Source organism: Mediterranea massiliensis, from assembly GCF_900128475.1.
Lineage (GTDB): Bacteria > Bacteroidota > Bacteroidia > Bacteroidales > Bacteroidaceae > Bacteroides > Bacteroides massiliensis_E.
In genome coordinates this window covers 450,828-508,498 of the sequence record NZ_LT635839.1, presented here as the reverse complement: position 1 = coordinate 508,498, position 57,671 = coordinate 450,828, and the positions used below count along the sequence as shown (strand labels likewise).

The following is a 57,671-nucleotide window of genomic DNA, read 5'->3' as shown; positions in this document are numbered from 1 at the left end:
GAAAATCTCGCTCAGCTCCTTCTGGAGCAAACGGGCTATTTTGTTCTGACGGGTTGTTTCCATACTAATTAATGGTTAATGATAAATGGTTAATAGTTAATTCAACTCTCAACTTTTAGCTCCTCACTCTCGGAATCTTCCGGATGATTGTCAGGCCGTCACGCAAGGGCAGAATAACCTTCTCTACCCGAGAATCGCGAGCCACGAAATCGTTAAACTCCTTGATACGGATGGTCTGCAAATCCGAACTATGCGGATGTTCCTCCAGAACATGGCTGTCCCACAATGTATTGTCAGCAATGATGTATCCACCGTCCGACAGGCAGGTAAGAGCCATCTCGTAATAGTCCAGATACTTGCGCTTGTCACCATCCACAAAGACCAGGTCGAATGTTAGCCCCAGTCGCGGTACCAGTTCCAGCGCATCGCCAATATAGAACTTGATCTTGTCGGCGTATGGCGAGCCTTCGAGCCACGGACGGGTAAAGTCTTCCTGCTCATCGTTTATCTCAATGGTATGAAGCATGGCCCCGTCGGACAGGCCTTCGGCCATACAAAGAGCCGAGTATCCGCTATAAGTTCCTATCTCCAGCACCTGGCGGGGCTGAATCATCCGCACGAACATCTTCAACATCCGCCCTTGCAGGTGCCCCGAAGCCATACGCGGATACAGCAACTTGAGATGCGTATCCCGATAAAGAGCTCGCAGATAGTCACTCTCCGGGTCGATGTGCTGCAATATGTATTCGTTTAAATCCAATTGATAATTGATAATTGATAATTGAAAATGAGAAACGGATGGAATGATTATCCATTCTCAATTTTCAATTAATTTACAAGTATCGGTTGCTGTTGGGCAACACACAGTCATCTGCATGCTTCAGAGCATCCTCGACCACATTGATTTCGAGGAACGAGGTCTGCGTACCAGCCTTACCACTGCTCAGGTAACCTACCATGTCGGTCGGCTGGAGCTTTCCTTCCTGCAGAAGGCGGCGAAGAGCAGCAAAATAATATTCCTGACCGTTGGCCAACTCAGGCATATAGATAGCTTCCACTCCATAAGACAAAGCCAGATGACGCATCGTCTTCTCCTTGTAGCAGATGGCCAACACTGGATATTTACCACGGAAAGCAGCCAGGTTGCGTGCCGTACGGCCGCTGTAACTGTCCGTGATGATGGCACGTATCTTCAATTTGGTAGTAGCCTTTACCGCCTGCTTGGCCAGGAAGGCCGTCACGTCGTTGCTGTTTTCGTCCAGCGGGATGCGAATGTCGTTCTCGGTCAACTTGTCCTTCTCGGCTTGCGCGGCAATCTTTGTCATGGTCTTCACAGCTTCTACCGGATATTTCCCGTAAGCCGTTTCGCCACTGAGCATCAGGGCATCTGTACGATAATAGATGGCATTGGCAATATCGGTCACCTCGGCACGGGTCGGACGCGGATTATTGATCATGGTATGCAGCATCTGCGTAGCCACAATCACCGGCTTCTTGGCCAGAATACATTTGCGGATGAGCAGACGCTGGATGCCCGGAATACGTTCCTGAGGCACTTCAATGCCCAGGTCACCACGAGCCACCATCACACCGTCGGCCACTTCCAGAATCTCGTCGATATTGTCCACACCCTCCTGATTTTCAATCTTGGCAATGATACGGATGTCGCTGTGATGCTCGTCCAATATGGCTTTGATATCGAGAACATCCTGCTTGTTGCGCACAAAAGAATGGGCAATAAAATCGATGTCCTTTTCAATGGCATACAAAATATTATTCTTATCCTTTTCTGTCAGCGAAGGCAGGTTGATTCGTACACCCGGCACGTTCACACTCTTACGGTTGCCCAGCGTAGCTTCGTTCTGCACCTCACAGAAAAGATGTTCATCATCCTTGTCTACAACAACCATTTCCAAGTCGCCGTCGTCTATCAGGATATGCCCGCCGACGTGTACATCCTGCACAAAATGAGGATAGGATACGGAGATACATTCGTGTGTCGTCGGCTGGTCGGGACGGCCCACTACCTGAACCTTGTCACCCACCTTGAACGGGATGGGACCGTCGGCCAAAGGAGTTGTCCGTACTTCAGGCCCTTTGGTATCCATCAATATGGCAATCCGATTGGAAACTGCACGGACATTGGCTATCAGTTTCTCAAAACCTTCACGACCGGCATGAGCCGTATTCATACGGACCACGTTCATACCCGCCTCAAACAGCTGCCTGATAAAATCAACCTCACAACGCTGGTCGGAAATAGTTGCAACAATCTTCGTTTGTTTCAGTAACATACCTTATACCTATATTATTTTTTACCTCACTACTGTCCAATAAAAGTTGGCTAATCGGTCTTTGAAATTATTGAAATACAGTCTTTTAAGTAGTATTTCTGAATGAAACGGATTTGAATTTGTAGTTTAGCGGTCAAATTGAAGACCGCTTATGAACCAAGATAAATACGTATTCGCTCAACTTACCGCTTTTCTGAACAGAACACAGTTCAACAACTTCGTTCGCAAGTATGATGGTAATCGCTACGTGAAGCAATTCACTTGCTGGAATCAGTTACTTGCTATGATGTTCGGACAACTGAGCAATCGTGAGAGCCTTCGCGACCTAATTGTAGCTTTTGAAGCGCATCGTTCCAAGCAATATCATCTTGGCTTGGGACGCAATCCAATAGCCAAAGCCACCCTCGCTTATGCTAATCAGAATCGTGACTACAGAATCTTTGAAGACTTCGCATTCTATATGATGAAGGAAGCTTGCGAAAAGCGAGCAACCAATATCTTGGAAATTCCAGGAAATAAGTATGCTTTTGATTCAACAACTATTCCGTTGTGTCTAGCCACATTTCCATGGGCGAAGTTCCGAAGAAAGAAAGGAGGTGTCAAAGCTCATGTCTTATATGACATTGAAGCACAAGTTCCTGCCTTCTATACTGTAACCGCAGCATCGAAACATGACTCTACGGCGATGTACTCAATCCATTATGAACCAAATGCTTATTATATATTCGACAGGGCTTATGATTCTTTTAAGGAATTATATCGGATTCACCTGACAGGTTCCTTTTTCGTTGTCAGAGCTAAGACGAACTTGAAATGTACAACGGTTAAATGGAAGCGCAGGATGCCTAAGTATGTACTGACCGATGCTGAAGTGAAACTGACCGGATATCTCTCAGAGAAGAAATATCCCGAGTTATTCCTACTCATTCGTTACTACGATGAAGAGGATGACCGTGAGTTTACTTTCCTAACGAATGCAACACATGTCTCTGCATTGGATATTGCCAATCTCTATAAGAAAAGGTGGTTGGTCGAGCTCTTTTTCAAATGGCTAAAGCAACACCTTAAAATAAAGAGGTTCTGGGGTACAACAGAAAACGCTGTCCGCATTCAAATCAGTGTGGCGATCATTACTTACTGTCTCGTAGCTATAGTTCAACACGATATGCAATTGAAACGCTCAATTTACGAAGTTTTGCAGATTCTAAGTATCTCTCTAACGGACAAAACCCACTTACGTGACCTGTTCGATAAGACTAATTTCAATGATGTCAAAGAACTCGATTGTCCCCTTTTTGAAGGACTATTTGATTAAATTTTTAACTCGTCCATTTTTATTGGACACTAATGTTTTTACCTATTTATATATACTCACTTCTTATATTTCTCCAACAGTGCCTCAACCGCCAGGCGGTAGGAATCCAGACCGAATCCGCAGATAACCCCCAGACAGGCACACGAAATCATCGACACATGGCGGAAGGACTCACGAGCATGCACATTAGAAATATGCACCTCTATGACCGGAGCCGTTACAGCCCGAATAGCATCCTGCAAAGCGATGGACGTGTGGGTATAGGCACCGGCATTCAAGACAATGCCATCCGCTTCAAACCCGACTTGTTGGATTCGGTCTATCATTTCTCCTTCTATATTGGACTGAAAATAATCAATCTGAATATCAGCATATTTGGCACGCAATTGGACCAAATAGTCTTCAAAAGAAACACTCCCGTAGATGGAAGGTTCACGCTTACCCAACAAATTGATGTTAGGACCGTTGATAATCTGTATCCTCATAATCTTTCGTTTGTTAAAAAAACGATCAGCACCCGGAAATAGCAACAACGTGGAAAACTCCGTTTCTGCTTTGCTTTTCTTCCGGTTTGCGTTATCTTTGCCTCCAAAGAACATTATTTCAAGTTGCAAAGGTAGAAAAAAGAAATGAAAACTGAAGAAAAATCAGGGAATAAGGAAAAACAAGCCTTGATTATCAGGAAATACAAGCAATTTCTGAAGCTGGAAAAAGGTCTTTCGTCCAACACATTGGATGCCTACCAGACCGACTTATCCAAGCTGTTGCACTTTCTGGAAGGAGGGGAAAGAGACGTACTGAACGTCACCTCCGACGACCTGCAACGGTTCATCGCCGGCCTCCACGACATCGGCATCCATCCGCGCTCGCAAGCCCGTATCCTTTCGGGGCTCAAGTCGTTCTTCCACTTCCTGGTTTTGGCCGACTATCGCGAGGATGACCCCAGCGAACTGATAGAAGGCCCAAAAATCGGATTCAAACTACCAGAAGTCCTGACGGTAGAAGAAATTGACTCCATTATTGCCGCCGTCGACATGGACAAGCCGGAAGGTCAGCGCAACCGGGCCATTCTGGAAACGTTGTACAGCTGTGGTCTGCGGGTATCGGAACTCTGTAGCCTCAAATTATCGGACCTTTATCTCGACGAAGGATTCATCAAAGTGACAGGCAAGGGCAGCAAGCAACGCCTGGTCCCCATCTCGCCCCGTGCCATCAAGGAGATAAACTACTGGCTGCTGGACAGGAGACATTGGAGGATTAAGGCCGGACACGAAGACTGCCTCTTCCTGGCCCGCTGGGGTAACAACCTCTCACGCATCATGGTATTCCACCTCATTAAAGAACTGGCCGACAAAGCCGGCATCACCAAAAACATCAGTCCACACACCTTCCGCCACTCCTTTGCCACCCACCTGCTGGAAGGAGGTGCCAACTTGAGAGCCATCCAGTGCATGCTGGGCCACGAGAGCATTGCCACGACGGAAATCTATACCCATATAGACCGCCAAATGCTCCGCAGTGAAATCATAGAGCACCATCCACGCAACATCAAATACCGCCAAGAACAAGAAATTCATTAAATTATAATAAATATCCCATGTCGATTAACAAAATGTAGAAAGATTTAATAACTTTGCAGGGCTGTATTCTATGAGGATACTGCATTGTAAATATTTATAGAATAGATAATATTAATTTCAAACTATTAATTTATACCTAAAATGACTAAGAAACTGTATTTGCCATTATTAATGGCGTTAGTTGTTGCATTGTCATCTTGCAGCAAGAAAATGGGTGAATTGTCATCAGACTATTTCACGGTAACTCCGCAAGTGCTGGAAGCCGTAGGTGGTAAGGTTCCCGCTACAATCAACGGCAAATTCCCTGAAAAGTATTTCAACAAGAAAGCCGTGGTAGAAGTAACTCCGGTACTGAAATGGGGCGGCGGCGAAGCCAAAGGTCAGCCGACAGTATTCCAAGGTGAAAAGGTAGAAGGAAATGACCAGACCATCTCCTACAAGATGGGTGGCAGCTACACCATGAAGACTTCCTTCGACTATGTTCCCGAGATGGCCAAATCTGAGCTGTATCTGGAATTCAAGGCTACGATTGGCAAAAAAGAAGTTGAAATTCCCGCTGTAAAGATTGCTGACGGTATTATTTCTACTTCCGAACTCGTTAACCAGACACTGTCCAGCGCCAATCCCGCTGACGGTAACGACGCTTTCCAGCGTATCATCAAGGAAAAGCATGATGCCAACATCATGTTCTTGATCCAGCAGGCAAACGTTCGTTCCAGCGAACTGAAGACAGCCAAGGCATTCAACGAAGAAGTAAAGAACGTAAATGATGCTGCCAACAAGAAGATCGACAACATCGAAATTTCTGCATACGCTTCTCCTGATGGTGGTGTCAAGCTGAACACTACTTTGGCTGAGAATCGTCAGGATAACACTGCCAAGGTTATCAACAAGAACCTGAAGAAGGATAAGATTGATGTGAATGTAGACACGAAATACACTGCTCAGGACTGGGAAGGCTTCCAGGAACTGGTAAGCAAATCAGATATTCAAGACAAGGAACTGATTCTCCGTGTTCTGTCCATGTATTCTGATCCCGAACAAAGAGAGCAGGAAATCAAGAACATTTCTTCTGTATACAAGACTTTGGCTGACGAAATCCTTCCGCAACTGCGTCGTTCTCGTCTGACTTTGAACTATGAAATCATTGGCAAGTCTGACGAAGAAATCGCCAACCTGGCCGCTACAGATGCCAAGCAGCTCAACATCGAAGAACTGCTCTACGCTGCTACTCTGACTGACGACGCAGCCAAGAAGGAAGACATCTATACAAAGGCTACTCAGATTTATCCGAACGATTACCGCGCATACAACAACCTTGGTAAGCTGGCTTATCAGGCAGGCAATCTGGACAAGGCTGAAAGCTATCTGAAGAAGTCTCTGTCTATCAAGGAATCTGCTGAAGCCAACATGAACATGGGTCTCGTTGCACTGAGCAAAGGCGACAAGGCTGCCGCAGAGCAATATCTGGGCAAAGCTTCCGGCGCTCCTGAGCTGAACGAAGCTTTGGGTAACCTGTACGTAGCACAGGGCCAGTATGAAAGAGCTGTCAACGCATTTGGTGACACCAAGACCAACAGCGCCGCTTTGGCACAGATTTTGGCTAAGGACTACAACAAGGCTAAGACTACACTGGCCGGTATCGCTAAGCCCGACGCTTACACTGACTACCTGAACGCAGTTTTGGGTGCAAGAACCAACAACGACGCTATGGTAATGAGCAGCTTGAAGGCTGCCGTAGCCAAGGATGCCACACTGGGCAAGAAGGCTGCTACAGACCTGGAATTCTCCAAGTATTACACTAACTCAGAATTCATGAGCATTGCCAAATAAGCAATAGAATTATTATAAAAAATGCCCGGCATAGAAATATGTCGGGCATTTTTTTATATTCACGCCAAAAAGAAGTACATTCGCAGTTGGAGATAAGAAAAACATGGAAACAATGAAGAAAATTCATCTGGTAACATTCACAACAGCCCTCCTGCTGGCAGCCTGCGGGAACCCCAAGAGCGACACGGTGAGCCTGAGCGGCACCATCCAAGGCTTGGGAAACGATACCGTCTACCTCTACGGAACCGACCGAATGTACAACCGCATAGACACCCTCCTTGTCAAGGGAGACAAATTCGCAGAAGAAATCGATATCGATACGCTGATTTCGGCATGGCTCCAGTTCAGCAACGGCACGGAATACCCCATCTTTCTGAATAAAGCGGACAAGATTGTGGTCAGCGGTTCGGCAAAGGACCTCGATCGACTGACCATTCAGGGCAATCCGGCCAATGAAGAGCTGACACGCTTCCACCAGCAACTGGACCAACAGCCCAATGTCTCCGAAAGGGAAACGGAGAAAGCGGCAGAAGACTTCATCCAAAATCACCCGACCTCGCTGGCCAGCATCTATGTTCTGGACCATTACTTCGTACAACAGCCTGCGCCTGACTTTACCCGAATCAGGAAGCTGACCGAACAGATGGCCGGAATCCTGAAGGACAGACTCTATATGGAAAATTTGCTGGACTATCTTGAAGCACTCGAAAAAGTGACAGAAGGCAAGACAGCCCCCTTCTTCCAGATACCGGGAACAGACGGGAAGGACATCCGGCGGACCGACTTCAAGGACAAGTACCTCCTGCTGTATTTCTGGGCGTCCTGGAACGAATCTTGCGCTGAGTCCAACCAGGCCTTACGACAGCTGTACAAAGAGAAGAAAAACCGCAAGGACTTGGAAATACTGGGCATCTCGCTCGACATTGACAAGCAGCAATGGGAAGATGCCATCACCAGGGACACCCTCGACTGGAAGCAGGCCTGCGACTTCAAAGGCTGGAACAGCAATGTCGTCAGCCAGTTCGCCGTCCGTGAACTGCCTGCCAACGTATTGCTTGCCCCCAACGGGAGGATAGAAGGCCGCAACCTGACCCGTGAGCAGATAGAAAAGAAACTGATTGAAATAGCCTCAAAAAAAAAGTAAAGCCCATGCTTGTCAAAGTTTTCGCAGCGGCAGTCCAAGGAATAGACGCCACACTCATCACCATCGAAGTCAACAGTACCCGCGGCTGCATGTTCTACCTCGTGGGACTGCCCGACTCGGCCGTCAAGGAAAGCCACCAGCGCATCATCTCGGCTTTGCAGGTAAACGGCTACAAGATGCCCACAAGCAACATCGTCATCAACATGGCTCCCGCTGATATCCGCAAGGAAGGCTCGGCCTACGACCTCCCGCTGGCCATTGGCATGCTGGCCGCCAACGAAACCATCCGCTCCGACAAGCTGGACCGCTACCTGCTGATGGGCGAACTGAGTCTCGACGGCAGTCTGCAGCCCATCAAGGGTGCTCTGCCCATCGCCATCAAGGCACGCGAACTGGGCTTCGAAGGCATGATTCTGCCCCGACAGAACGCCCGCGAAGCAGCCGTCGTGAACCATCTGACCGTCTACGGTGTGGAGAATCTGCGGGAAGTGGTCGAATTCTTTAACGGCAATCAGGAACTGACACCCACCATCGTCAACACCCGCGAAGAGTTTTATGCGCAGCAAAACACGTTCGACCTCGACTTTGCCGACGTCAAAGGACAAGAAAATGTGAAGCGGGCCCTCGAAGTGGCCGCCGCCGGAGGTCACAACGTGTTGCTCATCGGTTCGCCCGGCAGCGGCAAGTCCATGCTGGCCAAGCGCCTGCCCTCCATCTTGCCACCCCTGTCGCTGGGCGAAAGCCTCGAAACCACCAAGATACATTCCGTGGCTGGAAAGCTCGGCAAGGACGGCGGCCTCATCTCGCGCCGCCCCTTCCGCGACCCGCACCACACCATCTCCAACGTCGCCATGACCGGAGGCGGCAGCTTTCCACAACCGGGCGAAATCAGCCTCGCCCACAACGGTGTCCTCTTCCTGGACGAGCTGCCCGAATTCAGCCGCAACGTGCTCGAAGTGCTCCGCCAGCCGCTGGAAGACCGCAAAATCAGTATCTCGCGCGTGAAGTGCAACGTGGAATACCCCGCCAGCTTCATGCTCGTAGCCAGCATGAATCCCTGCCCCTGCGGCTACTACAACCACCCCACGAAGCCCTGCGTGTGCAGTCCCGGACAGGTGCAGAAGTACCTGAACCGCATCTCCGGCCCCCTGCTCGACCGCATCGACCTGCAGATTGAAGTAACCCCCGTCCCGTTTGAAAAAATGTCCGACGTACGCCCCGGCGAGCCGAGCGCCGTCATCCGCGAACGCGTAGTTCGTGCCCGACAGGTGCAGCAGCAACGCTATGCCCAGGTACCCGGAGTCTACTGCAATGCCCAGATGACCAGCCGTCTGCTCTCCCTCTACGCCCGTCCCGACGAACGCGGCCTTGCCCTGCTGAAAGGCGCCATGACACGCCTCAACCTCTCGGCCCGCGCCTACGACCGTATCCTCAAGGTAGCCCGCACCATTGCCGACCTCGACGGCAGCGAGTCCATCCAGCCCGCCCACCTGGCCGAAGCCATCGGCTACCGCAACCTGGACCGCGAGGACTGGGCGGGATAAAGCATCGTTTCTTTTAAGGCAAAGCATTGATTCTTCCAGAGCAGAACATTGCCTCTCCTTTTACATAAGAATCCATTCTGTACAAAACAGAATAGGATATAATACGACGTTGCAAAGCTTATCAACTCCCGATGATAACGTTATCATGGGCCAATGATAAGCTTTACGTTTTTAGTTCCTTCGCTATCGATTGGACAGCTGTACTGACCCTTTCGTCAGATAATGATATAAAAATTAAAGAAGAAATTGATTTTTTTCAGAAAAAATATTTAACTTTGCAGCATCCAGTTAGCCCGGTGGGGCAGCGGGATGCTTTTTTTAGATAAAAAAGAAAGGCGTTTACCAGACGTTATATCTTCTGACTTCGAATCTCGCAAATTTGAAACCTTCAGGAAGATAAAGCAACGGAGACGTCCACTGTAGGTGTCATGTCCGAACATTACGCTTAGGTGTGGTGTTTTGTACCATAACATCTCGGGCGTGGGCTAGCTGCGTTGCTTATCCTTGAAGGTGGGCAATGCGAGAGCCTGAAGTCGGGATAAGCAGAAGTACAGACTCCCATGCCTTTTTTTTATATTATTCACTGCCCGATTGGGGAGGCTGCGGGCACACAAAATTGAAATGCTATGACACCTAAAAACGCTATGGCTTCCCACAAAGCCGAAAAAGTTTCGTTCAAAAGAACCATCTCATCCGGATTCCTATTTGCAGCCCTATTCCTTTGCATATCCTGCGGCAGCAGCAAGCAAGCCGCCGTATCCCCAACTCCCGCTCCTGCGGCACAAGACCCGACTCAGCCCAAGATGGCTAATGGCGAACAAGTGCTCCTGACCTTCTGCATGGACGAAGCATACGACAAGCCAGGCGAATATATGGCAGGCTTAGGCATCGCCGAAGACCGCCCCGACCGCTCGCGGGCCATTACGGATGCCAACCGCGTAGCCATCGCCGACATTGCATCCCGGTATATCGGCATGTTGAAGAATGCCATTGAAGACTACAGCAAGGATGTCAACGTACCCAGCGGAAAGAAAATGTATGAAAGCGAACTGGAAGGCGGTGCACAGGTCATCGGAACGAAAGTCATCGACAAGTATGCCAATGTCGTATGCCGCAAGCTCTCACAAAGTGCCACAGGCGGATATGTCGGCTACGTAGCCGTGCACGTTCTGCTGGAAGATGCCAAAAAAGGACTTGCCGAGGAACTGGAAGTACGCAAGGTTGATTACGACAAGAAGAAGTTCTTCGAAAAGATGGATGCCGAACTGGCAAAGGAAGCGGCCAGACAAAAAGCTGAAATGGATGCCATGCAATAAATGCCTGCCATGAAATCTATCGTCCTTTTCTTATTGTGGACCGCATGCACCTTGTCCACATACGGACAAGGTGCCATGCCTTCGTGGGTACAGAATCCCCCAGCCAAGACGGCAAGCTACTACTACCGGGTTTCACAAGGTACAGGCCTGACCGAAGAAGCCGCCACCAAAAAAGCCTTCGCCATGGCCATCTTGGAAAGTGCCTTTGCCATTGGCATTCCCGTTGACATCCAAAAGATGGAACAACTGGAAGGTGACAGCCTGCTGGTAGAAGCTTCCCGCTATGTAAAAATACCCATCAACAAAGTATGCCAATGCACGAGAGAGCTGACAACCCGACGAGGCTATCGGGTCTACATTCTGTGCCAGGTGGCCAACGATGTACACGAACAGCCCAAATTCAAATCATTCAATTGCATCACCAACAAAGAAGAAGAATGAAACAGATCACTTTTGCCATGCTTATCCTGCTGTTTGCAACGAGCATGGCCGTATCCGCACAATCCTCCACCGAATTGCGTCCCTCCTGGGCCTATGCCACTCCTGTTCCTCCCGCAGGAGCCAATTATTTCCTAAGCTGGGGCGTGGGTGAGGGACACGACGAGCAGTCGGCCACCAATGCGGCCTGGGCCGATGCCTTGCAGAAGTCACTGCACGAACTGGGAGTCGTAGGCATCACCCAACAGGACATCAATGCCGTAGCCACGCAGGGTATCAATGCCGTTGTGAAGTTCAACATCATGAAACGCCGCGTAGTCAGCGCCACAGAACCCATTGTCCTGGGTGGCAACCGGATGAAAATCTACATCCTGATACAGGTCCAGCGCGATGTAAACGGTGCCGATGATTTCTATTCACTGGATACCGGCAACTTCCGCGACAAGAATTTCGACAGACAACTGAAAGAATACAATGCCTCCATCACCGGACGCTATCCCTTCTCGGGGCGTGTCTTTGTACCCGGCTGGGCACAATTTCATAAAGGCAGCAAGGGAAAAGGCATTTTCTTCATCATAGCCGAAGCCGCCTGCATCGGAGGCATCGTTGCCACTGAAAGCATGAGAGCATCCTACGAATCGAAGTTCAGCTCAACCCACGATGCCGACAAAAAAAGGAGCTATGCCAACAAGGCCGACAACTGCGCCAACCTGCGCAACGGCTTCATCGCCGGAGCCGCGGCCGTCTATCTGTGGAACGTCATAGACGGCATCGCCGCCCGTGGCAAGCGGAAACCCTTCATGCTGGGCGATGCACAGCTCAAGGTATCGCCTTACGTAGCACCTCAGACAGGAGGATTCGCCTTGTCACTGAATTTCTAAACCATTATTTTTTTATTCCATGAAACGAACGATTTATTTATTCGCACTCCTTGCAGCACTGATTGTGGCCTGCACGGAAGAAGAAAGAGACTATATGGGAAACATCCAGGGTATCGTCACCGAGTCGGGAACCACGACTCCGCTCTCCGGCGTACAAGTCAGTGTAGTGAACTTGGGCACCAGCACCACGACTGGCAGCGACGGCCAGTTCCGCTTCAACAACGTGGAAGCGGACAGCTACCAGTTGCAGTTCAAGAAGACCGGATATGTGACCAACACACGCAGCGTCAACGTGCTGGCTGGTGAAACCGCCAATTGTGACATGCAACTGGAACCTGAAAAAAAGGAAGCCGAAATCAAGATAGAACCGTCAACACTCAACTTCGGCACCACACAGACGGAGCTTTCCGTCACCGTTACCAATCAGGGGAACGCTGCCACGGAATGGTCGCTGAACTTAGGAGACAACGCCTGGCTTACAGCCTCCCCACTGTCCGGAAACATTGCTGCCGGCAAGACACAAAGCATCGTCTTCACGGTCAACCGTGACCAGCTGTCCGCAACACAGAATGTCAAAGTCACCCTGTCAGCATTCGGCAACTCCTACACGATTTCAGTGTCCTGCGCACCCAAGAGTGCCAAATCGGAAATGACCGTTACCCCTACCTCGCTGGACTTCGGTGAAACAGAAGAGGAAAAGGACCTCACCATCAAGAATACAGGAAATGCAGTCCTCACTTGGAACATTTCGGGAATCACAGATGAGTGTATCTCCGTATCGGATACAGAGGGCACCGTAGAACCCGAAGGCTCTAAAATCGTCAAGGTAACGCTTGACCGCACCAAGCAAACCAAAGACCTAAATACCTCCTTCATCATTTCCGACGGTATCAAGGAGCAAACTATCGCCGTAAAAGCAGCCAAAACAGAAGCCAAGGCAGAAATGAAAATTGAACCGACCTTGCTCGATTTCGGTTATGAATCGGCCGAACTGCCGCTGACCGTCAGCAACACGGGAACAGCCGAACTGAAATATACCGTATCGGGAATCTCAGCAGACTATATCACTGTATCGCCAATGGAAGGCAGTGTAGCCGCCGGAGGCAACCAGATACTCCAAGTCAAACTGAACCGCGAAACCATGCCCGAGACCGTAAACACCACATTTATCATTTCCGACGGGACCAACCAGGAAAGTATCACAGTGAAAGCCACCAAGGCCGTTGCCAAGATGTCGGTATCCCCTCTTTCATTGGACTTCGGAGAAGAAGCTACAGAAAAGAACTTCACCATCAGTAATGTGGGAACAGCCGAACTTGCCTGGATTATCACCGTACCCGAAGGAACAGGATTGAAAGTGTCCGACACCAGCGGCGTGACCGCTCCATCAGGCACCAAACAAATTACAGTAATGCTGGATCGCTCCATCATGCCCGAAACGTTGAATACGGCTATCGAAGTTTCTGACGGTACGCGCAAGGAATCTGTTGCAGTGACAGCAGTCAAGGGAAGCGACATCGCTGGTACCGTTGTAACTCAAGGGCTCTATACTTATTATAAGTTTGACGAGAACTTTGAGGATGCTACAGAAAATGAGATTGACGGTTTCGGTACAGGTTCTCCTTCTTTTGTTGAAGGAGTGACTCCCGAAGGGAAAGCTTTAAAGTTCAGCAAGACAGACAATAACACGTTTGTTGTAGCTAGTCCCATTATTGATTCAAAGGAGATGACGATTAGTTTTTGGGGAAAGGATTTCAGTGATGGGCATATTTTCCATCTGACTTCTTCATATAATAGTGACCCTATGTGTACATTGAATATGATTGATGGACAACTGAAATTTGTAGTAACTCGCGAAAATAATGATAATTACGATTACAATGCTCAAGCGTTTGTACACCCTACTTTAACAGATGGTAAATGGCACCATATCGTATTACTTTCTGATTTTTGTATTACAAATAGTTCTTTTATCACTAATACACTCTACATAGATGGCCAAAAAATGTATTCCGTGACAGAAAAAACTTTTGCTTGGGCTAGTTCATACGGAAGTGGGACCAACTTTACAATGGGAGGAAGTTTTGAACTCGGTTACAACCACTCGTTTACTGGTACCAACATGAGCGTAGATAATTTCCGTGTATATGACACTCGCCGACTTTCAGCTAGTGAAATCAAGGAAATCTATAATGCCAAACAATAGGAAAAAATGAGAAGGCACTTTTTTCTGTTTACACTACTTCTGCTCCCCGGCATCAGCCGGGGACAGGAGAAAGTGGAAGACGACTTCGAACGGTATGACCGTAAACAGGAAGCCGCCTTCAGTGAATACGTGGGCCATGAAGAAAAAAACTTCAAAGCCTATTACGACTCCATCAACCGCGAGTTTGCCCAATATCTGGCCGAAGCCTGGCCCGACTATCCGTTGAAAAAAAAGGAACCACCCATCAAGAAACCTGTCCCGCCTACTGTTTACAAGCCGGATACTCCTCGGACTCTTCCCGCCAGACAACCGATCAAGCATACAGAAAAACCTCAGCCTCCCCGTGTTCCTCCTGTCGATAAAAGTAAGATTCCTGCCAATCGCCCCTTGCCCAAGATTCCGGTGGCCGTACCTGACAATAGTCTGAGATTGTCATTTTATGGCACACAGATCGCATTGGCGAAAGTTGCATATAGCTTGCCACATTTGGCCGGGACAGACGAACAATCGGTAGCGAACTATTGGAATGCGCTGACTCAGCTTCCTTATACAGACTGGACAGATGAAATACACCAGCTGCAGTCTTCACTCGGTTTGAACGATTGGGGGATGTATCTCCTTATCAACAAGACATTCGAGGCCAAATTTCCCGGAAGGCCAGACAATGAACAAACGGTATTTACTGTATTTACGCTGAACCAGTTGGGCTATAAGGCCAAGATTGGCCGTTCGCATCAGACACTTCTGCCTTTGATAGCCTTCAATTGCAATGTGTTCAATACGACCTTTTTCCAATATGGCAACGAAAATGGAACTGTCTATACTGTCTATAATCCCGGCCATGCCGATTTGTCGACCATTCAGAGCTGCCGGATGGAATATGGAGGTGCCACACGACTGATGGATATGTCTCTGACAACTACTCCAACCCTGGATACACAGGTTGTGTTGCAGCCTCTCAAAGTGGAAGAACAGTCTTATAACTTGTCTTATGACAAGAATTATATGCAGTTGCTTGGCACATATCCTTGTGTGGATTTCCGGCTTTATGCAGAATCGACTCCCAGTGAAGCGTTCCTGCAAAGTATGGAAAAGCAACTTCGCCCGATGGTTCATAACAAGTCGCAGGAGGAAGCCGTCAACGCGTTGCTGCGTTTTGTACAATACGCATTCAAATATAAAACCGATGATGAACAATTCGGTTACGAACGTTGGTTCTTTCCTGAAGAAACAGTTGCTTCAGCCTATTCCGACTGTGAAGACCGGGCCATCCTGTTCAGCCAGTTGGTACGCCGGTTGCTGAATATGGAAGTCGTATTGGTCTATTATCCGGGTAGGCATCTGGCTACGGCAGTCCGATTCGACAATCCTGATACGACAGGCGATTATCTGAATGTGGACGGAAAGAAATTTCTAATTTGTGACCCGACGTATATCGGAGCCACATTGGGGATGGGAATGCCTCAGTTGAGACAAGTACCGATTGAAGTGATTAGACTGAAAGAGTAATTTAATTGGACGTACAAAGAAGTCGATAACCAATCGAAGGAACAACGACAATGAACCAAAGTACTTATCAATATTAATTTTTATTACAACGTTGTAAAGTTTAACATGAACGTCGAACTTGTAGGGGATTCAGCCACCCCTCTTGCAGAAACATTCGTCGAATATAGACTTTATCAATAACCAACTTATATTATAAGGGCTGCCAATAAAATTTATGTGAAATAGAAGTATGACTTACAATAGATTGTAAATCATACTATTCTTGAGGATATGAAACTAAAGATTATTGGTCTACATATCTCAAGAATATCAATTATCCAAGGTTGGTCATAAAAGGGGTTACACATAGAAAAACTTACATGAACAACTTTAATTAAATAATATGGGTTCGCATTGTATCTGCAACATGAATCCTTCAAAAAAATATCATTAATTAAAATCTTTATTATTATGAATTGTTACATACATACAGATCAACCAGCCGTCGCTGCCTGTCCGGAATGTGGTATGGGGCTATGCCGTAGTTGTGTAGATAATGCTGTTTATTATCAAGATAATCGCCCTCTTTGTCATAATTGTAGTTTAAAAGAAGCGGAAACAGAACTTGCTAATGCCAAATCAAAAAAAATATGGTCATTGGTAAAATTCATTTTTGGAGCTTCATTTATATTAATAGGCCTTATAATTTATTTTTCCGATGGAGATGTAATGAATGCTTGGATATTTGCCGGTATTGCCGGTATTCCAGCTGCATTCAGATCAACCCGTGACAGCAAACAAGAACAAGTCAGAAAAGGCGTTCGTGATGCAATGACAACAGATATGATGGAAAGTGCGTCCAATACATTCATGGACTTAGTTGTAAGAATATTACTCATTCTATTGTTAGCCCCCATCACAGCAACATTCGCAGCAATAAAGAATTTGTATACCTTTATCAGAAGTTTTGATAAGATAAAGCAAGCCCAAGAGACTTATGATTTCATAGCAGCAGGAAATGATATTGCACACTAAAAACCTGCATAATCAGAATAGGAGAGTGTGTCAAAAAGGAAAAGTACTATCACTTTGTCATTCTGAAGAACGAAGTGAAGAATCTTAAAAGCAACAGCTTCCGTTTCCAGATTCTTCACTACGTTCAGGATGCCATTGCGTTTTGATTATACTTTTTATTTTGACACATCTTCCTATTCATTCAATCAATATGGATACCAATAAGAAGGCCAAGTTTTGAATCTACTGACACGCAGAAAATGATTAATAACATTATACCATATATCCATTTGATTATCATTTGGTTAAATGCAGAATTAGGATCATTTTTCCTCTGCTTATATCTCATTATTATAATACTAATAAAATTGTATGAGTTATGAAAAAATTTCAATGTACTTCCCTATTGATAAGTGTACTACTGCTATTAGGCTTATTAAGCTGTGAAAATAAGAAGGTCTATTCACCGGTCACAGCATTTACTTATTGCGATGATGCTTATATGAGCAACCATGTAGAAGATAAACTTTCGTTTGCACGTTGTTTCATGGACTTTGTGCAATATCCTAACGATTGGACTAAATTGGGTTTGAAAGGGAAAGTAAAAACTATCCATTCGGACGAGAAGGGACTGGTTACCGGATTGGAATTTGATGAATTCGGCCATGTGACCATGCAAGGCAGAGTTCTGGGAAGAAGATACGGCGATGCGCTCGAATTTGAATATCAAGACGGCAGACTGCAAAAAGCAATAAACCGCAGAGCACGCTCACTGCAAACCTTTCTGTACAATGAAGCCAATCAATTGACAATTAGCAAATCAGAACAATACGAAAAGCAGTATACGTATTATGAGAACGGTATGCTGAAAAATGTATCTGTAGCCAAGACCTATGACCGGGACGGAATATTGAATATGGATTGCGATGAAACAGGACGAGTACTGGCTTTGCGTATGTGGGCAACACACCCGATAGTCAGCACGTTAGTTGAGACAGATTTTACCTACGAATATAATTCCGATGGGCTATGCAACGTAAAATATGGAAAGGCATTTATTGAAGAACGGGGCATTCATATCGGTAAAGATTATTTCTATATCACTGATTCGCTATTCACCACCAGCCGATACACTTACAACGACAGGCATGACATCGTGAAGTGGGAAGAGGAATATTCCACCAGTAAGAAAGAAATCAGTGGCAATTTCACTGTGGAATTTTCTTATGAATACGATGAACAAGGAAATTGGACCAGCCGTATAGCCACTCCCTCGTCGGAAGATGTACTCAAACTGCTGTATCAAAAAAATTCGTTCGTAATGGAAAACGGAAAACCGGCCTCCAAACTGGAACGGAACATCGAGTATTATTCGGAAGAAGACATCAAAATGGCTAAAGAACTGGCTGAACAGAAAGCACAGAACAAAGAAGAAGCCATGAGTGCCCGTTCGTTATTCCAACTTGCCGGAGCTGTGAAAAACGTGACAATCACTCAAACATCGGCCGAAGGAAACACGATGGCGGATATGGACTGTTTCCGTACAGGAACTATCAAAGCTGCTTTTGATGAAAAAGGAATGTTAGAAGCCATTTCTTACTCTGCAGGGCCGGTAGACTATCGCTTCACATCCAAAGATGGAAAATACATGTGCGATGCCAAAGAAACCATCTGGCAATATCCTGCTTACCTCAGATATGATGTCCAAGGGAATACTTTCCATATCTTTGCTTGTCTGAATTCCAAAGACGGAAATAAAGGAAACAGAGAGACTGAGATATTCAGCATGACCTACGATGATGAAAAAGAACGCATCGTCAGTACTTCGGATATGTTTGCTGGTGAATTAATGGGTTATGCGGGAGGCAACCTACTGAACTCTACTTACCATTACAAAGGTTTTTCTCGTATGCCTTCATCCATATCAGTAAGCATGCCTTTCGGCGGTGACGAATATTTCTTTGAGTTTCAGCCAGTATATAGTAATGTAGACGAACAAGGAAATTGGCAGAATGCTCAATTTATGAATGATGGGAAAGTAATGTATGAGCAGAAGAGAGAAATCACATATTATTAATAGACAATAAAATGGTTAATGCCTGTAATAGTTAATGATATCAGTGTTGTATAATAACGTGAGTTCGATATAAAATTAGAAAATAGCCAGTTGTCCGTCATTGACAAAGTTTACATCAATGGCGGGCTTTTTTTCAAAAAAACAATATGCTGCTATAGCCGACAAAGAGTTGGCTATAAAGTTATTGAACGAACGATGTCTGGAATGTTCTATCTGTGCAATGTTCTTCAGCTCGTCATTGACCGTTTCAATCAAGGCCCTTTTTCTGAGCAGGATCTTGTCGGCAATGCTCATCAGCGAGTTCTTCATATTGTTTTTAACTTTAGTGACAAGCTGAATGCCATTAAGGAAAAGGTTCTCGAAGAGAGCCTGGCCAATATATCCCTTGTCAGCACATAGTTTTCCTTTGATGTTTTCCAGAAACTTACCCTGCTTCAAAGGCTCCCGGTCATCCACGTTTCCAGGAGTAAACATAAAATTGAGGATTTCCCCTTTGTCATTGATTATCAGATGTAGTTTGAATCCGAAGAACCATCCCATAGAACATTTTCCACGCTCGGCAAGTCCTTCAAATGTCTTATGAATAAGGATTCTTTGGTTACGGCAGACACGTAAAGGAGTGGAGTCGACAAAACTGATGCCGGTACAGGTTCCCAGCAGGACTTTCTTGATGAAGATGGTCATAGGAAGCAGCACTTCCTTCTCCAGTTCCACAAAACGGTTATAAGAAACCTGACGCGGAAAAAGGTGTTTCAGATGTTTACAGACATATTCCTTGTAGTAATGCTTGAAACAGCGAAAACCACCGGAGTGAAACAGGATTAGAATAACCATAATCTCAGCATCATTCATACGGTTAGGCTTGTTACGATGCCTGGTTTTCTTATCCTCAATCATATATTTTTCCTGTTGCAATGTAAATTCCTTGCAAAAATCATCGGCCATACAATAAATCTCTGTAACTTTAGACTCTGGAAACATAGTGGTAATCGTTTAAATCTTATAATTCAGCACTATAAATTTAATACTTTTATCGCTATGTTTCTAATTATCACTGAAATATATTTATTTTTATTTCGAACTCACGTTATAATAAGTATTAAAAGAGGCTAACAGCCAGTTCCCCAGCCAGCTTAAAATTAATCTGACTGGGGAATCCTTATTTTCAATTTCCACCAACAAGCTTATCAAACACCTCCATATTCAGAACACATCAGCTATTTGTCCCGCTTAAAGCAACACTATGCCCAGCTTAAAGCCATACTTTTCCCAGCTTAAACAACTGCTTTCTCCAGCTTAAACGATTGCTTCTCCCAGCTTAAAGAAAAGACAACCTTGCAGCTGACTTTTCCTGATTTAGATAGACAGTTTTTTTGCTTTATAAACTGAAGCAGTAGACACTCCACAGAATGGTATCCTAAGAAAGTAGACGCTTTGCGGAAAAGCTCCATAAAAGGGTAGACATAATGTAAAAGGTCATACGATGCTTTGTTGAAAAGCTCAACATCAGTCTGCATTTCCACACGCTCCCTTCAATCGCTCCAGGTGGCAGAAGAGCAGATGGCCGTCGCCGTCGTGCAGGTGCATGCCATTGCCCTCACAGTAGCGAAAGAAGGAACAGTCGGCACAAGGGCCGGTCTTTGTCCAACTGCGGTCGCGGAAGGGCTGGAAGCGGTGTTGCCACACATCCATAAAGTCGTCGCGGTAGATGTTGCCCTGGTGGTAGTCCGCACGGATGCTGGGACAGGCGGAAATGGAACCGTCTGCCAGGACAGAGGCCACGCTGATGCCGGCGTTACAGGTATAGAAACCATCGCGTACCTCACCCTCGTAATTGCCGAGAAAGCCCTCGCAGCCGTAACTGACACACAGTTTGTCTTCGTGACGGGTACGGGCGATGAAGTCCATCAGCCCCTTGAAGTCGCGATCATCCAACTGAAACTCGGGATAGTGGGCGGCACGCCCCACGGGAAAGATGGTGAACAGACGCCAGCGGCGGACACCGGCCTCATAGAGGACATCCTTCAGTTGCTCCAGACGAAGATAGTTACGGCGGTTGACACAAGTCACCACGTCCCACTTCACGTCCCGCTCCTGTGCCAACAGGCGAATGGCATTCATCGCACGGTCGTAGCTGTCGGGATGGCCGCGCAACCAATTATGGTCATCGGCAAAGCCGTCAAGACTGACGGTGATGGCGTGAAGCCCTGCGGCCAGGAGACTTTGCAGCCGTTCGGCGGTAAGAAAGAGACCATTGGTCACCATTCCCCAAGGATAACCGCGGCGGTAAAGGGCCAAGCCCACTTGCTCCAAGTCGTCGCGTACCAGCGGTTCACCACCCGTAATGACGATGTTCACCTCATGCGGATTGACGTGAGGCGTCAAGCTGTCCACCACACGCAGAAAGTCCTCGGCAGGCATATCGGGAATATCCGTAGTGCGCTTGCAATCACTACCACAATGTTTGCAATGGATGTTGCACCGTTGTGTGCATTCCCAAAAGAGCTGCTTCAGCGGATGCAGAGCCTTCTGGTTCTCCCGCATCCGGCGGAATACCTCCAGTGCCAAACGCTTGCGCAAGGAAAGCCGTTCTACAGACTTCTTCATGGCTGTTGCCGTTTCTCCAACTCAAAGTTCACTTCCTGACTATCACTACCCTGATACCAACCTTCACCGCCCTGCGGAGCCATCTCAACGGTGGCTGAGTCGGCCTTGAGCGCACCCGAAGGATCTTCGCACACCACACGGAAGCGATCAATCACCGTCATCTCGTTTTGGTAGAGGTAGTTACCATCCTTGTCGGTCTGCAAGGTGTCGAAGGCCTGCGGAGGGAATGTCTCGTCGGACTTCCATTGCAGGGGCTTCACGATGATGCGGGCACCCTCGACGGCGGCTTTCGTGTCCTGGTCCGTAACCTTGCCCTTGATTTCATACTTGGCATAAGGAGTGCCGTATTCTACTCCCGGTTCATCCGACGAGTCGCAGGAAGTGTAGCCCAGCAGGGCCAGTGTGCCGGACAGAAGGCCGTTGCAAATCTTCAGCCAGCGGACGTTCAACGATTTCTTTTTCATGTCATTAACTTTTAGGGTTACATTAAGTAAATGCACCTCTACCCGATTTACTGCATCTGTTTCCCTGATTTTTCGATGCGAATGCGTGCATCCACCGCGATGACATGCTTGTCCGTGGCAAGCAGAGGGTTGATATCCATCTCCTTAATTTCCGTGGCGAAGCGCAGGAGGGTGGAGAGACGCACAATGATTTCGGCAAACTTATCCTCGTTGACGCCCTTCTGACCGCGCGTGCCCTTGATAATCTTGTAGGCACGGAGGGAACGGATCATGGAGTAGGCTTCTTCGTAGGACAGCGGGGCAAGACCGGACGATACGTCCTTCAGCACCTCGACGAAGATTCCGCCCAGACCGCAGAGTACCACATGGCCGAATTTCTCCTCGTATTTGGCGCCAATGAACAGCTCCGTACCCTTCAGCATAGGTTGCACCATGACGGCGGTTACTTCGGGCAACTGCATCATGCGATCGAATTCCAGTGCCAGATGCTGCTCGCTCTTGATGTTGAGCACCACGCCGCCGATGTCCGACTTATGGACGGGGCCTACGACCTTCGCCACCACGGGGAAGCCTGCGCGGCGGGCAAAAGCCAGCACTTCTTCCTTCTTCGAAGAGACGAACTCGTCCACCAGTGGGATGCCCGCCGAGCGGAGCAGCGCCTGTACCTGATGGGGCGGGATGTAGCCGTCGTCGGCGATGGAGTCGATGATGCGGCGGATGCGCGGCACGTCGACGCCGAACAGCTCGATTTCGTTGGCTGCGGGGCGGGGTACGTTCATGATGCGCGTCAGCATGGTGCCCAGCGTCACCTCGTCGGCAAAGTTCACGTGGCCCTTCTTCAGGAAGTCCGCCACCTCGGCACCGGCTGTGTTGATGGAGGGCAGGATGGGGAAAATGGGCTTGCGGCAGGTCTGCATCGCCTCGTGCAGCACGTCGTACATCTCGAACATTGTCACCAGCCCCGGCGTACCGAAGATGGCCATCACGGCGTCGATGTCCTCAAACTTGTTCTCGCAGTAGTCCAAGCAGAGTTTCAGGTGCTCGGGCGTGCCCGTGGCAAGGATATCAATGGGGTTGCCCACGGAGGCGCCGGGATAAAGTTGTGCTTTCAGTTCGTCCGCCAAGGGCCCCGAGAGGTGCGGCACGTTCAGTCCGCCCTTACTCAGGGCGTCGGTCAGCATGACGNGAGCTGGCCGCCCGGCTGCCGCTCTCGCTGCTGCCGCTCTTGATGGCGGCGATGCGGCAGCCTTTCTTGATGAGCGACGAGGCGTGGAACAGCAGGCGGTCAGGGTCGCCGATGCTCTCGATATAGAGCAGCTTGATATGTGAGTCGCGGTCAGGATCGAAGTTCTCGTCCATATACTGAAGCACGTCCTCCACGCCTATCTGCTTGGCGTTGCCCACCGACCAGACGGAGCAGAAGGGCAGGCCCTTGGTGACGGCGCTTTCGAGGATGAACACCGCCGTAGCGCCCGAGCTAGAAATGAGGTCCACGCCCTGCGGATGGAGCTGCGGGATGGGCTGGCTGAAGACGCTGTGGTGCCACGCGTTCATGTAGCCGATGCAGTTGGGGCCGATGAGCGAGGCGCCGTAGCGGTTGACGGTCTCGAGGATGCGGTCCTCCAGCAGCGCCCCCTCGTGCGTTTCCTCGCCGAAGCCGGCGGAGAGGATGATGAAGGCGCGCACGTGCTTCTCGGCCGCCAGCGTCTCCACCGCGTCGGGGCACAGCGGGGCGGGGATGGCCAGGATGGCCAGGTCAGTATCGGGAATATCCTTCACGTCGGCATAGGCGCGGATGCCTTGCACTTCCTGTTCTTTGGGGTTGACGGCGCGCAGCTCGCCTGTGTAGCCGCCACTAATGAGGTTTTTCAGGATAGCCCCTCCGGGCTTGTGGACATTGTTGGACGCACCGACCACGACGATGCTCGCGGGGTGCAGCAGTTGACTTGTTATCATAACCACATGTTTTTATTGGTTCCACCCGCAAAGTTAGTAATTAAACCGAAATAGCCAACCATCAGCGCTCTTTCTGCTTAACTTCAGTCCCGTCACAGCTTAACTTCTCTGCCTTCACGCTTTCACCGCTATCTTTCACGGGAAGCTGCTCATAGAAAGCAGTTTGTATACCTGTGAAAGCGTGAAGGCAGAAACAGACAAACTGCTTTCCTTTGTTTATCCCGGCTTCTCCAACGATCAACTTTAGCCCGCTAACTATCTACTTTGGTCCGCTAACTATCCACTTTAGCGCTCTAAAGTCCATAGTTAGCGAGTCCAAACTGCCCGGTTAGAGAGATTTTTTCCCCACTGGGGAAAAAACGTCTGTTTTCTAGTGATGTCACGCTACGCTTCGTCAGGGTGTCGGCCTACGTTTCATAAAGGTGCCACGCTGCGCTTCGTAATGTAGTAACGAAACGGTTATAGAATAGTGACAAGCAAACCTTGTATTTATCCGTGAAATTGCATATATTTCGGGACTTAATAATTTGAGAACCATTAAAACGCGTATCCGACCGGAAGCGTATGAATAGTGAAATCTTTAATTCATTTCCTTTATGAGAAAGTCATTTGTAATCTATTTGGTATTGTGTACTTCCCTTTATGCGAAAGCGCAGTATGTATCTGTTGACACAACGAAGTTGGCTCAGGCCTATGCCGCATGGCAGCAGGAGAGCTCACCAGCCAACCAACGGGTCTTTTTCGATGCCTTCCCCAAAAATTGGATGGAGTTCATCGCGACCTATCAATACGGAGCACCTTTCTATGACAGGGCCAACAAGCATGTACACGCTTTGGGGGAAATGGCAAAGGCGATACCGACGGATGAATACTGCGAACGTCTGGTAAACCTTTGCATCGGCGGCGAATTGGATGCAGATGCCCCCAACTATCTTAGAGAGTTGGTGGGTGAGGCATTGTCTGCCGACGGCGAAAGCCGGAAGGGGATTTTCACCTGTTTATCCCGAGTGCGTATCGGGCATCGTTTTCAGTTCTGGTTCTTTTACTGGTCGAACATCGTCCGTTCACGGACATTGGAAGCGGAGTTCGCCGATCTGTATGCGTATGCGAAGGAGGCGTATCCCGCAGAAGCCGTTATCATGGCCGATGCGTATAAGTATGCGTATAACGGAGTAAACTTTATGACGGAGGGCTACCGCAAATAGCAGAAAACAGTGTTTTACCAATCAGAAAAGAGGCTGTCTCAAAATTAAAAACAGAGATAAGTTTACTTACAATTTATAAGCTACAACATAAAAACCTCCTGCTTTTAGTCCTATAATTGCAATAAATAAGGGCTAAAGCAGGAGGCTTTTTATTACTAAGTTTCAATCTGTAAGATTATTACTTTTGAATTTCTATTTTGAGACAGCCTCTTTTCTCTTCTATCGGACGAAGCGCCCGTCAGTCATTCCGGTCCTGACTCTGCGACACGTACTCGAATTGGGCATTGAAACGCATGTCCCAGTCGATGCCGCCAGCATCCGTCACTTCCACGACATAACCGCCCAGCTCCTTCTCAACACCGTTGATATACGCCTCGGGGTGCAGTTCTTCTACCTTCGTTATCACGTTTGCCGGCAGGATGCCCGTCGGCAGCGGACTGAAATAACACTCGATGTTCGTCCATTCGCCGTCTTCATCAAATTCCATGTCTGTACCGTCAGACAGTTTCACCTGATATTCCTTGCGTCCGTCCTCCTTCTCCTGAACGATGGAAAGGATGTCGGCACTAGGGAAATAGTTCTCGATAAACGAACGGGCCTCGCCGGGCAGCTCGCCAAAATCGATTTTCTTTTCATCGTCGCAACTTGACAACATCCATACTCCCAGCAAAATGGGGAGAAACGCTAATAACTTTCTTACATTCATAATCATTCTCTTTTTTAAATTCAAATATTCTCTTTTATACTTCTCTGACTTACAATATGCGAAAGAACTCTGAATGCACCATCCTTCGTCTTTCGAATTGTTTTACACAACAAAGATAGAGGGGTAAATCTGGAAAGAATTGGGAAAATGATGGAAAAAACGTATCTTTGCCGCATATTATTCAGTCACATAAAGAGAAACAACAATATGGAGAAAAAGTTCAAACGTACTACCGTGACATCGGCCTTGCCCTATGCCAACGGTCCCGTCCACATCGGACACCTGGCCGGCGTCTACGTCCCCGCCGACATCTACGTGCGCTACCTGCGCCTCAAGAAGGAAGACGTCATCTTCATCGGCGGAAGCGACGAGCACGGTGTACCCATCACCATCCGCGCCAGGAAGGAAGGCTGCACGCCGCAGGACATCGTAGACCGCTACCACACGCTGATCCGCGACTCGTTCAAGGAATTCGGCATCTCGTTCGATGTCTACGGACGCACCACCTCCGAGATACACCACCAGACGGCTTCCGACTTCTTCCGCCGCCTCTACGACAAGGGCGAATTCATCGAGAAGACCTCCATGCAATACTACGACGAGGAAGCCAAGACCTTCCTGGCCGACCGCTACATCACCGGCGAATGCCCCCGCTGCCACGCCGAAGGTGCCTATGGCGACCAGTGCGAGAAGTGCGGCTCCACGCTGAGCCCCACGGAGCTCATCAACCCCAAGAGCGCCATCAGCGGCAGCAAGCCCGTCATGAAGGAAACCAAACACTGGTACCTCCCGCTGGACAAGCACGAGGGCTGGCTGCGCAAGTGGATTCTGGAAGACCACAAGGAGTGGCGTCCCAACGTCTATGGCCAGTGCAAGTCGTGGCTCGACATGGGTCTGCAGCCGCGCGCCGTGAGCCGCGACCTCGACTGGGGTATCCCCGTGCCCGTAGAAGGCGCCGAGGGCAAGGTGCTCTATGTGTGGTTCGACGCCCCCATCGGCTACATCAGCAACACCAAGCAGCTGCTGCCCGACTCGTGGGAGAAGTGGTGGAAAGACTCTGAGACACGCCTCATCCACTTCATCGGCAAAGACAACATCGTCTTCCACTGCATCGTCTTCCCCGCCATGCTGAAGGCAGAAGGCTCGTACATCCTGCCCGACAACGTACCCTCGAATGAGTTCCTCAACCTCGAAGGCGACAAGATATCGACCTCGCGCAACTGGGCCGTCTGGCTGCACGAATACCTGCAGGACTTCCCCGGCAAGCAGGACGTGCTGCGCTACGTGCTCACCGCCAACGCACCCGAAACGAAGGACAACGACTTCACGTGGAAAGACTTCCAGGCACGCAACAACAACGAGCTGGTAGCCGTCTATGGCAACTTCGTGAACCGTGCCCTGCAGCTCACCAAGAAATACTTCGACGGCGTGGTGCCCGCCTGTGGCGAACTGACTGACTACGACCGCGACACGCTGAAGGAATTTGCCGACGTGAAGAGCGAAGTGGAGAAGCTGCTCGACGTCTTCAAGTTCCGCGACGCGCAGAAGGAAGCCATGAACCTGGCCCGCATCGGCAACAAGTACCTGGCCGACACCGAACCGTGGAAGCTCGCCAAGACCGACATGGGCCGCGTACAGACCATCCTGCACATCGCCCTGCAGCTGACGGCCAACCTGGCCATCGCCTTCGAACCGTTCCTGCCCTTCAGCAGCGAACGCCTGCGCCACATGCTGAACATGGAAAGCTTCGACTGGGCCAACCTGGGCCGCACCGACCTGCTGCCCGCCGGACACCAGCTGGGTACGCCCGAACTGCTGTTCGAGAAGATTGACGACGAGGCCATCCAGGCACAGGTGGACAAGCTGCTGGCCACCAAGAAGGCCAACGAGGCAGCCAACTACAAGGCCAACCCAGTAAAGCCCGTCATCCCCTTCGAAGACTTCGAGAAGCTGGACATCCGCGTAGGTACCGTACTCGAATGCTCGGCCGTACCCAAGATGAAGAAACTGCTTCAGTTCAAGATTGCCGACGGTCTGGAGAACCGCACCATCGTGAGCGGCATCGCCCAGCACTACAAACCCGAAGAGCTGGTAGGCAAGCAGGTGCTGTTCATCGCCAACCTGGCTCCGCGCCAGTTCAAGAACGGCCTCGTCAGCCAGGGCATGATCCTCTCTGCCGAAGACTACGACGGCTCGCTGGCCGTCACCTCCGTATTGCGCGAGGTAAAGCCGGGTAGCGAAGTGAAATGATAACCAGCGGTTAGCGGTGAGTGGTGAGCGGTGAGTAATCGTCCGCATGGATACTAACCACTCACCACTAACCGCTTACCGCTAACCATGCACGTATGAGCCAAAGCACACTGAAAGAAAAAACCGCCAAGGGCCTGTTCTGGGGCGGGCTCAGCAACGGCCTGCAGCAGGTGCTGAACCTTGTCTTCGGCATCTTCCTGGGACGTCTGCTGGACCGTAGCGACTACGGCATGGTGGGCATTCTGACTGTTTTCTCTGCCATAGCCGCCGCTCTGCAGGAGGGAGGATTCATCTCGGCGCTGACCAACCGCAGGAACGCTACGCACCGCGACTACAACGCCGTCTTTTGGTTCAGCTTTCTGTGCAGTGTCACGTTCTATCTCATCCTGTTTCTGTGCGCTCCGCTCATTGCCCGTTTCTTTGGCATCGCGGAACTGGTACCCTTGTCGCGCCTGCTCTTTCTGGGCTTCGTCATTTCCAGCCTGAGCATCGCTCCGCGGGCCTGGCTGTTCAAGAACCTGAAGATTCGAGAAACCACCATTATTTCCCTCACCGCTCTAAGCATATCGGGCGTAGTAGGCATCACGCTGGCTGCCAACGGATTCGCTTACTGGGGATTGGCTTTTCAGTCCCTGTCCTTCGTCACGATGGTCACCCTGCTCAACTTCTACTTCTCCCGCTGGAGGCCCAGCCTGCACATCGATTTCCGCCCCATCCGCGAGATGATAGGCTTCAGCAGCAAGCTGATAATAACGAATGTCTTTACCATTCTCAACAACAACCTCTTCTCCGTCGTACTGGGCAAGTTCTATTCGCCCAAGGAAGTGGGCGACTTCACGCAGGCCAACAAATGGAACGGCATGGGCCATACGCTCATTACCAATATGATCAATGGCATTGCCCAACCTGTCTTTACCAGCATTGCCGACGACCGCGAACGCCAGCTCAACGTCTTCCGCAAGCTGCTCCGCTTTACCGCTTTCATATCCTTTCCTGCCATGTTCGGCCTGAGCCTGGTATCCAAAGAGCTGATTGTCATCACCATCACCGAGAAATGGCTGTCGAGCGCGGCCATCCTGCAACTGCTTTGCGTGTGGGGAGCCTTCATCCCCATCACCAGCCTCTTTTCCAATCTGGTTATCAGCCGCGGGCATTCGTCCGTGTACATGTGGAACACCATCTGCCTGAGCCTGCTGCAGCTGGCAGCCGCCTGCACGATGTATCCCTTCGGCCTGGAATGGATGCTCCGCGTCTTTGTAGCGATACACATCGGCTGGCTGTTCGTCTGGCTGTGGTTCGTGCATCGCGAAATCGGCCTGACACTGAAACATCTGTTGAAGGACATCTCTCCCTATCTGTTGCTCTCGGCCCTGCTTACCGTGTCGGCCCATTACCTGACGCGTTCCATCGCGAATCTCTACCTCAGCATGGCCGTGAAGGTCGTTGGCGTAGCCGCCTTCTATGCCCTTGTGTTGTGGAAATTACAGTCCGTAATCTTCCGCGAGAGTGTACAATTTCTGTTGAAACGAAATAGGAAACCATGAGACGCATTGCCTACATCCTGTCTGCCTATACCGATGCCCCTCATCTGGCACGGCTGGTCGCCGCCTTGGACGACGGCGGAGCGGATTTTTATATCCATGTCGACCGCAAGGTAGACAGCCGTCCCTTCCATCGGTTGCTCGACGGAAAGGCGACATTCGTCCCTTCCCATTGGATCAGTTGGGGAGGCTGGCAGCAGGTGGAATACCAGAAAGAGCTGCTGGCAGCCGTGCTGCACAGCGGCCGCGACTACATGCGCGTGGTCTGCCTGAGCGGACAGGATTATCCCTTGTGGAGCAACATGCGTATCCGCCGCTACTTTGACGAACATCCCGACGCGGAATTCATCATGGGACTGAATCTTACCCGCTGCACCGACCGTGCCCAGCGTTCCAAAATCTGCTGTTATCACTTCTTCCGCGACCTGCCCTGGCGGAACCTCTGGTGGAAGAACAAACTGATAGTAGCCTCCCGCCTGCTGATGAAAGTCCTGCCCCTGCGCAAGCGTCCTTATACGTTTATCAATGGCCGCCAGGCCGACGTCTACTTCGGATCCGACTATTGGGCTGTCACCCTGCCCTGTGCCCGATACATCTACGAGAAACTCTGTTCCGAACAACAGTTGGTACGCTACTTCCGCACCAGCTTTGTGCCCAGTGAACTCTGTATTCAGACGCTGGTATTCAACTCGCCCTTCGCCCGTCATGCTCTCCTATACAAGGGTGATTATCCCGGCCTTTCAGGACTGACACCGCTGCACTATATCGAATACGGACATGCCATCAAGACTCTGACCCTCGAAGATCTTCCTGCCTTGTATCGTTCCGACAAGATGTTCTGCCGAAAGGTCGTAAGCAGTGTTTCGGACAGGTTGGCGGATCAGATAGACCAAGACAGACAAACCTCCAAACTCCAGTGAGCCTATGCATATACTAATACTCCCCATGTATTACCCCGAGCCGGGTGCTCCTCCCCATCGCGGCTACATGTTCCGCGAGCAGGCCGTACAGATTGCCCGGACAGGGTGTCAGACAGGACTGGTCTACGTAGAGCAGCGCCTGCTGAAAGAACTGAGCTGGAAAACGTTCCGGCAGGAGAACCATTTCCAAGTGACGGAAGACGAAAGCGAACACGTGGTTACCCTGCGCATGCATGCCTGGAACCCCAAGCTGTCTACACGCATCGGTGCCATCATCTGGTCGTGGTTGACGCTGCGACTGGTAGGGATCTATATCCGTCGTCACGGCAAGCCCGACCTGATTCATGCCCACTTCGGTACCTGGGCCGGTTATGCCGCCCGGTTGGCCTACAAATGCTATGGCATCCCGTATGTCGTCACCGAACACGCCTCGTCCATCAACGGCGGGAAGGTGACACCCGGCCAGGCAACTACCTTGCGTACGGCCTACAAAGACGCCAGAAAGATTATTTGCGTGGGAACACAACTGAAGCAAAACCTTACGCCCTATCTGGACCGTCCGGACAAGGCCATCGTAATTCCCAACTTTGTCGATATCAGTACGTTCCGACCCAACGGGAAGCAGACAGAGAAGGAGAAGTCCTTTACTTTCGTCAGCGTAGGAAATCTAAGCAGACGGAAAGGGTTTGCAGAACTGATAGACGCTTTTGCCCGACACTTCTCCGACAAGCCTCATGTATCGCTTGTCATTGCCGGTGACGGCGAGGAAGAAGACAACCTGAGACAACAGATCCACGGGTTGCATCTGGAAGGGCAGATCAGTCTGGCCGGAAGACTTCCGCGCAAAGAGGTAGCTGACCTGTTAGCGCGCAGCGATGCATTCGTACTGGCTTCCTATGCAGAAACGTTCGGCATCGTCTTCATCGAAGCCATGGCTGCAGGACTGCCTGCCATAGGTACCGTTTGCGGCGGTCCCGAAGACATCATTACGCCGGAAAGCGGTTATCTGATCCGTTCTGGCGATGTACAGGCATTGGGCCAAAAGATGCAGGAGCTCTACGAGCACTATGAACAGTTTGACAAAGCGGCCATCCGCCGCTCGGTGGCCGAACGTTTTGATTTTGCCCAAGCCGGACAGAAACTGCTGAAAGTATATCAAGAAGCCATCCAAGGACATGAATAATAAGAGAATATTGAAAATAGCCGTAGTAGACTGCTCCGTATCGGGCCATCGGGAAACGTACTACCGGACCTTTGCCACTGTATGGGCCGAGATGGGCAATGAGGTGCTGCTGCTGGCTCCGCAACCGTCGGATACGAAAGAAGTGGCGGCCTTCCGTCAGATAGATGTTCGTCCGCTCCGCCCGCTCCCGACAAACCGTCCGTTGCAGAAGAAGCTCATCGTCCTACAGAATGCGGCCATCCGTCTGCGCAACCTGAAGTCGGTACGCAAGCAGTTGGATGATTTCCATCCGGACCTGGTCTTCTTTCCCTGCCTGGATGACATGTTACCCACGCTGGGGCCGATGTGTCTGTTCGACCGTCTGCTGCCTTACCGCTGGAGCGGCCTGCTGGTCCAGTCGGCCTTGCCCCGCTGGCAGAAGGGAATGCCCGACGTCCGTCCTTACCTGAGCAGTTCCCATTGTCTGGGCGTCGGTGTACTGAATGAATATTCGGCTGATGATTTGAAAGCCTTCCAACCACACGTGTGGTGCATGCCCGATTTTACCGACCTGTCGGCTCCCGACCCGTCTTATCCCTTGCTGCAAACGCTTCGGCAGCGGGCAGGCGGGCGGAAGGTTGTTTCCCTGTTGGGTTCCATCGGCATGCGGAAAGGAGTCACCCTGCTGCAGCAAGTCATCCCGCTGTTGCCCGAAGACGAATATTTCTTCCTCATTGCCGGCCGTTCGTGGCTGGACAAAGCAGAAACCTCTCGTCTGCGGTCGCTGGAATCCGGCCGTACGAATTGCCTATTCTCGCTGGAACGCATCCCTGATGAAGCCTGTTTCAATGCACTGGTTGCCGCCAGCGATGTCATTTTTGCCGTTTACCGGAACTTTACCGGAAGCAGCAACCTGCTGACCAAAGCGGCTGCTTTTCAGCGGCCGGTCATCGTCAGCCAAGGTGCCTGCATGGGATGGCGGGCAGAGAAATACGACATCGGACGCGCTATCGTGGAAACGGATGCCAACGCCTGCCGGAAAGCCATCGCGGACCTGTGCCACGACACAAAGGACCGTACCGAGGCCTACGACCGTTACCTGCAGCAACACAGCCTCACCCGCCTTCGTTCCTGCCTGGAAACGTTGCAGGAGAATTTGCTTGATAACCTGATTAAAACAACATAAAATGAAAGTTCTGTTCACCTTCGGAGGTATTCCCCACTACCTGAATGCCTTGCTCGAGAAACTATATAAGAAAGGTGTGGATATCGTAGTTGTCACCCCGCAGAAAGGGAACGCCACCATCGGCCAGGGGGTAAAGATGGTGGAAGGAGGTACCTACCGCCACCTGACGACTCCCGAAAAGAAGATGTTCTACGGCAAAAGTGCCTTCCCCGCCCTACCCGACCTGATAAGCCGGGAGAAGCCCGACCTCGTGGTCATGGGTTGGCCCTACTTCCTGCAACTGTTCTTCCAGCCCCGCCTGCGCCGCGTGCTTCGTGCCTGCGGCATACGGGTGGCTATCCGCGAGATTCCCTTCCAGACTCCTCCTTACGGACGAATCCGCTCCTACTTCCGCCAGCACCCCATGTATGACGAGAACATGTGCCTGCAAAGCCGAGGAGCGGCTTTCCTCCTTCGCCAGTGGCTCATCGCTGGCCTGCGTCGTTATTGTTATGCGCGTTGTGCAGGTATCCTGTGCTACTCCAGCGTGGGACACGAGATTATCCCCTCGTATGGGGTCAAGTCTGAACGGATACACGTCACCTACAATGCTACGGATACGGAAGCTTTGCTCAGCGAACGGCAGGCGGTGGAAACGGAGCCGGCTTTGTTGCCGCCTTGTCATCGGCGTCTGCTACACATCGGCCGACTGGTGAAATGGAAACGGGTAGACCTGTTAATCGATGCCTTTGCCCGGCTGGCCGGGAAGTATCCCGATGCCGAACTGACCGTCGTGGGCAACGGTCCCGAACTGGAGAAACTGAAACAGCAGGCCCGCCGCCTGAACCTGACGGTGGCCGACAAGGATACGCCTTCTACTCCAGGTTGCGTACGCTTCACCGGTGCCATCTATGACCCAAAGGAACTGGGAGCGTGTATGCACGAATCGCTGGTGTACGTGCTGGCCGGCATGGGAGGCTTGTCCATTAACGATGCCATGACCTATGGCCTGCCGGTAGTATGCTCCGTCTGTGACGGAACGGAACGCGACCTGGTGGTCGACGGACGGAACGGTCTTTTCTTCCGCGACGGCGACGTCGACAGCCTGACCCTGACACTGGACACCCTGCTGGCCTCGCCCGAACGCTGCCGCACGATGGGCCAGGAGTCCGAGCGCATCATCCGCGAGCAGATTAATCTCGATACGGTGGCCGGACGCTATCTCCGGGCCTTCAGCGATTTAATGAAAAATGAAGAATGAATTATCCATTCTCCATTTTCAATTAACAGGACTTTCTTACGCCGCAGAAGTCCAGTTCCTGCTTGGCTTCGTCGCGGGCAATGGAGAGGAAGGGCGTGTGACGTACCAGCCATACCACAATATCGGCCCGACGGTAAGCCTCCTTGTAGTCTGTCAAGTGGAAGCTGGGATGGGAACTGATGTTGGGTTCCACGATAAGCACATCGGCTCGACTTTCCGACACGATGCGCGAAGCGATGTACTTGGCAGGCGATTCACGCAGATCATCGATATTGGGCTTGAAGGCCAGACCCATGCAGGCCACTACCGGCTCGCGCCCGTTACGCTCTACAAAGGCATGGCAGGCGTCGAGCACCTTGTTGGCACACCAGTCGGCCTTGTAGTCGTTGGTCTCGCGGGCACGCTTGATGAGCTGGGCCTGTTCGGGATAGTCCGCCACGATGAACCACGGGTCTACGGCGATGCAATGTCCGCCCACACCGCAGCCGGGCTGGAGGATGTTGACACGCGGATGCTTGTTGGCCAGGTCGATGAGTTCCCAGACGTTGATGCCGGCCTTGTCGCAAATCATGGACAGCTCGTTGGCGAAGGCTATCTGCGCGTCGCGGCTGGAGTTCTCCGTCAGCTTGCACATCTCGGCCGTACGGGCATTGGTGCGGTGCAGCTTGCCCTGCACGAAGGCCGAATAGAATTCGATGGCCTTGTCGGTCGAAGCCTCGTCGATGCCGCCGATGACACGGTCGTTGTGCACCAACTCGTAGAGAGTGTTGCCGGGAAGCACACGCTCGGGGCAATAAGCTATATAGATCTGTCCTTTCAGCTCAGGGCGCTGGCTGAAGATGAGCTCGGCCATCCGCTCGGTGGTCATCACGGGCGAAGTAGACTCGATGACAAACAGATTGCCGGGGCGCAGGCAGGGGACGACCGAACGGGTAGCCGCCTCCACGTATGTGATGTCCGCGCGGTGGTTCTGCTTGAAGGGGGTAGGCACCACGATGACGAAGGCATCGGCCTCTTCGGGGCGGGACACGGCACGCAGGCTGCCGCTCTGCACGGCTTCACGCACCACCCGGTCCAAGTCGGGCTCCACGATATGGACTTTTCCCTGATTGACGGTTTCGACCACCGACGGATTGACATCCACTCCCACCACCTGATAACCATGATGGGCCGCTACAGCTGCCGTCGGCAGACCGATGTAGCCCAATCCTACAAATACAACCTTCTTCATAGAATATCTTTATTTATAAACACGGGCAAAAGTACAAATAATCTGTGTGACTTTGCACCGTTTCTCATCGAAAACCACTACTTTTGCGCCAAATAACGGGCATTTCGTTGTCTATTCTTTGTTTTACAACCGACCATTCAACAAAATGAGAGTCCTGCTTATCAATACATCCGAACGAATCGGCGGAGCCGCCATAGCCGCCAGCCGCCTGACAGAAGCCCTGAAGAACAACGGCATCAAGGCCAAGCTGCTGGTGCGCGACAAGCAGACCGACCAGATCTCTGTCGTGGCCCTGCGCCGCAACTGGCGGATGGTGTGGAAGTTCGTATGGGAACGCATCGTCATCTGGAAAGCCAACCGCTTCAAGAAGAACAACCTCTTTGCCGTAGACATTGCCAACACGGGTACGGACATCACCTCCCTGCCCGAATTCCGCCAGGCCGACGTCATCCACCTGCACTGGATCAACCAAGGCATGCTCTCCCTGAAGAATATCGAACAGATACTGGCCTCGGGCAAACCCGTGGTATGGACAATGCACGACATGTGGCCCTGCACGGGCATCTGCCACCATGCACGCGAGTGTACCCGCTACCGGCAGGAATGCGGCCCATGCCCCTTCCTCTACGGAGGCGGACACAAGAAGGACCTGGCCTACCGCATCTTCCACAAGAAGCAGCGCCTCTACAAGGACTACCCGATGACGTTCGTCACGTGCAGCCACTGGCTGGAAGAGAAGGCCCGCGAGAGCGCCCTGACCGTAGGCCATCGGATCGAGTGCATCCCCAACCCACTGAACATCAACCTCTTCAAGCCGCACGACCGGCAGAGCGCACGCGAACGCCTGCGGCTCCCGTCGGACAAGCGGCTCCTCCTCTTCGGTTCGGTCAAGATTACCGACAAGCGCAAGGGCATAGACTACCTGATAGAATCGTGCCGCCTGCTGGCCGACAAGCATCCCGAGCTGAAGGAACGGCTGGCCGTAGTAGCTTTCGGCAGACAGTCGGGCCAGCTGGCCGACCTGTTGCCCTTCCCCGTCTATCCGCTGGACTTCGTGCAGGACGAGCACCAGCTTGTGGACATCTACAACGCCGTCGACCTCTTCGTCACCCCTTCGCTGGAGGAGAATCTGCCCAACACCATTATGGAGGCCATGGCTTGCGGAACACCCTGCGTAGGTTTCAACGTGGGCGGCATCCCCGAGATGATAGACCACCTGCACAACGGTTATGTGGCCCGATACAAGGATGCCGACGACTTTGCCAACGGCATCTGCTGGGCGCTGACCGACCCCGACTATCCCAACCTCTGCGAGCAGGCCTGCCGCAAGGCGGCCAGCCACTACTCGGAGAGCAGCGTAGCCAAACGATACATTGACCTCTATAACAAAGCGACCGGAAGCAATGCATAATCATCCCACCCCGAAATTCAGTGTCATCACCGTCTGCTACAACGCCGAAGCGACTCTCGAGGACACCATCCAGAGTGTCATCTCGCAGACCTACCACCACGTGGAGTACATCATTGTGGACGGTGCCTCGAAGGACCGCACCATGGACATTGTGAACCGTTACCGCGAGCGCATCTCCGTCGTTGTCAGCGAGCCGGACAAGGGGCTCTACGACGCCATGAACAAGGGTATCCGTCTGGCTACGGGCGACTATCTGTGCTTCCTCAACGCAGGCGACAGCTTCCACGAAGACGACACCCTGCAACAGATGGTGCACTCCATACACGGTACCCTGCTGCCCGATGTGCTCTATGGCGAGACGGAGCTGGTCGATCATGAAGGCCACTTCCTGCGCATGCGCCGCCTCCAGGCTCCCGAGCACCTGACGTGGAAGAGCTTCCGCCAGGGGATGCTTGTCTGCCACCAGGCCTTCTTCGCGCGGCGCGACCTCGTGATGCCTTATGACTTGCGCTATCGCTTTTCGGCCGACTTCGACTGGTGCATCAAGATTATGAAGCAGTCGAAGGTGCTCCACAACACCCATCTTACCCTTATCGACTACCTGTCCGAAGGCATGACGACACGCAACCACAAGGCTTCGCTCAAGGAACGCTTCCGCATCATGGTCCGCCATTACGGATGGGCAAGTACTGTGGCCTTCCACTTGTGGTTCGTCCTGCGCCTGTTGCTGAAGAAGTAAATGGAGGAGAAGCTTCGGGCCTCTTCACGCCCCGCTTTCTGCTTCGGAAAAGCAGGCAATGTTTTACCTCGGAAAAAGCAATGTTTTGCATGAAAAAAAGCATTGTTTTCCCTCAAAGAAAGCAATGCTTTTCCTGTAGGCAATGCCTGGGGCGGAAATATCATCCTACCGCGAGCTTGTCAGGAAGCCCCGCATCCCAGCAGGGCGCGCAATTCTTTCACTCCTTCGGACGCTCCCTTGCGGATGACGTGTATCGGGCGCGAGCTGTGCGTGTCTACCGGCTTGGGGTCGATGAGGTAGACCTCGGCACGGGCGGGCACGTAGTGGAGCAGCCCTGCGGCAGGGTAGACGTTCATCGACGTGCCGATGATGACAAAGATGTCGGCCTGCTCCACGTAGCCGATGGCCGTTTCGATTTCGGGCACGGCTTCGCCGAACCACACGATGAAGGGGCGCAGGGGGCTGCCGTCGCCCGCGCGGTCGGTCGCGCAGGTCTCATACTCTTCGGGCTTCATCTCCTTGATATAACGCTGGTCATAAGGATCACGGCTTGAACACATCTTCGTCAGCTCGCCGTGCAGGTGGATTACCTTCGTGCTGCCCGCCCGTTCGTGCAGGTTGTCGATGTTCTGCGTGACGACCGTCACGTTGAAATCTTTTTCCAGTTGCGCCACGCCGATATGCCCCTCGTTGGGCTTCACGTCGAGCAGCTGCTTGCGCCGCTCGTTATAAAAGCGGATGACCAGTTCGGGGTCGCGCATATACCCTTCGGGCGTGGCCACCTGCTCTACCGGATAGCGGTCCCACAGGCCTCCTGCGTCGCGGAAGGTGCTGATGCCGCTTTCGGCGCTCATGCCTGCGCCCGACAAAACTACCAGATTTTTCATCTTTTACTCCTTTCTTTAAGCATTCATCTAGCAAAGATAGGGAAAGCGGGCGCATATTGTCTCATAAAATAAGAAAAATTAAATACTGCAACCCGTTAACATTCAAATAAAAGCCTTACTTTTGCCACTCATTTGAAAAGAACTATGGACAAATTCAGTTATGCAATCGGCCTGGGTATAGGTCAGAATCTTTTGAGCATGGGTGCCAAGGGCATCTCGGTAGACGACTTTGCACGCGCCATCAGCGACGTGCTCAACGGTAATCCGACGGAAATCACACATGCTGAGGCCCGTGACATCGTAAACAAATATTTCGAAGAAATGGAAGCCCGCATCAATGCGGAAAACATCGAGAAGGGCAAGAAGTTCCTCGAAGAGAACAAGCAGCGTCCGGGCGTGGTGACCCTGCCCAGCGGCCTGCAATACGAAGTGATCAAGGAAGGCAACGTAGGCCACTATGCCAAGATAGACGACCAGGTGCAGTGCCACTACGAAGGCACTCTCATCGACGGTACCCTCTTCGACAGCTCCATCAAGCGCGGCCAACCCGCCACGTTCGGCGTCAACCAGGTCATCCCCGGCTGGGTGGAAGCCCTCCAGCTGATGCCCGAAGGAGCCAAGTGGAAACTCTACATCCCCAGCGAGCTGGGCTATGGCGCACACGGCGCAGGCGAGATGATTCCGCCCCACAGCACACTGATTTTCGAAGTGGAACTCCTGAAAATATTATCCAAATAAAAAATATAATCAGTAAGACAAAATGAAAAAAGTAACATTTCTGATGACGCTGGCCGCAGCAGCAGCCTTGTCATCGTGTACAGCCCAGTCCTCTAAGGGCAATCTGTCCAACGACATCGACTCACTCTCCTATGCCATCGGTATGGCCCGCACCGAAGGTCTCGACCAGTTCCTGATGCAGCAGGGCATCGACAGCACGCAGATGACCCAATTCATCAAAGGTTTCAACGAAGGCGCCGCCAAAATCGACAAGAAAGACGTAGCCTACATGACCGGCCTCCAGGTAGGCCAGATGGTCAGCAAGCAGTGGGTGGAAGGCTTCAACCAGCAGATTTTCGGCAACGACTCTACCCAGAGCCTCAACCGTGAGAAACTGCTCGAAGGCTTCATCGCCGGCGTGGTAGGCAAGGGCCAGATGGACAAGATGTTCGCCCAGGGCTACATGCAGAGCCAGATGGAAGTAATCCGCGAGAAGTCGCTGGAGAAGAGATATGCCGACAACATCGAAGCCGGCAAGAAGTTCCTCGAGGAAAACAAGCAGAAAGAAGGCGTGGTAACGACTGAAAGCGGCCTGCAATACAAGGTCCTGACCCAAGGTACAGGCGCCGTTCCTGCCGACACCAGCTATGTACAGGTGAACTACAAAGGCACGCTGCTCGACGGCACTGAGTTCGACAGCTCCTACAAGCGCAAGGACAAGGATGGCAAATCACAGCCCGCTACCTTCCGCGCCAACCAGGTCATCAAAGGCTGGACCGAAGCCCTGACCATGATGCCCGTCGGCTCGAAATGGGAACTCTACATCCCCTATGACCTGGCTTACGGCTCCAGAGAGATGGGTGCCCAGATCAAACCCTTCTCTACCCTGATCTTCGAAGTTGAACTGGTAGGCATCGGCAAGAAAAAATAAGCGGCAGGCACTTCTGCTGTCAAAATGACAATCGGAGCGGATGAGACAAATGATGCAAAAGCATCGGTCTCACCCGCTCTTTTTTGTACTTTTCCCTATTTTTTTCCGCCCGTCTATAGATAAATTAAAATAAATTCCTATATTTGCTTACTATTTGATAACAACAAGAAACTTACAAACGTATATTATGGAGAAAATAGACAATCTGGACCGTCAAATTTTGGAAATCATTTCCCAAAATGCCCGTATTCCGTTTAAGGACGTAGCAGCCGAATGCGGCGTGTCGCGCGCCGCCATCCACCAACGTGTGCAGCGACTGATCGACTTGGGTGTCATTGTAGGCTCCGGCTATCACGTCAATCCCAAATCGCTGGGATACCGCACCTGCACCTACGTGGGTATCAAGCTGGAAAGAGGCTCCATGTACAAGACCGTTGTGGCCGAGCTGAACAAGATTCCCGAAATCGTGGAATGCCACTTCACCACCGGCCCCTACACCATGCTGACTAAGGTATATGCCCGCGACAACGAGCATCTGATGGACCTGCTGAACAACAAGATGCAGGAGATACCCGGCGTCACGGCCACCGAGACATTGATTTCGCTGGAGCAGAGCATCAAGAAAGAGATTCCCATCTGCCAGGAATAAACCAACGACTACACCCTTCGTGAGGGACGCGGAGCACCTTTCGACAGCCCACGCCCCTCACGAAGCCCGGTCCTCATCCCCCATCATCCCATGGAACTACTGGACAACCTCCATCTCTCAGGCCTGTTCATCGGCATCTGCACCTTTCTGATCATCGGCCTCTTCCACCCCGTCGTGGTCAAGGCCGAGTATTATTGGGGCACACGCTGCTGGTGGATATTCCTCCTACTGGGCGTAGCAGGCGTCATTGCCTCCATCTGCGTGGACAACATCCTGATATCCTCACTGCTCGGCGTCTTCGCCTTCTCCTCCTTCTGGACCATCAAGGAAGTGTTCGAACAGGAAGAGCGCGTCAAGAAAGGCTGGTTCCCCAAGAATCCCCAAAGGAAATACAAGTTCTGACAACCCTGCAACGGGCATTTTTTACCAATTCCCTTGCATATTTCAACGGAATATACTAATTTTGCACCGCTATCCCCCGAAAGGATACATCGGACTTGTAGCTCAGTTGGTTAGAGCAACAGACTCATAATCTGGAGGTCCCAGGTTCAAGCCCTGGCTGGTCCACAAAGAAAACAAGCGTTAATTGCACGAAATCAAGCAGTTAACGCTTTTCTTTTTGCCTTTCGTTATGGGTGGAGGTTGGCTCAAACCAACAGAATTACCAATCTTTTACAGCATTTGTTTACCGCTTGTTTACCGATAAACGAAAGGGTTAATATGCTGACAATCAACGCAGAAATCAAGAAAGACGGACTACGGTCTGATGGTACTTACAACGTAAAGCTAAGATTCACGCTTGACAGAAAAATGAGACGGCTGGCAACAAGTCTGTTCGCCACAAGTAAAGACTTGACTAAAGAACTGAAAATCAAGCAAAGTTCACCTATTAGAAAAGAGATAGATTCTCTTATTCGCGGTTATCAAGAGAAATGCGCCAAACTACAAGTCGAGTTAAACCGCTACACTATTGATGAAGTAATGGACTACTTGGATGGAGAACATCAGAAGCAGCAGACCATTGACTTTATAAAGTTCAGCCGTGAGTGGATAACCTCAACTACAATCAAAGGCGCACCAAACTATACTACTGCAATTAATGCTTTAGTGCGCTTTATAGGTAAAGAAGAATTGGACGTAAATCTGATTACCACCAATTTTTTAGATAGTTTCAAAGCGTTTCTGAATAAAGAGCGTGAAGTACGAACGAAGAAACTGATTCTGCAAGGTAAGCGTGTGCCCTCTAATCGGTCTTTATCTCTTTATTTGGTAAGCATTAAGAAACTGTTCAAAGAGGCTCAAAAGAAGTACAATAAGAGAGAGAATAATCTCATACTGATACCTAACAATCCATTTATAGACTTTGAGATACCCAAGCAAGAAGCAACAAGAAAGAGAGCTATTCCGGCAGATATTATCAAAAAAGTATGGAAGCTACCCTATAAAGATATGAAGAAAGGCTATAAATCCACTTGTCGTTATAATTTAGCTAAAGACTGTTTTATTCTGTCATTCTGTTTAATGGGCATTAATTCAGCCGATTTATATAATGCTACAGAAATGGTAAACAATACCATCATTTATAATCGTACTAAGACGAAAGACCGTAGATTGGATAATGCTCAAATGAAAGTGGCTATACCTAAAATCGCATTACCACTTATAGAAAAATACAGAGATAAAAGTGGTAAACGCTTATTTAACTTTTACCAATACTATGCAGACGAAAAAGGTTTCAATAAGGCTATCAACTACGGTTTAAAAGAAATTGGTACAATATTAGGCGTAGATGATTTGGAGTATTATGCAGCCCGCCATTCATGGGCTACCATTGCACTTAATAAAGTTGGTATAGATAAATATATAGTTCATGCAGCATTGAACCACATAGACGATTCTATGAAAGTGACAGACATTTATATTGAACGAGATTTTGTGAATGAGAACAAGGCTAATGCCAAAGTTGTGAAGTATGTATTCGGTAAATGAATATCGTTTACCACTATGAAAAACCTACTATAATAAAAAGAAGTCTGTAATCCACTAAAGATTGCAGACTTTTCTTTTATTTTGCAGTATAACTAATATGAATACACTATGTATCAGATAGAAGAACTGCCCGATTTAAAAGTGGCTTGGCATGAAAGCTACAAATGTCTAAATGAGCCACTATTAGAATATGTGTGGGAAGTAGCCAATCACTTCCTGCCCGATTATGAAGATGTGTCCGCTGCACCTGCCATATTCGCCAACAGATATGCGGAAAGAAACTTGTCCGTTGAAGAAAGGTACGAGAGAACACAAGAAATGAAAACTTTCAAAGGAACTTTGGAAGAATACAAGAAACGAGAATACAGAAAGCTGGATGATTCTTTCAAAGAGAAGTTTCTAACTAATGAAGATTTACAGAATACCATTGAAGCGTATAAGTTGGATGTTAGCAAGTTTTGGTATCTACTTCTGTTCGTATATGACTTTATAGAGGATATTGGTACAAACGCACCTGCATTAAATAAGTCCGTATTGGAGGATTTTAGCTATTTTCATACCAACCTATCGGAAGCTACCAGTATCACCCTAAAGAAGAATAACAAGAAAAGCTATGTCGTTGAAAGGGAGGACACAATCAGAATCATTCAAGCAGCCTTGCAGCATTTTGTCAATACATACAGCGATATTATACATAGTGAGCAAGATAGAGAAACCATGATTAAACAATTAAAGGACATAGGTTTGGAGGGCTTTATCAGAAATGACTTATCGTCAAAAATCAGCTTTACGGACAAGTTCAGTCTTGACATATCTTATAAGAAGTGGAAATTTACGGATATGTTTCTGTCTTTTATTGAAAGAAGAAAGGCTACCACCATACCCGATAAAAAAGTAAAGGTATCTAAAGACAAGATGATGCTTGTTTCAAGGCTTATCTATACAGTGGGCTATGATGGCAAAAGATATAATGAAGAATACGATTCAGAGGGCAACAAGAACAGAATGTTATCCAATCTCCTTAGAAGATACAAGAACGAGAAATTTCCGTCTGTCATAGCTAATAACTACATGGTAGTTTCTTAAACAACATACATAAAACCATAGTAAAAATGCGTACTGAAAGGGCTGTCTTTTTTGGTACGCATTTTTTTTGCGTACTGGAATGGGCACGTTTTCTACACACATGGGCATTCGGCAAATTCCTTTGTTACCCCTAAATTCTGCCCTACTTTTGCAATGTCAATCAGAGACAATAAGGCGCCAAAGTCAATGATTGCATTAACATATTCATTAATTAAAAAATTATAACTATGAGTAATTTTGATTACAATTTCGGTACAAAAACCGCTATAAAAGAGTATGATAACCAAGGCGCATACAACACCTTGCAGGAAATGATGAAGCGTAAGGAACAACTGATAGTGAAGTTCTACGGCAGCAAAGACAATACACGTTGTGCATGGATAGAATCCGCTCACGTGGCAGGATTCAAATACCAACTGAAAAGCGCATCCTATCAAGGCTTGTTGAACTACTTATTCAAAGGTGACGTGACAGACTTCGATACAAACCCGAAAGAAGCGGACACGTTGGATGAGAACGAGGACTTCCAGCTTGGAATACTGAAAGCAATGATTGACGCTGGTAAGACAATACAATATGTTCCGTTGTTTAGAGAGCATCCCGAATCTATCAGTGCGATTCTTCCTTGCTTCAAGGGAAAGATAATGTTCAGAATCAAGCGGACAGATGAGACATTGGACTATTTACGTGAGCATAAACAGATTATCTAAACAACCAAAAGTAAAGGGGGAAGTTTCCCCCTTTTTTATTAACTATTTAAGTATAAGAAAAATGAAGAACAGAGAGATAACAGTCAGCAAGGAAGCAAACGGAAAAATCCAATACTTGACAGAGATACTGCCCGAAATCCCCACCAACACCATATTATATAAGAAACTTACGGGACTTGGTGCGACTTATGGAGAACTGAAAGCACACCGCAATTCAATCATCATAGAGCCGAACAAACCCGTTATCAGCGGAAAATGCAAAGACCCGAAGCATGGGAAAGACAATCTTTTCGGTGTTTTTGATGGTGTCTATGCGGATGACATAGTGGCATATATGGAAAGGAGCATCAAACAGAGTAAACATTTCAAGATACTCACCACTCCCGAAAGTTTCCACAAGGTGCAGGAAGCATTTGAAGAAATGGATATGGATATACGCTATAACAGCTTTCTATTGTTTGATGAATGCCATAAGATAGTCAAAGATTCAGGTTTTCGTCCCGATATAACATTACCTATGGACTTGTTTTTTGAATGTGAACAGAAAGCCTTGGTATCTGCCACTCCCATTGAGTTTACAGACCCACGTTTTGAAGAACAGAAATTTCAGACCATTACCATCAAGCCTACATTCGACTATGTAAAAGGCATGAATCTCCATGCTACCAATAATCTGTTGCAGGCAGTAAAAGAAGTGTTTGCAGGTCTGAAAGGTAATTGTTTCGTATTCTGTAATTCTACAGATACCATCTATTCACTGATGCAGCAACTTGGCTTATTGGACGAATCCGCTGTATTCTGTTCCGAAAAGAGTGTGGAAAAACTGAAAGGCTTGAAGTTTGAGAATGTTTCCGATATATGGGACAAGGACATAATGAAGCGTTACAACTGGCTCACTTCACGTTTTTATAATGCGGTGGATATTGAACTTGAAGAGAAGCCGACCATCTTATTACTGACAGACTGTTATTTTGCGGACTATACCGCATTTGACCCGAATACGGACACGATTCAATGTGTGGGAAGATTCAGAAACGGTGTGTCCTCTATCCACCATATCAGCAACACCAACCGCAATTTCATGGTGAGAAGCAAGGAAGAACTTAAAGGACGTATTTCGTGTTGGAAAGACGTGTACGATATGTTACAGAATTATTATGACTATGCGACCACCGTTTCCGCAAAAGACGCATACGGTACAGTACTTACCAGTCTGCCCTATGCGGAGATGCTGGACGAGAAAGGAAGAACCAAATACTTCAAGATAGACAACTACATCAATACGGAACTGGTGAAAGGATATTATAATTGTCCCGATAATCTGCATGAAGCATACAAGAACTGCGATGCTTTTACCATAAATAATTATAGCATTTTGGATTATAAACTCGGTGACTATGAGAGACTGCAACGTAGCAACAAGTCAAATTCCATCAAGGAGAAACGTAAGATAATGGTACAACAGCTTGAATTGCTTGGTGAATGCCAAACGGAAATGGAATACCAATTCAAAAGGGACTTGGAACAAGCGGACAGTTTTATAGTGGAAGCATACAACAAGATAGGCAAGAAAGAAATTGAACGGTTGAAATATAACCGCAAGAAAATAAAGGAAGCAATGATTATTGCAGACTACCATGCCAAAGTTACGGGAACGGAAGTCTCACAGATGATATACAACTCTTTTGAAACGGGCAAATGGTATTCCCGAAAATTCATAAAGGAAGAAATCAGCAGGATTTTTAAGTTGTTTGGCATTGTCCCAAAGAAAGCGGTAACATCACATACCATTCTTGATTTTTTTCATGCGGTGGAAAGCAAGCGGAAAAATATAAAAGGTTATCAACTGACCATGCGGAAAGGCATATAGGCGAGTACCTTTTTTATGAAGAAATTCCTATATATACCCTGCTTTAAAAAAGTACCTGCGCCTGCATATACAGAAAGCCATCTTACGTTTATACAAGATTATAGGACAGATGCAAACCGTGTCTTTCCTATAATCACTAAAAATGGTTGGTTTTCTCTATAACTAATGATTGCACCGATTCTACTTGAAACTTTTTAATATAATGAATAAGATAGCATATCTGAAAAAACAGAAATCTAACCTCACAAAAACAGCATTCTCAAAATCCGGTTCTGATTCTCAAAAAAAGAGGTGTTCATTTTAGGGGGTGCGGAGTGTTCATCTTAGGTGGGTCGCATATAAATACCTATATATAAATACCTAACCTACCCGATTTTTCAAATCGGGACAGATTGGTTAATTCTCAAAATCTCATATTTAATTGCCTATGATTATCTATTTGCCTACAAAACAGACATTCACGAATCAGAAAGAAGCGAAAAGCTACTTCGGAAACCACCATTACAGAAGACTGGTAAAGAAAGGAGATATTTATTTTACTAACTATAAACATACGGTTGCTAATGACCTCATACAGAAGAATAACATCTAATATCGTAGGAAAACTTAATTTGCTGGAAACGTACCTATTCTATTGCTTGGCTCTCTGTTCCGATTGCAATACGATGGAATCATATATCAAACAAGATAACTTGACTGATTTCTACGGAATTAAAAAGACAGACCAAATAAGAGAATGGCTGCACAAGTTTGAATCCCTCGGATTAGTAAACATAGATAAATTTAATGTTTACGGACAATATGGAAAATTCAACAGATGCAGTTACCGATTAGATACGGAACATTACGTTCTTATAACTAATAAGTTATATGATGAACCTATAAACAAGGAACTGAAAGGCTTTCTTGTCCTGCTGAAATGTAAATGCTTGAACGGGACTAACACCACTCTTTACAGCCAAAACAAATTAGCGGAAGAACTTGGCTTGTCTAAAGGTACAATATCAAGATATATGAATGAAGCCATAGAAAATGGCTATGCAAAAAGGGACAAGAAAGGAATACACCTGCTTAGAGAGGATATATTTCTGATAACTTCTGAAAGCCAGTTGGCTATTATCAAGAACCTATATCCCGAAATAATCACCGATGAAGACCTTGAAAGAGGTTACATCGCCTAATATATCGCCAAGCCGTAAGTAACCCTTGCGGCTTTTATTTTTGGCGCAGAACCACAGACGTACATTTTTCCGATTCTGACTTTCTGAAAATTTCCACTTTAATAAGAGTTATATAGCCTATACTTTATAATATGCCACATACAGCCAATGACATTAAAAAGACTACATAATTAAAGAATCACCCATATTCAGTTTAGCTAAAAGTCAAGAGAACAGATATATAAGGTACTTAATACAGAAATCCCCCTCCCCATTCAGCCAGTGACCTAAAATATATAAGAGTGGCTGTCTTTACGGCATACTACCCCTCAAGTCCCCCTCTGTATATTGATATAAAAAAGAATTATTAATCATTTAAACTTTTATCAATATGAGAAACTTAGTTATCATGCCAACAGAGAACAGAGAGAGAATGAATTTAGGTGAGTTTGCAGAAGAAGCAACCATTATTGAAGAAACTGCAACGCCTAAAAGGGTAAATCATTTCATTGAGGCAAACACCCAAGAAGCTACCTTGCAACATTTGAAAAATGACTGTATTACTCCCGTTTTTGCAAAAGACAATGAGCTTACAGTAAACCATGCTGCATTTATTGAAACTGTTTGGGAAGCTGCAAACTCCTATTACAATGGTGAGACTATCGGAACACCCGATATTCGTGTCTCTCATGTGATTAAGGGTCGCATTCCCGAAGCTATCCACAAACCTGCCAATCAGTTGTTGGAATCAGACAAAACTATCTACTATGAGAGGGCAGCTTTCAGTATTGACATTCCTACAATCTATGAAACGGTTGAGGGAAACAAGTTGCACCTTTCAATAGTAGGAGTTAGAGCCTACAATCAAATGAACTTATACAGCAAGAAAGTTCCAGAGTTGTTTAGGTTGGCAATAGGCTTTAAAAACCAAGTATGCTGCAACATGTGCATCTTTACAGACGGTTACAAGGATGATTTAAGGGTGAGCAATACAAGTGAACTTTACCGTTCTGCCTTGGAGTTGTTCAACAACTACAATCCTGCCAAACATCTGCATTTGATGCAACAGTTGGGCAATACTTCAATGAGTGAACACCAATTTGCACAAATATTGGGCAAAATGAGGCTTTATCAGTGTTTGCCCAATGGCTACCAAAAGAGACTGCCAAGAATGTTGCTTACAGATACACAGATTAACAGTGTTGCAAAAGCCTACATTAATGATGAGAACTTTGGCAGCTTTGGAAATGACTTGAATATGTGGAAGTTCTACAACCTATTAACGGGTGCAAATAAGAGTAGCTATATAGATTCATTCTTAGACCGCTCATTAAATGCAACTGAAATGGCTGTTGGAATCAATGCAGCCCTACATGGGGATGAGGATTACAAATGGTTTATTGACTAACTAATGAGAGGACATCTATTTATTTAGGTGTCCTTTCCTATTTTTACAGAACTATGGATAAACAGACAGAGAAAGTAATAAAGCACATTAAAGACTTGGAAAACAGATTGGGGTATGTGGATAACAACCTACGCTATATCAAAGTTATACAAGCCTTGAAATATTGGTTGGAAAAGTTTGCAGACCTGCTTAGCAACAACCAAGCATTACAAGAAGAGTACCAAGCAACCTATTTAAGCTACTTTTATACGGGTTGTGGTTTTTCCTTTTATGATAGGGTGTGTAATTCCATATTAGAGTATAAATATGGGAACAGACCTTTTTAATAACTTAAAAATACTACAAAATGGAAGATAATGGAAAATTGATACTATGGGGAACATTGGTAGTTCTCCTGCTGATAATAATTGGTATTATCAATCCTTTTTTGCTGATACTGATTTTATCCATCTTTATTTATATACAATCATAGTTACACTTGTTTTATTGGAATGTGACAAAGTTTGAAGTTTCTGAATCATTTACAGAAACAGAAAAGTTTGTCACATTCTGATAGTTCCAAGAAAAACGGAGTGCAAACCAGTTCTGTAACGGAGTGGGAAACTCTCTTTTTTAAATGGCATAATATGGCTTGTAGTTTATGGTATGTGCGATTTTGGGGAACTACTTATATGCCATACTAATCTACTGATTATTTAGCTATTCCATAAAATAATTTCTGAATTATGCAAACATATGCAAAGTATTGAAATACAGTTTATTTTGATAATTCAAATTAAACACATAGCTTTGCAGTGTCCGTTTACAAAATCCCATTTATTTAATCATTTAAAATTTATCAGCTATGAGTAATCTTAAAACTTACTTCAAGAAAAGTGTGTCCGTATGTAAGAAAAGCTCTGCCTATATAAGAGCTATACTCGTTCTTGCAAAGGCACTATATCATGCAATGGTGGGCAATGGAAATTATGAGGTATCATTTACCAAGATAGGGCGCAAATGGTACTGTAATGTTCCGGGCTTTCCCAAAGAACTGTTTGAACATACGCTCATGGTTGGTGGTGCATCCAACTATCTTGAATATTACTCTCGTGGAGAAAATGAGATTGTGGCTACTATCAGAATTGCTAAAGAATGGGAAGATAAGTTTTATTGCGGAGTTAGATTATATAAGGTAAGTTCCACTTTAACGGGTGGTGCTTTCTATAAAGACCCAAGCGGAAATTTTGGTGAAGAACTTTGGCTTTGTCCCGTTACTCTATTCTTATTGGGCAAATACCCGAAACTAATCTTTATCTATAAGATTAACAAAAACTACCTGCATTGTCCCATCTGTATTGAGTGATTGGGCAAATTTATCCTCACAGATACCGCTATAATTGCAAATGAATCACTAATTTTGTGGTCTAATTAACTAAAAACACAATAGATATGGAAGGTATGTTCTCTTTAGGCAATGTTGGATTATGGAGAATGGCAAGTAATGGCTATATATCACTAACTGGAGAGGTGGGGGAATTATTTATTACCCAAATTTTGGGTACTGCCATTCTTAAATTAAAATATAAGGACATTGTTTATGCGGTTTCAAGAAGAGCAAATGAAAAATTCTTTAGAGTGCAAACATCGGAAGGTGAATGGCTTTTCTTTTTCGATAACTTCAACGAATTAAAAGAGGCTATTGAAAAAGGCAAATAGGAGACTAATTATTAAATAGTTCGCAGTATTTGCAGACTTTTTATACCCAATATGAAGATTAGATACTTCTTTCATTCATTACTTAGTTAGGCTACAAATCTATATACCTTATTATCTCTAATAGAATTGCATTTTCCAATCCACAGAATCTACGGGTACTTTTTTAGGGAAGAAATCTTTTTATAGTCCCCAATCAAAAAAAGTACCTACCCTTGAAGCTACGAAGAAAAAGGGGCAATATTGCCTAATACCTTACTACAGATATGTTTTGGAACACTTGGAACTACATTTATCAGTGTTTTATCTTTAGACATTCAAAACCTTTCGCTAACTTTGCAGCAATTTCAGAGGTCTTAATGCGTTAAGACACTGAAAGGACATATTTAACGAAAAGGTGTTATTGAGATTATCTTCTGAAATCAAATCTCGCAAATTTGAAATGGCATGAAGATGGTAGCGATAGCACCCCACCATTTGATATATACCTACCTTATATCTATAAGGCTCTTAGATATTGTCAAAATTGGTGTGGGTTGCTATTGTTTTATCCATGCCAAGGCAATGCGAGAGCCGGATTTCAGGATAAAGCAGATATAGTTCCCACACCTTATTTTATATCTGTCTCTTTTGGGAATTAGAGAGCATAAATGATTCGTAATTATGTTTAAAGAGAACAGAAAATTAGTCGATTCTTGGACTTTTGATTGGCTTAACCAAAGAACAGGACAACAACTAATAAGAATGAAGTTCTATGAATGTTCGGGACTTTTAGCAACGAGCAAATATGTGATAGAATTTGAGAATAAATGCGGCTTTGTTTTCCATTCAGAGAATTATGCAAGCGTTAGCGACAGTTTGCTGATGGACTATTTTTTTGAAATACACATGGCAAGCATTATGGATAAGTACATACTTGGAGAAGATGAAGACTTTTGCTTTGACCGAATTAAGAAAGCAGACTTTGAAGTAATGAATAGTTTATATTGGTCTGAATTTAATGAAGCATATCCTAACCAATTAGAACTAAAATATCCGAATGGAAACGGATGGAACTTCAACCCACGAACCAAAGACTATTTCGCTTTTTTTCATGGTGAGTATGATTGTGAGAAAAGACAGCATGATATTATCAAAGCACTTAATATTACTGCATGGGAACAAAATGGCACACATTTTATAAATCTGAAAATCAGCAATAAATCAGCTTTTCTTGAAAGTGAAAATGGAAAAAGAATATATGAATTTGAAAATCCAGACCATATATTGTTTTTAGCGGAACATAGCTATTATCTAAAACAGAGAACGCCCATAAACGGATATTCATTACTACAATCATATTATAAATAGGAAGGTAATGAGCAAATTGCCATTTATCATTATTGGATTACTTAGTTTAGCAGCTTGCAAAACAGACAAAACATCTGTTCCGCAGGATTTTGAATGTTTCAATCAGCCGCATATCTACATTAAGTACAAACAGCCTATAAACGGATATACAGTAAAAGTAATGTGGCTGCAAAATGGTGAGGTAGGTAATGCCCTATTCTGTTTAGAGAAACAAGGAGTACAATATTATTGCTTTGCGGAGAAATGGACTGATAAGATTCTGTATGATAAAGGTAACACATATCCGAACAACACCGTTATAGAGTTAGATTATACGGCTAAATTAAAGAGCGAAGAATACCTTTCGGATGATTCTCCTTTCTTCTTTTCTGATGTTGATTTTGACGGAGAAGATGAGTTCATTATCAACCGCTATAAAAGTGGTTCAAGAGAATCAAATGCTTATGATGTGTACGATGTCAGCCCATACGGTTACTTTATACAGAAAACAGAAGTACCATTTACAGAGTTGGAAAACGGACAATGTAAGTTTGATTCAGAGAACAAGACTATTACTGTTTTTGGCTCTAATGGATGGAACAACGCTATTAGGCATATCTACCAACTAAAAGACAGAAAATTTGAATTAGTACAATCAGAATAACTATTTCAAAATCAAACGAAATGAAAACATTTAGATTTATTGGAATGGCTTTATTAGCCATAGTAATGTGTGTGAACTTTGCTTCTTGCAGTAGTGATAATGATGAAGAAAGTAACGGTGGTAAATCAACACAAGAACTGTTACAAGGCGTATGGTATGATGCCTATACAGACGATTGTCCCTACTTTATTGTCGAGAAAGGCTATTGCTACTTTGCCAACCAACCCTCAACAGTTTACTATGTTGAGAAGTACAAATACACTTTTGATTCTAAAAACAATACGCTGATGTGCTATGGATATGATGAAGAAAGTGATACCTACGATAATGAGCCGTGGTATATAAGAGTTAAATCTGTATCAGATACCAAACTTATTATAAAACTTTTGAACGATGACAATCAAACCGTTGATGATACAAGAGATTGTGTAAAACAATAGCAGACCACTACTTGACAGACAAAAAGCCAACCTACCCATTTGAAGTATATACTTCAAACAACGGATAAGTTGGCTTTTTCAGTTCTGAACAAACATCTTATTAACTACAAAACTATGTGTTATACAACTGTATTCAAAATTACGCAATAGCCAAAATCAAAAACGAACCAAAATAGAATAAGAGCTTTAATCATACAGAAATACTTTTATGCCATATTCTAAAATATTGTCTATACATTCTATTTACATTATATAGAGTTGGTTATCTTTGCAACATAAAAGATTTAATCAATGGAACAATTACAAATAATTCAAAGCAAAATATATGAAATCAGAGGTCAGAAAGTAATGCTTGACCGTGATTTAGCAGAAATGTATGGAGTTCAAACGAAAGCGTTGAATCAAGCCGTAAAACGCAATATAGACCGTTTCCCCGAAGATTTTATGTTTCAACTGACAAGTGAGGAAACACAAAATTGGAGGTCACAATTTGTGACTTCCAATTCTATCAAGATGGGAGTTAGACGTAATCCGTATGCGTTCACTGAATTAGGGGTAGCCATGCTAAGTAGTGTGCTGAACTCCAAAACAGCAATTCAGATTAATATGGGCATCATGCGTGCTTTTGTTGCAGTTCGCCAAATGGTGGCATTACCTAAGACGGACAAACTAACAGAGTTGCAGAACGAAGTAAAAGAGTTGAAAGACTACATCGAAGAAGTGTTCGCTGATTACAACGACATTAATGATGATACACGAATGCAGTTGGAACTCATTAATCAGACATTAGCAGAACTGCAAGCTAAGAAGAAATTGGAAGAAAAGCCACGCAGAAAAATCGGATTTATACAGCATGATGAATAATCTGATTCTGCCAAGCACGAGATTTTATAAAAACTATAATACTTCCACGTAGGTAAAAAAGTGATTGGAGCAACTCCAATTATAAGATATAATTATTGCATAACAGTGCAACATTGACTAACTTTGCAGCAAGAACGATTGTTTACCGCTGGTTTACCGATACGTTCTTAATAGAGTTCATTAACAGGTTTACGAACGCTTAGAAGGTCTTGTAGCTCAGTTGGTTACACACGATAAATCCGCAGGATTTGTCGTGCTTGGCAACAGACTCATAATCTGGAGGTCCCTGGTTCAAGCCCAGGCTGGTCCACGAAAAGAAAAGGTTGCAACGAAGTGGTTGCAACCTTTTTTGTTAAAAAGGACTCCGTTTATGACACTGACCGAAGAAACCCTCCGATTCATCACTGCACACCGCCACGACGATGTACGCTCACTGGCCCTGCAGGCAGGCAAGCATCCGCTCGTCGACATGCCTGCCGCACTGACACAGATTGCAGGCAGGCAAACGGCCGAAAGCAAGATTCCGACCTGGGCTGCGACGGAGGGAATCCTCTATCCGCCCCATCTGTCCATGGAACAATGCTCGTCGGAAGTGACAGCCCGCTACAAGGCTTCAGTCGTAGTCGGACATGAAGGCCTGCACAATACGCTGGCCGACCTGACCGGCGGTTTCGGCATCGACTTCTCCTTCCTGGCCCCCCACTTCGAACAAGCTACCTATGTAGAACGGCAAGAGGTACTGTGCGAAGTGGCCCGACACAACTTTCCCCTACTAGGATTGGAACACATCCGCATCGAGCAGGCCGACGGCGTGGATTACCTGCGACGGATGCAACCCGTGGACTGGCTCTTCCTTGATCCTGCCCGACGCGACGGCCACGGAAGCAAAAACGTCGCCATCGCCGACTGCGAGCCCGATGTCTCAACACTCGAATCTTTGTTGCTGGAAAAAGCTGGACGAGTGCTGGTCAAACTCTCGCCCATGCTCGACCTGGCCCAAGCCCTCCACACGCTGACACATGTCACCGAAGCCCATCTCGTCTCCGCAGGCAATGAATGCAAAGAATTGTTGCTCCTGCTTGAACAAGGAAAGGACTTGCAACCCGATGACGTACCCATCCATTGCATCAACCTTCCCACAGACCAGCCTGCCATTGTCTTCACCCGCCGCACGGAACAGGAAGCACCCTGTCCCTACACGACAACACTCCATACGTATTTATATGAACCAAACGCCTCACTACTCAAAGCCGGCGCTTTCCGCAGCCTGACCCATATATATAAGGTAGAGAAGCTTCATCCCAACAGCCACCTCTATACCTCAGACGAAGCGTTGCCCCATTTCCCCGGCCGCGCGTTCCACATAGACAGCTGGTGTGGATTCGGCAAACGCGAAGTAAAAGAACTGCTCGGCGATGTACAAAAAGCCAATCTGACTGTCCGCAACTTTCCCGCAAGCGTGGCTGAACTGCGCAAACGGTTCAAGCTGGCCGAAGGTGGAAATGTGTATCTTTTTGCCACCACACTGGCTGATGACAGGAAAGTCCTTATCCGATGCAGCAAGCTCTAAATGCATCTCTCCTCCTTTTGTAACTTCGTTGCAACATTTTTGTTACGTTCTCTTCAAAAGCCTGTAAAGATTGCGTAACGGCATGCCTGTACTTTTGCGGCAAAATAATCACAGTAAAAACAGGTATGAAACAGATTGTAAAAGGATTGATTTGTTCTTTTCTATTTTTGACCGCGACTGCCATCACACTGATGGCTGATGAAACTGCAAACGAGGCTAAAGGAGCTATCCGAGGCCGTATTATCGACAACACCAAGCAAACGCTTCCGGGTGCTTCCATCTACATTGAAAAACTGCACACTGGCGTCACGAGCGACGTCAACGGTTTTTATACTTTTTCCAATCTTGATCCAGGAACTTATACAATCAAAGTTACCTACGTAGGCTATTCACCCGTAGAACTGAAGATTACGGTTCCCCAAGGCAAGACGCTGGACAAGGATGTCGTCATGAACGAAGGTGTCGAATTGCAGGAAGTCGTTGTAGGCGGCGCCTTCCAAGGGCAGCGCCGTGCCATCAACTCCCAACGCACCAGCCTGGGCATCACCAACGTAGTTTCGGCTGACCAGGTTGGCAAATTTCCTGACTCGAACATCGGCGATGCCCTGAAACGCATCAGCGGCATCAACGTGCAGTACGACCAGGGTGAAGCCCGCTTCGGACAGGTACGTGGCACAAGCGCCGACCTCAGTTCAGTCACCATCAACGGCAACCGCATTCCTTCGGCCGAAGGCGACACGCGCAACGTTCAGCTCGACCTCATCCCCGCCGACATGATCCAGACCATTGAGGTAAACAAAGTGGTAACCCCTGACATGGATGCCGACGCCATCGGCGGCAGCATCAACCTCGTCACCAAAAACTCGCCCTACAAACGTACCATTGCTGCCACGGCCGGAACAGGTTACAACTGGGTCAGCGGCAAAGCAGCCCTCAACCTGGGCTTCACTTACGGCGACCGTTTCTTCAACGACAAACTGGGTGTGATGCTCTCCGCTTCCTACCAGAATAACCCTGCGGGCAGCGATGACGTGGAGATGGCCTACGAGCGGAACGAAAACGGCGAAGTAGTCATCGATGAATATGAAATGCGCCAATACTACGTGACCCGCGAACGCCAAAGTTACTCATTGGCCTTGGATTGGGAAATCAATGCCAATCATAAAATTGATTTCAAGGGAATCTTCAACAATCGCAACGACTGGGAAAACCGTTACCGCACCACTTACAAGTGGGATGACGACACTGCCAACGAATACGAAGTGATTTACCAAACCAAAGGCGGTACGCCCAACAACCGCAATGCCCGCCTGGAGCGTCAGCGCACCATGGACTTCACCCTCGGAGGCGAACACCTCTTCGGCAAGCTGGAAATGGACTGGAAAGCGTCTTATGCACAAGCCGGCGAGCAACGCCCCAACGAACGTTATATCGGCTTCAACCGTGAAGGAGTGGCCATGAACACCGATTGGAGTGACATCCGCCGTCCCTACATGTCGGCTCTGAATGCAGACGATCTTGTCATGAATGCCGACGATTACGGTCTGGACGAGCTGGACGAGAGTTTCGAAGATATCAAAGAGAAAGACCTGAAATTCAGCCTCAACTTCGAATTACCACTGGCTAAAGGCAAATTTGGCAACAAATTGAAATTCGGAGCCAAGGTTGTCGACAAGGACAAGAAGAAAGACATTACCTTCTACGACTACGAACCCACCGATGATTACGAAAGTACCTTCATGACCGATGCCCTCAACCATCTACAGAACCAGAACCGAGACGGCTATATGGCCGGCGACCGCTACAAAGTGGGCGACGCCTTCACCAAAGAATACCTCGGCAGTCTGCCTTTCAGCGACAGCAGCAAATTTACAGGTGAGGAAAATCTGGAAGAAGAAGGCGGTAACTACAAGGCACACGAAACCGTCAGTGCCGGATACATCCGCTTCGACCA

The 57,671-nt window shown here is 47.7% G+C and carries 51 protein-coding genes, 2 tRNA genes and 1 pseudogene (2 of these 54 cut by a window edge); 43 read left to right on the top strand and 11 right to left on the bottom strand.

The window, feature by feature from the left end; all coding sequences use genetic code 11:
* The 3 genes from rbfA to pyk form a co-directional block, all read right to left on the bottom strand.
* Positions 1-63 carry the 5' portion of a 30S ribosome-binding factor RbfA gene (gene rbfA, locus BQ7483_RS15635; RefSeq protein ID WP_022020205.1) on the bottom strand. Its footprint begins 270 nt before the window's first position, so 63 of the gene's 333 nt are visible here — the first part of the coding sequence; it begins with the start codon at positions 61-63; its stop codon lies off the left edge, out of view.
* Between the two features lie 52 nt (positions 64-115).
* On the bottom strand, positions 116-760 hold the full coding sequence (locus BQ7483_RS15630; protein ID WP_072546526.1) for an O-methyltransferase: 645 nt from the start codon (positions 758-760) through the stop codon (positions 116-118).
* 73 nt (positions 761-833) lie between these two features.
* Complete coding sequence (gene pyk / locus BQ7483_RS15625; protein WP_022020203.1) at positions 834-2,294, bottom strand: pyruvate kinase; 1,461 nt, start codon at positions 2,292-2,294, stop codon at positions 834-836.
* Positions 2,295-2,445: 151 nt separating this feature from the next.
* Between pyk and BQ7483_RS15620 the strand changes: the two genes are divergently transcribed.
* The gene (locus BQ7483_RS15620; protein ID WP_072545229.1) at positions 2,446-3,609 is read left to right on the top strand and encodes an IS4 family transposase; all 1,164 of its coding nucleotides are present in this window, start codon (positions 2,446-2,448) and stop codon (positions 3,607-3,609) included.
* Positions 3,610-3,665: 56 nt separating this feature from the next.
* Here the strand turns inward: BQ7483_RS15620 and aroQ are convergent, their stop codons facing one another.
* A complete protein-coding gene (aroQ, locus tag BQ7483_RS15615; protein ID WP_072546762.1) occupies positions 3,666-4,094 on the bottom strand; it encodes a type II 3-dehydroquinate dehydratase in 429 nt (142 codons plus the stop codon).
* Between the two features lie 144 nt (positions 4,095-4,238).
* On the opposite strand from aroQ, the gene xerD reads away from it, so the two are divergent.
* The 12 genes from xerD (at position 4,239) to BQ7483_RS15560 (ending at position 19,130) form a co-directional block, all read left to right on the top strand.
* Positions 4,239-5,189 (top strand): site-specific tyrosine recombinase XerD, encoded by a 951-nt coding sequence (gene xerD, locus BQ7483_RS15610; protein WP_022020201.1) that lies wholly within the window; start codon positions 4,239-4,241, stop codon positions 5,187-5,189.
* A 141-nt stretch (positions 5,190-5,330) separates the two neighbouring features.
* Complete coding sequence (locus tag BQ7483_RS15605; protein ID WP_072546525.1) at positions 5,331-7,022, top strand: tetratricopeptide repeat protein; 1,692 nt, start codon at positions 5,331-5,333, stop codon at positions 7,020-7,022.
* A gap of 112 nt (positions 7,023-7,134) precedes the next feature.
* Entirely contained in the window at positions 7,135-8,166 is a 1,032-nt protein-coding gene (locus BQ7483_RS15600) for a TlpA disulfide reductase family protein (protein WP_072546524.1), read from the top strand.
* 5 nt (positions 8,167-8,171) lie between these two features.
* Complete coding sequence (locus tag BQ7483_RS15595) at positions 8,172-9,710, top strand: YifB family Mg chelatase-like AAA ATPase (RefSeq protein WP_072546523.1); 1,539 nt, start codon at positions 8,172-8,174, stop codon at positions 9,708-9,710.
* 131 nt (positions 9,711-9,841) lie between these two features.
* A complete protein-coding gene (locus tag BQ7483_RS17640) occupies positions 9,842-10,036 on the top strand; it encodes a hypothetical protein (RefSeq protein ID WP_139247677.1) in 195 nt (64 codons plus the stop codon).
* Between the two features lie 318 nt (positions 10,037-10,354).
* Positions 10,355-11,026, top strand: a complete 672-nt coding sequence (locus BQ7483_RS15590; RefSeq protein ID WP_022020197.1) for a hypothetical protein — start codon at positions 10,355-10,357, stop codon at positions 11,024-11,026.
* 9 nt (positions 11,027-11,035) lie between these two features.
* Positions 11,036-11,467, top strand: coding sequence for a hypothetical protein (locus BQ7483_RS15585; protein ID WP_022020196.1), 432 nt, complete (start codon positions 11,036-11,038; stop codon positions 11,465-11,467).
* The gene (locus BQ7483_RS15580) at positions 11,464-12,345 is read left to right on the top strand and encodes a hypothetical protein (RefSeq protein WP_022020195.1); all 882 of its coding nucleotides are present in this window, start codon (positions 11,464-11,466) and stop codon (positions 12,343-12,345) included. The genes BQ7483_RS15585 and BQ7483_RS15580 overlap by 4 nt, the downstream gene beginning before the upstream one ends.
* A 19-nt stretch (positions 12,346-12,364) precedes the next feature.
* A complete protein-coding gene (locus tag BQ7483_RS15575; RefSeq protein WP_083535764.1) occupies positions 12,365-14,551 on the top strand; it encodes a BACON domain-containing protein in 2,187 nt (728 codons plus the stop codon).
* A gap of 6 nt (positions 14,552-14,557) precedes the next feature.
* Positions 14,558-16,060 (top strand): DUF4794 domain-containing protein, encoded by a 1,503-nt coding sequence (locus tag BQ7483_RS15570; RefSeq protein ID WP_072546521.1) that lies wholly within the window; start codon positions 14,558-14,560, stop codon positions 16,058-16,060.
* Between the two features lie 450 nt (positions 16,061-16,510).
* Positions 16,511-17,074 carry a hypothetical protein gene (locus tag BQ7483_RS15565; protein WP_139247676.1) on the top strand — a complete coding sequence of 188 codons (564 nt, stop codon included), beginning with the start codon at positions 16,511-16,513 and terminating at the stop codon, positions 17,072-17,074.
* A 358-nt stretch (positions 17,075-17,432) separates the two neighbouring features.
* Positions 17,433-19,130, top strand: coding sequence for a hypothetical protein (locus tag BQ7483_RS15560; protein ID WP_139247675.1), 1,698 nt, complete (start codon positions 17,433-17,435; stop codon positions 19,128-19,130).
* Between the two features lie 75 nt (positions 19,131-19,205).
* Here the strand turns inward: BQ7483_RS15560 and BQ7483_RS15555 are convergent, their stop codons facing one another.
* The 4 genes and pseudogenes from BQ7483_RS15555 to BQ7483_RS15535 all read right to left on the bottom strand — a co-directional run bounded on the left by BQ7483_RS15555 (position 19,206) and on the right by BQ7483_RS15535 (position 24,157).
* Positions 19,206-20,111 (bottom strand): IS982 family transposase, encoded by a 906-nt coding sequence (locus BQ7483_RS15555; RefSeq protein ID WP_072545396.1) that lies wholly within the window; start codon positions 20,109-20,111, stop codon positions 19,206-19,208.
* Positions 20,112-20,636: 525 nt separating this feature from the next.
* Complete coding sequence (locus BQ7483_RS15545; protein WP_072546517.1) at positions 20,637-21,737, bottom strand: TIGR04133 family radical SAM/SPASM protein; 1,101 nt, start codon at positions 21,735-21,737, stop codon at positions 20,637-20,639.
* Entirely contained in the window at positions 21,734-22,201 is a 468-nt protein-coding gene (locus BQ7483_RS15540; protein ID WP_072546516.1) for a radical SAM-associated putative lipoprotein, read from the bottom strand. The genes BQ7483_RS15545 and BQ7483_RS15540 overlap by 4 nt, the downstream gene beginning before the upstream one ends.
* A 47-nt stretch (positions 22,202-22,248) precedes the next feature.
* Positions 22,249-24,157 (bottom strand): annotated as a pseudogene (locus tag BQ7483_RS15535) (acetate--CoA ligase family protein).
* A 596-nt stretch (positions 24,158-24,753) separates the two neighbouring features.
* Here BQ7483_RS15535 and BQ7483_RS15525 point away from each other — a divergent pair.
* Positions 24,754-25,362, top strand: coding sequence for a hypothetical protein (locus BQ7483_RS15525; protein WP_072546514.1), 609 nt, complete (start codon positions 24,754-24,756; stop codon positions 25,360-25,362).
* 238 nt (positions 25,363-25,600) lie between these two features.
* Here BQ7483_RS15525 and BQ7483_RS15520 read toward each other — a convergent pair whose 3' ends face one another.
* On the bottom strand, positions 25,601-26,068 hold the full coding sequence (locus tag BQ7483_RS15520; protein WP_072546513.1) for a PepSY-like domain-containing protein: 468 nt from the start codon (positions 26,066-26,068) through the stop codon (positions 25,601-25,603).
* A gap of 207 nt (positions 26,069-26,275) precedes the next feature.
* Here BQ7483_RS15520 and metG point away from each other — a divergent pair, with 207 nt between their 5' ends.
* From metG to BQ7483_RS15490, 6 genes are all read left to right on the top strand, one after another.
* Positions 26,276-28,318 (top strand): methionine--tRNA ligase, encoded by a 2,043-nt coding sequence (gene metG, locus BQ7483_RS15515; RefSeq protein ID WP_072546512.1) that lies wholly within the window; start codon positions 26,276-26,278, stop codon positions 28,316-28,318.
* Positions 28,319-28,413: 95 nt separating this feature from the next.
* Positions 28,414-29,862, top strand: a complete 1,449-nt coding sequence (locus BQ7483_RS15510) for a lipopolysaccharide biosynthesis protein (protein ID WP_072546511.1) — start codon at positions 28,414-28,416, stop codon at positions 29,860-29,862.
* Positions 29,859-30,779: a beta-1,6-N-acetylglucosaminyltransferase gene (locus BQ7483_RS15505; RefSeq protein ID WP_072546510.1), complete on the top strand. Its 921-nt coding sequence runs from the start codon at positions 29,859-29,861 to the stop codon at positions 30,777-30,779. The genes BQ7483_RS15510 and BQ7483_RS15505 overlap by 4 nt, the downstream gene beginning before the upstream one ends.
* Before the next feature lie 4 nt (positions 30,780-30,783).
* Complete coding sequence (locus BQ7483_RS15500) at positions 30,784-31,962, top strand: glycosyltransferase family 4 protein (protein WP_072546509.1); 1,179 nt, start codon at positions 30,784-30,786, stop codon at positions 31,960-31,962.
* Complete coding sequence (locus BQ7483_RS15495) at positions 31,955-33,127, top strand: glycosyltransferase (RefSeq protein ID WP_235847383.1); 1,173 nt, start codon at positions 31,955-31,957, stop codon at positions 33,125-33,127. The genes BQ7483_RS15500 and BQ7483_RS15495 overlap by 8 nt, the downstream gene beginning before the upstream one ends.
* A gap of 1 nt (position 33,128) precedes the next feature.
* Positions 33,129-34,367, top strand: a complete 1,239-nt coding sequence (locus BQ7483_RS15490) for a glycosyltransferase family 4 protein (protein WP_072546507.1) — start codon at positions 33,129-33,131, stop codon at positions 34,365-34,367.
* A gap of 22 nt (positions 34,368-34,389) precedes the next feature.
* Here BQ7483_RS15490 and wecC read toward each other — a convergent pair whose 3' ends face one another.
* Positions 34,390-35,598, bottom strand: a complete 1,209-nt coding sequence (gene wecC, locus BQ7483_RS15485) for a UDP-N-acetyl-D-mannosamine dehydrogenase (RefSeq protein WP_072546506.1) — start codon at positions 35,596-35,598, stop codon at positions 34,390-34,392.
* 145 nt (positions 35,599-35,743) lie between these two features.
* Between wecC and BQ7483_RS15480 the strand changes: the two genes are divergently transcribed.
* Both BQ7483_RS15480 and BQ7483_RS15475 read left to right on the top strand, forming a co-directional pair.
* Complete coding sequence (locus tag BQ7483_RS15480; RefSeq protein WP_072546505.1) at positions 35,744-37,009, top strand: glycosyltransferase family 4 protein; 1,266 nt, start codon at positions 35,744-35,746, stop codon at positions 37,007-37,009.
* On the top strand, positions 37,002-37,748 hold the full coding sequence (locus BQ7483_RS15475) for a glycosyltransferase family 2 protein (RefSeq protein ID WP_072546504.1): 747 nt from the start codon (positions 37,002-37,004) through the stop codon (positions 37,746-37,748). The genes BQ7483_RS15480 and BQ7483_RS15475 overlap by 8 nt, the downstream gene beginning before the upstream one ends.
* Positions 37,749-37,927: 179 nt before the next feature.
* On the opposite strand, the gene BQ7483_RS15470 is transcribed toward BQ7483_RS15475, so the two are convergent.
* A complete protein-coding gene (locus BQ7483_RS15470; RefSeq protein ID WP_072546503.1) occupies positions 37,928-38,635 on the bottom strand; it encodes an NAD-dependent deacylase in 708 nt (235 codons plus the stop codon).
* A gap of 144 nt (positions 38,636-38,779) precedes the next feature.
* Here BQ7483_RS15470 and BQ7483_RS15465 point away from each other — a divergent pair, with 144 nt between their 5' ends.
* From BQ7483_RS15465 to BQ7483_RS15360, 21 genes are all read left to right on the top strand, one after another.
* A complete protein-coding gene (locus BQ7483_RS15465) occupies positions 38,780-39,373 on the top strand; it encodes a BamJ family beta-barrel-assembly machinery protein (protein ID WP_072546502.1) in 594 nt (197 codons plus the stop codon).
* 22 nt (positions 39,374-39,395) lie between these two features.
* Entirely contained in the window at positions 39,396-40,283 is an 888-nt protein-coding gene (locus BQ7483_RS15460) for a BamJ family beta-barrel-assembly machinery protein (RefSeq protein ID WP_022020170.1), read from the top strand.
* Between the two features lie 187 nt (positions 40,284-40,470).
* A complete protein-coding gene (locus BQ7483_RS15455) occupies positions 40,471-40,932 on the top strand; it encodes an Lrp/AsnC family transcriptional regulator (protein WP_021847392.1) in 462 nt (153 codons plus the stop codon).
* A gap of 90 nt (positions 40,933-41,022) precedes the next feature.
* On the top strand, positions 41,023-41,334 hold the full coding sequence (locus tag BQ7483_RS15450) for a DUF4491 family protein (RefSeq protein WP_072546501.1): 312 nt from the start codon (positions 41,023-41,025) through the stop codon (positions 41,332-41,334).
* A gap of 91 nt (positions 41,335-41,425) precedes the next feature.
* Positions 41,426-41,499, top strand: a tRNA-Ile gene (locus tag BQ7483_RS15445).
* 153 nt (positions 41,500-41,652) lie between these two features.
* The gene (locus tag BQ7483_RS15440) at positions 41,653-42,921 is read left to right on the top strand and encodes a phage integrase SAM-like domain-containing protein (protein WP_072546500.1); all 1,269 of its coding nucleotides are present in this window, start codon (positions 41,653-41,655) and stop codon (positions 42,919-42,921) included.
* A 108-nt stretch (positions 42,922-43,029) separates the two neighbouring features.
* Positions 43,030-44,007 carry a hypothetical protein gene (locus tag BQ7483_RS15435; protein ID WP_072546499.1) on the top strand — a complete coding sequence of 326 codons (978 nt, stop codon included), beginning with the start codon at positions 43,030-43,032 and terminating at the stop codon, positions 44,005-44,007.
* A 227-nt stretch (positions 44,008-44,234) separates the two neighbouring features.
* Positions 44,235-44,717, top strand: a complete 483-nt coding sequence (locus tag BQ7483_RS15430; RefSeq protein WP_032944109.1) for a hypothetical protein — start codon at positions 44,235-44,237, stop codon at positions 44,715-44,717.
* 61 nt (positions 44,718-44,778) lie between these two features.
* Complete coding sequence (locus BQ7483_RS15425; RefSeq protein WP_072546498.1) at positions 44,779-46,587, top strand: DEAD/DEAH box helicase family protein; 1,809 nt, start codon at positions 44,779-44,781, stop codon at positions 46,585-46,587.
* A 665-nt stretch (positions 46,588-47,252) separates the two neighbouring features.
* On the top strand, positions 47,253-47,768 hold the full coding sequence (locus BQ7483_RS15420; protein ID WP_235847382.1) for a winged helix-turn-helix domain-containing protein: 516 nt from the start codon (positions 47,253-47,255) through the stop codon (positions 47,766-47,768).
* A 370-nt stretch (positions 47,769-48,138) separates the two neighbouring features.
* Complete coding sequence (locus BQ7483_RS15415; protein WP_072546496.1) at positions 48,139-49,155, top strand: DUF3871 family protein; 1,017 nt, start codon at positions 48,139-48,141, stop codon at positions 49,153-49,155.
* Between the two features lie 53 nt (positions 49,156-49,208).
* On the top strand, positions 49,209-49,481 hold the full coding sequence (locus tag BQ7483_RS15410) for a hypothetical protein (RefSeq protein WP_072546495.1): 273 nt from the start codon (positions 49,209-49,211) through the stop codon (positions 49,479-49,481).
* 518 nt (positions 49,482-49,999) lie between these two features.
* The gene (locus BQ7483_RS15405) at positions 50,000-50,500 is read left to right on the top strand and encodes a DUF6717 family protein (RefSeq protein WP_012055553.1); all 501 of its coding nucleotides are present in this window, start codon (positions 50,000-50,002) and stop codon (positions 50,498-50,500) included.
* A gap of 86 nt (positions 50,501-50,586) precedes the next feature.
* Positions 50,587-50,853 (top strand): hypothetical protein, encoded by a 267-nt coding sequence (locus tag BQ7483_RS15400; RefSeq protein ID WP_072546494.1) that lies wholly within the window; start codon positions 50,587-50,589, stop codon positions 50,851-50,853.
* Positions 50,854-51,513: 660 nt separating this feature from the next.
* Positions 51,514-52,200, top strand: coding sequence for a hypothetical protein (locus BQ7483_RS15390; RefSeq protein ID WP_032944121.1), 687 nt, complete (start codon positions 51,514-51,516; stop codon positions 52,198-52,200).
* A 7-nt stretch (positions 52,201-52,207) separates the two neighbouring features.
* Positions 52,208-52,843: an XAC2610-related protein gene (locus tag BQ7483_RS15385; RefSeq protein WP_072546493.1), complete on the top strand. Its 636-nt coding sequence runs from the start codon at positions 52,208-52,210 to the stop codon at positions 52,841-52,843.
* 20 nt (positions 52,844-52,863) lie between these two features.
* Positions 52,864-53,283: a hypothetical protein gene (locus tag BQ7483_RS15380; RefSeq protein WP_012055556.1), complete on the top strand. Its 420-nt coding sequence runs from the start codon at positions 52,864-52,866 to the stop codon at positions 53,281-53,283.
* A 291-nt stretch (positions 53,284-53,574) separates the two neighbouring features.
* A complete protein-coding gene (locus tag BQ7483_RS15375) occupies positions 53,575-54,147 on the top strand; it encodes an ORF6N domain-containing protein (RefSeq protein ID WP_032944127.1) in 573 nt (190 codons plus the stop codon).
* A 211-nt stretch (positions 54,148-54,358) separates the two neighbouring features.
* Positions 54,359-54,457 (top strand) — tRNA-Met (locus BQ7483_RS15370).
* Between the two features lie 60 nt (positions 54,458-54,517).
* Entirely contained in the window at positions 54,518-55,717 is a 1,200-nt protein-coding gene (locus BQ7483_RS15365; protein ID WP_072546492.1) for a THUMP-like domain-containing protein, read from the top strand.
* 125 nt (positions 55,718-55,842) lie between these two features.
* On the top strand, positions 55,843-57,671 hold the 5' portion of the coding sequence (locus BQ7483_RS15360; RefSeq protein ID WP_072546491.1) for a TonB-dependent receptor. It continues 976 nt past the right edge of the window; 1,829 of the gene's 2,805 nt are visible here — the first part of the coding sequence; its start codon is at positions 55,843-55,845; its stop codon lies beyond the right edge, outside the window.

Excerpts from the sequence above, each read along its gene's own strand:
- BQ7483_RS15440 (WP_072546500.1), top strand. The coding sequence starts at position 41,653 with ATGCTGACAATCAACGCAGAAATCAAGAAAGACGGACTACGGTCTGAT.
- BQ7483_RS15375 (WP_032944127.1), top strand. The coding sequence starts at position 53,575 with ATGGAACAATTACAAATAATTCAAAGCAAAATATATGAAATCAGAGGT.
- BQ7483_RS15560 (WP_139247675.1), top strand. The coding sequence starts at position 17,433 with ATGAAAAAATTTCAATGTACTTCCCTATTGATAAGTGTACTACTGCTA.
- BQ7483_RS17640 (WP_139247677.1), top strand. The coding sequence starts at position 9,842 with ATGATAACGTTATCATGGGCCAATGATAAGCTTTACGTTTTTAGTTCC.
- BQ7483_RS15455 (WP_021847392.1), top strand. The coding sequence starts at position 40,471 with ATGGAGAAAATAGACAATCTGGACCGTCAAATTTTGGAAATCATTTCC.
- BQ7483_RS15425 (WP_072546498.1), top strand. The coding sequence starts at position 44,779 with ATGAAGAACAGAGAGATAACAGTCAGCAAGGAAGCAAACGGAAAAATC.
- BQ7483_RS15505 (WP_072546510.1), top strand. The coding sequence starts at position 29,859 with ATGAGACGCATTGCCTACATCCTGTCTGCCTATACCGATGCCCCTCAT.
- BQ7483_RS15435 (WP_072546499.1), top strand. The coding sequence starts at position 43,030 with ATGTATCAGATAGAAGAACTGCCCGATTTAAAAGTGGCTTGGCATGAA.
- BQ7483_RS15450 (WP_072546501.1), top strand. The coding sequence starts at position 41,023 with ATGGAACTACTGGACAACCTCCATCTCTCAGGCCTGTTCATCGGCATC.
- BQ7483_RS15565 (WP_139247676.1), top strand. The coding sequence starts at position 16,511 with ATGAATTGTTACATACATACAGATCAACCAGCCGTCGCTGCCTGTCCG.
- BQ7483_RS15575 (WP_083535764.1), top strand. The coding sequence starts at position 12,365 with ATGAAACGAACGATTTATTTATTCGCACTCCTTGCAGCACTGATTGTG.
- aroQ (WP_072546762.1), bottom strand. The coding sequence starts at position 4,094 with ATGAGGATACAGATTATCAACGGTCCTAACATCAATTTGTTGGGTAAG.
- BQ7483_RS15620 (WP_072545229.1), top strand. The coding sequence starts at position 2,446 with ATGAACCAAGATAAATACGTATTCGCTCAACTTACCGCTTTTCTGAAC.
- BQ7483_RS15520 (WP_072546513.1), bottom strand. The coding sequence starts at position 26,068 with ATGAATGTAAGAAAGTTATTAGCGTTTCTCCCCATTTTGCTGGGAGTA.
- metG (WP_072546512.1), top strand. The coding sequence starts at position 26,276 with ATGGAGAAAAAGTTCAAACGTACTACCGTGACATCGGCCTTGCCCTAT.
- BQ7483_RS15415 (WP_072546496.1), top strand. The coding sequence starts at position 48,139 with ATGAGAAACTTAGTTATCATGCCAACAGAGAACAGAGAGAGAATGAAT.
- BQ7483_RS15580 (WP_022020195.1), top strand. The coding sequence starts at position 11,464 with ATGAAACAGATCACTTTTGCCATGCTTATCCTGCTGTTTGCAACGAGC.
- BQ7483_RS15380 (WP_012055556.1), top strand. The coding sequence starts at position 52,864 with ATGAAAACATTTAGATTTATTGGAATGGCTTTATTAGCCATAGTAATG.
- BQ7483_RS15400 (WP_072546494.1), top strand. The coding sequence starts at position 50,587 with ATGGAAGGTATGTTCTCTTTAGGCAATGTTGGATTATGGAGAATGGCA.
- BQ7483_RS15540 (WP_072546516.1), bottom strand. The coding sequence starts at position 22,201 with ATGAAAAAGAAATCGTTGAACGTCCGCTGGCTGAAGATTTGCAACGGC.
- BQ7483_RS15460 (WP_022020170.1), top strand. The coding sequence starts at position 39,396 with ATGAAAAAAGTAACATTTCTGATGACGCTGGCCGCAGCAGCAGCCTTG.
- BQ7483_RS15595 (WP_072546523.1), top strand. The coding sequence starts at position 8,172 with ATGCTTGTCAAAGTTTTCGCAGCGGCAGTCCAAGGAATAGACGCCACA.
- BQ7483_RS15510 (WP_072546511.1), top strand. The coding sequence starts at position 28,414 with ATGAGCCAAAGCACACTGAAAGAAAAAACCGCCAAGGGCCTGTTCTGG.
- BQ7483_RS15405 (WP_012055553.1), top strand. The coding sequence starts at position 50,000 with ATGAGTAATCTTAAAACTTACTTCAAGAAAAGTGTGTCCGTATGTAAG.
- BQ7483_RS15545 (WP_072546517.1), bottom strand. The coding sequence starts at position 21,737 with ATGAAGAAGTCTGTAGAACGGCTTTCCTTGCGCAAGCGTTTGGCACTG.
- BQ7483_RS15480 (WP_072546505.1), top strand. The coding sequence starts at position 35,744 with ATGAGAGTCCTGCTTATCAATACATCCGAACGAATCGGCGGAGCCGCC.
- BQ7483_RS15495 (WP_235847383.1), top strand. The coding sequence starts at position 31,955 with ATGAATAATAAGAGAATATTGAAAATAGCCGTAGTAGACTGCTCCGTA.
- BQ7483_RS15475 (WP_072546504.1), top strand. The coding sequence starts at position 37,002 with ATGCATAATCATCCCACCCCGAAATTCAGTGTCATCACCGTCTGCTAC.
- BQ7483_RS15590 (WP_022020197.1), top strand. The coding sequence starts at position 10,355 with ATGGCTTCCCACAAAGCCGAAAAAGTTTCGTTCAAAAGAACCATCTCA.
- BQ7483_RS15570 (WP_072546521.1), top strand. The coding sequence starts at position 14,558 with ATGAGAAGGCACTTTTTTCTGTTTACACTACTTCTGCTCCCCGGCATC.
- BQ7483_RS15385 (WP_072546493.1), top strand. The coding sequence starts at position 52,208 with ATGAGCAAATTGCCATTTATCATTATTGGATTACTTAGTTTAGCAGCT.
- BQ7483_RS15500 (WP_072546509.1), top strand. The coding sequence starts at position 30,784 with ATGCATATACTAATACTCCCCATGTATTACCCCGAGCCGGGTGCTCCT.
- BQ7483_RS15430 (WP_032944109.1), top strand. The coding sequence starts at position 44,235 with ATGAGTAATTTTGATTACAATTTCGGTACAAAAACCGCTATAAAAGAG.
- BQ7483_RS15465 (WP_072546502.1), top strand. The coding sequence starts at position 38,780 with ATGGACAAATTCAGTTATGCAATCGGCCTGGGTATAGGTCAGAATCTT.
- BQ7483_RS15555 (WP_072545396.1), bottom strand. The coding sequence starts at position 20,111 with ATGTTTCCAGAGTCTAAAGTTACAGAGATTTATTGTATGGCCGATGAT.
- BQ7483_RS15410 (WP_072546495.1), top strand. The coding sequence starts at position 49,209 with ATGGATAAACAGACAGAGAAAGTAATAAAGCACATTAAAGACTTGGAA.
- BQ7483_RS15365 (WP_072546492.1), top strand. The coding sequence starts at position 54,518 with ATGACACTGACCGAAGAAACCCTCCGATTCATCACTGCACACCGCCAC.
- BQ7483_RS15585 (WP_022020196.1), top strand. The coding sequence starts at position 11,036 with ATGAAATCTATCGTCCTTTTCTTATTGTGGACCGCATGCACCTTGTCC.
- BQ7483_RS15420 (WP_235847382.1), top strand. The coding sequence starts at position 47,253 with ATGGAATCATATATCAAACAAGATAACTTGACTGATTTCTACGGAATT.
- BQ7483_RS15525 (WP_072546514.1), top strand. The coding sequence starts at position 24,754 with ATGAGAAAGTCATTTGTAATCTATTTGGTATTGTGTACTTCCCTTTAT.
- BQ7483_RS15490 (WP_072546507.1), top strand. The coding sequence starts at position 33,129 with ATGAAAGTTCTGTTCACCTTCGGAGGTATTCCCCACTACCTGAATGCC.
- BQ7483_RS15605 (WP_072546525.1), top strand. The coding sequence starts at position 5,331 with ATGACTAAGAAACTGTATTTGCCATTATTAATGGCGTTAGTTGTTGCA.
- xerD (WP_022020201.1), top strand. The coding sequence starts at position 4,239 with ATGAAAACTGAAGAAAAATCAGGGAATAAGGAAAAACAAGCCTTGATT.
- BQ7483_RS15470 (WP_072546503.1), bottom strand. The coding sequence starts at position 38,635 with ATGAAAAATCTGGTAGTTTTGTCGGGCGCAGGCATGAGCGCCGAAAGC.
- BQ7483_RS15390 (WP_032944121.1), top strand. The coding sequence starts at position 51,514 with ATGTTTAAAGAGAACAGAAAATTAGTCGATTCTTGGACTTTTGATTGG.
- BQ7483_RS15600 (WP_072546524.1), top strand. The coding sequence starts at position 7,135 with ATGAAGAAAATTCATCTGGTAACATTCACAACAGCCCTCCTGCTGGCA.
- pyk (WP_022020203.1), bottom strand. The coding sequence starts at position 2,294 with ATGTTACTGAAACAAACGAAGATTGTTGCAACTATTTCCGACCAGCGT.
- wecC (WP_072546506.1), bottom strand. The coding sequence starts at position 35,598 with ATGAAGAAGGTTGTATTTGTAGGATTGGGCTACATCGGTCTGCCGACG.